The following is a 57,671-nucleotide window of genomic DNA, read 5'->3' as shown; positions in this document are numbered from 1 at the left end:
TGGGGCCACTTGGTTACTCATTATGCGGGCTGGTGAGAGGCCATGGTTTTGGGCGTGCCCCTGGTCGGGGATGGCTGTCGTAAACCAAGCCTACGCGCAAGGCGCTGGTCTTGGCCCTAGCGGGCTTCCATCCGCACGCCTGCGCGCTATGCTTGCCTGCCCGCCCCTCGACTTCTGGGTTCTGTAACGTAGCTTTGTGCGCTGCAACGTAAGCAGTGTTACAAAGCACGAAATCACTTTACAGACCATTGATTGCATGGCTACTGGAGCTGTTCACGTACGGAGTAATTCAGAATGTTCCATTCAGAACATTGACGGATCAATTTAGTCGCCGATCAGCGGCTGCCTTACTGGTCGCTGGAGATGGATTGATAAATTCGGTCATCACAGACCAAATGGTGGAGCATGAAATCAGTCACATCGAACGCGGATAACGCTGTACTTGGCAAAGCATTTTTCCGGGCTGGCGAATGGCTGTCGCTTGATGATACTGAGCTATCAGCTGTCTTGGACGAGCAGGTTTCCACGGTGCGGCTTCTACGCCAAGCACAATAACTGCTTGAACCTAGCACCGAGGCGTGGGGCGGGCCTTGCTTTTGGTTGAGTTGCATCAGTCATTGCTCGCGCTCGTAGGAAACGAGCAAAATGCAAAGATCTGGCTAAGCAGCGAGAATCTTGGTCTGAGTGGTCGACCACGTGATCTCATCGTATGCCGGACGGGACTGGAGCGAGTTGTCCAATAGCTGCCACGGCTTAGAGCGTGTGAGGAGTCGTCCTAACCAAGATGGCTTCCATTGCGTTGTCATGCTGGTGATCACGGTCTAAAAGAAGCCAGCTTACCAGTGCCCAAAACCTTGCAATGACCGGCTACCAATTCGTCCTCTAGCTCAAGCAAAAAAAGCTCCGGTTAAGAGGACTTGATCTCCGCATAGGGTCGATGACAGTTTCTGTCTGGCCACTGAAGATTTAACACCTCTGCGACATGGCTGAGATACTACAACTCCCGCGTGGGATTGCCGCATGCCGGTTTTCTGCTGCGCCAGAAAACAAGGTTTTAGCCGGGCCGCGTTGGCCCGAAGGAGCGAACACAGAAATCCTACGAGACCGATCACGCGAGCTTTATGGCACCACCTTGGATATCGTCCCTCGCCATTCGCAATTCATTGGCGTCTTGGTTGAGCCGATGAATCAGATTGAACAATCGTTGGCGCAGCACCTCATCTTCGAGCTGCTCAGCAGCACGCATCACATCAAGCGCCGCAACCTCATTATTGGTGGCTACGGAGTCGAGCAGTTTGCGCATGCTTCTTGATGGCCGATTCATCTCCAACCCTCCTAGATTTCGGTGGGCGAATCATATGGCCGGAATGTTTCGTCAGTGTTTCAGTCGTACGAACTGGTTTTAATTACCGGCTCGGGCTGATTTTAGGCTAGCTGGAGGGTGCCCCATGAGGTGTCAATTACCCTATACGTTCATGATGCTGTACACGTCGTTGAACTGCGACGCAATCGGCCACGCGGCACAACCCTCAGTCTATCGTGGGCCGACTTGGCAAACCGAGGCCGGCACCGACAAAGACTGAGGCATGCGTCCTGTTTTTGCTATTTTCAAACTTTATAAAGTCATTTACCGCAGGCGGTTACAGTTAGGGCTTGGACTCCCGTCTTTCACCATCCAATGAGCCAATCACTGACCGCCAACTAGGAGTAACAAATTGCTCACCCGTCCTGACAAAGACGCCCTCCGTGCGATGCTGGAATCGCAGGTCCAAGAAAAACTGCAGCACGATCCAGACGCAGTCACCACTTATGCTGCCAAGCCTGTACCTGATCGAAAGCCATACATCAGCAAACCAACGGTTCAGGACGAAGCATTTCAGAAGGAGATTGAACAGATGCGTGCGGACGCCGAAGCTGGAGTGATATATACGCCTAAGCGCGAACCGGAGGACGGAGGCGCTCCTAGCCTTAAGCTTGATGATTATCCGGATCTGTAAACGTGCCACTGAAAAATCTACAGGCGGGAACGGCTTGCCGGCTCATAGCAACGGAGATCAAATGTGAAAAAGCCACCGATGAAAATCGTCATCGAAGAATGGGATGGTGACGGTGCGATTCGAATTCCGGATGAAGCGTTGCAGGAGCTCGAACTGGATGTCGGCGACTCTGTGTTTCTGATCGAGGAGTTTGTCGGCAACACGCGATGCCTAGTCCTATCAAAAAAACCTCAAATCACGGATCGGATAGACGAACTCGCTGAAGCCTGGGATAGCGGACGGCTTGGTGACGCCCCGGAAAAATGAGGCAGCTGCAATGCGCCTCTCGAATCAATCGTGGCAGGCCAACTGCGGAGTGAATCGCTCAGGGCATATGAAGACTTTGGGTCGAGCCTGGCTTAAGCCCGAATGAGCTATAGCCGATGTAGCTATAGCTCCGCAGCCCAGAAAATCGCCAATTGAATCAGAGATCAGATACTTGCGGGCCGAGAATTGTGTAAAGGCCTGGTTAAGCAACAGTGGTACCCAAGGCGAGCATTTATCGTCCATAAAGCGCTCAAATCACGTAAGGCTCGAACAGCCCCCGGACATTCACCCGCGCCTCCAGCTTCGCGGCCAACAGGTACAAACCTACCACCTTGCGATGCAGAAACAGTACATCCACAGGTGGCGTGTGCCAGAAGTCGCGGTCGGCACCTAGTTCCCAACCCGTATCACGCAGGCGTATGGCCAGGTCAGACGTCGCAAAGTCATAGGCACCTTGATGCCTAAGTGGCTCGCAGGCCTGTGTAATAAGATCAGTGAGCACCGCTCGGTGTTTGGGCAGCGTTTCAGGCTGAAAGTAGCCGACGTCCAGCGCGGCATTGGTGATGGCGGCACGGTCTTCATGCAGGCCTGCAATCAGCAAGCGGCGATAAGCCTCGGTAGTGTTGCGGTCATAAAGTCGCGTGGCGCCGAAGTCCAACAACACCATCCGGCCGGAGCCTTGCTGATAACGGTAATTGGCAAAGTTAGGGTCGGTCTGCACGCACTGGAACTCGAACACCTCGCGAAGAAACAGGCCGAATAGCAACATGATGATCCGGTCGCGCTCTGCCTGGGGCGCGTGCTCTATTGACTCCACCGCTACTCCGTCAACGAAGGACATCACCAAAATATTCGGCGTGCTGAACTGGGCATACGCACGAGGAACCAGAAAGTCAGGACTGTCCGCCAACAGTTGATCAAAGCGCTGTAAGTGCGCGGTTTCTTTCATGTAGTCCGCTTCATCCTGTAGCTGACGCTTGGCCTCTTGGAGCAATGGGCCGATGTCCATGCCCTTAGGCAGCATCCCGGACATGCGCAGCAAGGTAGCAACGTTATCCACATCGCTGGAAATACTCTCGCGCACGCCAGGGTATTGCACCTTGATCGCCAGGCGTTGGCCGTCCCTATCTTTCGCAGCATGAACCTGGCCGATGGACGCTGCCGCCAATGGCGTGAAGGAAAACCGTTCGAAGCGCCCTTCCCACCCCTTGCCCCAGCTTTCGTTGAGGACTGCCACCAACTGGCTCATAGGCATAGGGTGAGCGTCGCAACGCAGACGAGAAAGGATTTCGCTGAACTCGCGCGGCAACAAATCACCTACATCCATCGATAACAACTGCCCAACCTTCATGGCGGCGCCACGCAGTTGCGACAGTTGCTCGACCACCCGATGCACATTGCCCGACGTCAACAGCAGTTCGCTGAGCGCCGGACGTTTGCCCTGAACCCACTGCCGAGCGCCTTCGGCTAGCATGCCGCCCGCGACGCCCGAAGCCAAACTGCCAAAACGCATCAACCGCGATAAGCGGCTGCCAGGCACGGGCAACGAACCGGGCTCACGAGGCTTCATGAATGAAGCGCCTCAACGATCGCGGCAAGCAGCAAGCAGACGCTCGCCACGAGGGTAAGCCGTAATCGCATCGGCAGGTACCAAGCGGGCAAGCTCGTAACCCGCAACAGCTGCCTGTCCTGCCGGAGGTGGACAACTAAGCCGATGACCAACAGCAAGCAACCCAATGGCATTGGCAGTAACGTGGCAATCCAAGCAATAAGCGCAGGAATGACACTCCAGATGAACCGGTCTCTGCCCTGCTCAGCGCTCATGTCTTGCACGGTCATGGCGAAGCCCCAGTGTAAGGCGCCGACAAAGCTCAGGATGACTGCGCCATAGTTAACAAGCGCAATCGCAAACAACGGCCGATAGTCGAGAGAGAACGGGATCAGCAGCGCCAGAAAAATAAACGGCAACAGACCGCCATAACCCAGCAGGCTGACGTGCTTTGGCAGAGAGGTTGAAGGCAACGCGTTCATTTGTATTCCTTGCAGTGAGCGACACTCAAGACTGTAGGCCCAAACGCCCCGCCTGGCCGAGATATTGATGGCGATCCGAAGCTGGGTTCAGCGTAATGAGTCGCTTTGTAGAACTAGGTCATTGCCCCATTCCTTTTAGGGCAAGCAGGCGACGGCATCTGAGGAGCTTCGCATCCTTGAGATCATGCTCAGTGCCTGCATTTCAAGATGGCTGCTCATCACAAACTGTGGCCAATTCAAGAACTGCCATCTGTCTATCCAATGGCTTACTCTGGACTGTCAAACAGTACTTCCTGTGTAACCCTGTGGAGCAGTGCAATGTTCAAAAGTTGGAGTGGTCAGGTCGCATTAGTCAGTGGCGCTGGCAGCGAACATGGGATTGGTCTAGCTATCGCGCGGCGGCTTGGGGACTCGGGCGCAAAGTTGATCATCACCGGCAGCAGTGCCCGTATCCATGATCGCGTCGCGGAACTGAGCGAGGCAGGTTATGAGGCGCAAGGACGCGCTGCAGATCTCACTCAGCCAGCTCAGGTCGTCGAACTGGTGACTTGGGCTGAGTCACTATGGGGGCGAATCGATGTACTCGTGAACAACGCCGGTATGGCGATTCAGGGTGAAGCCGAAACGTTCTCTGAAGTTGCCGATATGAGCATCGATATGTGGAACACTTCGATTGCCCGTAATCTGACCACTGCATTTTTGCTTACCCGCGCTGTGTTGCCGGGGATGAAGAACCGTCGTTACGGTCGCATCGTCCATATAAGCTCTACGACCGGCACCCGCGTTAGCAACCCTGGCGAGGCCGCGTATGCGGCGGCGAAAGCGGGGATTGTGGGCATGAACATGAGCTTGGCGCTGGAAGTCGCGTCATACGGGATCACCGTGAACTCTGTCGCCCCTGGGTGGATCGCAACGCAGTCCAGCACTGCAGATGAAATCACCGCAGCGCAGTATGTTCCCGTAGGGCGTGCCGGTAGACCAGACGAGGTCGCTGCGGCGGTAGCTTTTCTTGCTTCTCCAGAGTCCAGCTACATTACAGGCGAGCTTCTCGTGGTCGACGGGGGAAACTGCCTCTCTGAGAACAAAAGCCCCCGTTGAGGGACTGGAAGCTTAAGTCTTTGAATTTTTGAGGAAGCGACATTTAAGTACGGGCGCCGCCAAGTAAAGAGACGTGACCGGCAAGTGACATCCTTGGGCATTCAAGGGCGCGGCGACACCTCAAAGAAGTGAGGTTGAGCAACTACTCTCGCATCAATGGATGCCGGCCTGTGTAACGATAACGATTATTCAGGCGCTTCTGGATTTACTGGAATCTGTGTGGGGATTTGCCATGAAGGTTTTTTGCCACCCTGACTGTCGAAAGTACGGCGTGCCTTGCGGAAGTCGTCAACGTTTTCAACTACCCAAGTCCAAATAGGGGACATACGGATCAATAGCCCCATTCCCAGCGGGGTCAACTCATACTCAACATGGGGCGGAATTTCACCAAATTCCCGCCGAATCACTAGACCATCACGCTCCATGGTGCGTAGCGTCTTCGTCAACATTCGCTGAGTCACACCAGCCATCTGCCTTTTTATCTCGGCATGGCGCATTTTACCGTACACACCTAATGCATGCAGGATGCCCAATGACCAGCGACTACCTGCGTGAGTGAGGACTTCCCGTCTGACTCCATCATCATCTTCTCTAAGCGTTCGGCAGATAGCTTCTGCTTGGCTAAGAGTTTCATGATCGGTCATTTCTCCCCCTGGTATCACGCGTGTGCCTTCTTACGAGCGTTGCTGAATCGTGCAAGCATTCGCTCATCTTACAGGCAACAGGTCTCAGGAGAAATCATGACCGAAGTGACCCAGCTTTCCCCCCAATCAATTTTAGTTCTAGGCGCCGGTGAACTTGGCCTTCCGGTTTTGCGCAATCTTGCGCGGGTAGCTAAGCGTACGCCCGGCTCCAAAATCAGCGTCCTGCTCAGGGATTCGACCATCAACACTCAGGTGCCGGAGAAAAAGGTAGAAATCGATGAGCTTCGTAGTCTGGGCATCCAAATGGTCGCCGCAGACCTAGTGAATGATTCAATCGATCAGCTTGCTGAAGTGTTCGCACGGTTCGATACCGTAATAGGCTGCGCAGGCATGGTTGCGGGTCGAGAAACCCCGATGAAGTTGGCTACAGCAGCTCTCAAGTCCGGAGTGAAGCGCTACTTCCCATGGCAGTTTGGCGTCGATTTTGAGGTGATCGGTCGGGGCAGTCCCCAGGATCTATTCGATGCTCAGCTCGATGTGCGCGATTTGCTTCGCGCCCAAAACAAAACTGAATGGGTAATCATCTCGACGGGTATGTTCACCAGTTTCCTTTTCGAGCCTGTATTTGAGGTCGTGGACTTCGAAAACGACACAGTGAACGCCCTAGGCAGTCTTGAGAACAGCGTGACGCTCACGACACCAGAGGACATCGGTACTCTGACAGCGGAAATCGTTTTCTTTGAACCTCGCTTCCGCAATCAAATCGTCTACCTTTCTGGCGACACTGTGACATATGGGCAGGTTGCGAGCATCCTTGAACGTGTTCTGGGACGTCCATTCAAACGTAACGTGTGGACTGTTCCGTACTTAACCCAGGAATTGGAGAAAGATCCCACTCATCACATCAAAAAGTACCGCGCTGTGTTCGCACAAGGCAGAGGCGTGGCGTGGCCCAAAGCTGCCACTTTCAACGAGCAGCAGTCGATTCAAGTCACCACCGCCGAGCAGTGGGCTCGGATAAACCTTGTAGACAATTGAACCCAAAGCAGGTAGCCGAACGTTCACGCGCCCGGGATTTACCTGCTGCCCGATAGTGGGTGTTGATGACCGAGGTTGAAAGGTGGAGCACGGTATTAGTAATCCGATGACAAGCCGTTTATTTATCGTATCCATACGGTCTGCCGACGCTTGAGGCGCTCTAAAACGACGAGCTGTTGAGATTTTAGAGCGCACAGCCCGAATCAAGTGTCTTCACCGAACGCTTACGCCGGATGAAGCCTGCCGCTTGAATTTAGCGATTGCTAGAGTCCTGAGCCATCGATACTCCCATTACCACTGAGCGGCTAGCGTTGTCATCCGAGCTCAGTCGTCTTCGTGACTGCCAAGAATGGGTAGGCACCGCTATGCCCCTTCAGCATATCGATCTCGCGAAGCGTTCAGCCGCTGATTTTTTCCAAAGCCACTAAAATACGCGTAGCTCCATTCGGCTCACCGCCTGCCTTCAGTTCGCTAGCCACCTGATGCAGCTGCTGTACTGTCAGGCCAACATTCATGCTGATCTTCAGATGCGACTCCAGCTGCGGCTCTAACCCTGGCATCGCGGCGATGGCCCCGACGGTGGCCAGTTCCCGGTCAGCCCATTCAAGGTTGTCGCGGGCAAAGATGTCGCCAAACAGGTGGCCCTTCAAAAACTGATCGATGGCGGGGGCGAATTCAAACAGCGTCCCTGACACCGGCGAGCCCAACAGCCGGGTTTGATTGTCGGTGCCCAGGTCGAGCAAAGTGCGCCCCGAGGGAACAGGGCCTGGATCGCGTCCCGGCGCATCATGAATACCCCGTGCGGCACGTTCTTGTAGGACTTTCATCAGCAGCGACAGGGCATTGAGACTGCGCGGGAACCCAGCATAGGCATAAAGTTGAACCAGGATCTCTTTGCTCTCGCTAATCGTCAGCCCGGCATCGAGACCGTGATTGAGCGCGTCGTGCAAACGGGGCATATCGCCGACCGCCATGCTGGCGCCGATAGGGGCGATGGCCTGTTGCCTCGCGGTTAAAGTCTGCTCACTCACTATGTGTGTCTCCAGTTTGGGCAAAGTACTGGCGCTGGATATCTGAGCCCAGGCGAAACTGGTCAGGAGTACGAAGCCCAACGTCCTTAACCGGACATGGCAGCGCTTACTTGGCTGGGTACTGTTCATCGCTTACCTTCTCCATCCAACTGACGTTGTTGCCGTTTTTCGTGCCGGTAATAGCCATGTGTGTCATGGCAGTCGAAGGCGCGGCGCCATGCCAGTGCTTAACCCCCGGCGGGCACCACACCACATCACCAGGACGTAATTCTTGCACGGGCTTCCCCCATTCCTGAGTACGCCCTACCCCCGCTGTCACCACCAGATATTGCCCGGCAGGGTGCGTGTGCCAGGCCGAACGCGCGCCAGGCTCAAAGGTGACGTAGAGCGTTGAGGTATTGAGGTCGGCCGTTGCAGAAGTCAATGGGTCGAGCCTTACGCGACCAGTGAAATATTCGGGAGGCCCCGTCACCGAGGCCTGCTCTCCCGCACGAGTGATTTGCTGGCTAGCCGGGTTCTGCTCGGCCGCGACGACTGGCGCGAAGTACGTGGCAGAGAGCAGCGCCAGTGCGGCCAGGGGTAAGGTAGAGCGTGTGGGCGTCATGGAAAACTCCTGTGTCACGTTTAAGTGGGGCTGACGTGCAGCACTTGAGCAGTGCTGGTCGTGCTAACCATGGCAGCCCTAGTCAACGGAAAACGTCACCCGAACATCGTCGCGGCCCAGGGACTCGGCCAGGCCTGCCGGGTTGTTGATGCGGCCGAGACGGGAATAGGAGTAAGACGAGGTGAAGGTTTTATAAAAGACCACCAAGGTGTCTGCACCGTACAAGAGCAAATCGCCGCTGTGGATGGTTCCGGGCCGGGAGGCTTGGGTGGGCAACGGATGCTGCAAGTTGGCGTACTTTTCGTTGTTATGCAGCTCGGTCATGTCCAGGCTGAGCGGCAATCGGGCGACAAGCTCCCGAGTGGTCGGGTTATCTTCAAGGGATATGCCGAAACGCTGTTGGCCGACGGTCATCCACATCGTGGTTTTCTCCATGCTTGTTGACGGGCCTGCGATAGCCGTCGCAGCCGCGAGGGGTAAAACCGATAGGGTCAATGGCATCAATGCCGCCAACCAGAAGCCCTTCCAGCCTTGGGAGTAATCGGTGCCTAGACTGCGCGTATGCATGGCCTTGCTCCGTCGAATGGAGGGTCACCGGGTGTGCGACACCGGCGAACGGGAGGTTAGAAACGTCAATAAGGCGGCTAGCATCAGCAGCGCTGCGCTGGCGATGAAAGTGCTCTGGTAGCCGAGAGTGTCAAACAGTACGCCACCCACGGTGGAGCCCAATGCGATGGACAACTGCACGATTGCCACCATCAGTCCTCCGCCCGCCTCGGCGTGGCGTGGCAAGGTGTGCGCGATCCAACTCCACCAGCCCACTGGCGCTGCCGTTGCGATAAATCCCCAGAGCCCCAGTAACACCGCCACGGCGATCACCCCAGTGCCAGCAGGAATCAGCGTCAAAGCAATCACGGCCATCAGCAGTGAAATCGTACTCAGGGTGCCGTAGAGGCTGCGTCTCAGCACTGCGCCGATCATCGTCGTGCCAAAAAAGCCAGCCACGCCGAGCGCCAATAGCAGCAAGGAAAGCGTCGGCACGTTGACCAGGGTGACTGTTTCCAGAAACGGGCGCAGGTAAGTGAACAGCGTGAACTGGCCCATGAAAAACAGGCCGCTGGCGGCCATGCCCAGCGCCACCGTGCGATTCTTCAGCAGTTTGAAAACATTGCCTGCACCTGGCGAGCGCTCCTGCGTTGGCATACTTGGCAGGCTGATCCATTGCCAGACCAGGGCGATCAGCGCCACCGGAACCAGACAGAGAAATGCGCCACGCCAACCTAAGACCGATCCCAGATAACTGCCCAGCGGCGCAGCCACCACCGTTGCCAGGGCGTTGCCGCCGTTGAAAACCGCCAACGCCCTGGGCACCTGCGTGGCCGGAACCAAGCGCATCGCGGTGGCAGCCGACATCGACCAGAAGCCGCCGATCACCATGCCAATCAGGGCCCGCCCGACCATGTAGGTCAGGTAGTTCGGGGCGAGTGCCACAACGGCGCCCGACACTGCCATCAAACCGGTCAGCGCCAACAGCAGGGTCTTTCTGTTGACGCTGCCGGCGATCCAACTGATGGATAGGCTGGCCAACACAGCAAACGCGCCGGAGATGGCCAGCCCCTGGCCTACCAAGCCCTGGCTCACCTGCAGGTCGTCTGCCAACGGCGTCAACAGGCTGACGGGCATGAACTCCGATGCGATCAGCGCGAACACGCACAATGTCATCGCATAAACGCCGCCCCAGCTACTGGCACGCGTGCCTGTTTCAATGGCGGAGGTAGCGCCCAATTGGGTGTCAGCGCAAGTGTTGTTCATCGTAGATCGAATAGCCTCTGTGGAGCTTGCCGGTTACTTCAGGTGGGTTTGGAAGAACTGGGTCAGCTTGGCGAAAGGGATCAGGTTTACCCGGTCATACAGATCGACATGGCCGGCGTTAGGCACAATGACCAACTCTTTAGGTTCACCCGCCAGGCGGAACGCCTCTTCGCTGAACTCGCGGGAGTGGGCGTTTTCACCTGCGACAAACAGCATCGGGCGGGGCGAAATACTCTCGATATCTACGAATGGGTAGAAATTCATGAACTTGGTGTTGCTGCTCAGCGTCGGGCGGGTGGTCTGTTGCGGCGAGGAGCTTGTTGGAGTGAATTCGCCACGCGGGGTGCGGTAGAAGTCAAAGAACTCGCGCTGAATGGGGTGGGTATCGGTATTGAGCTCCTGCACAGTGCCGCCGGTGTATTCGATCTTGCCGCCCGTGAATTCCACATAACGCTGCTCGGCCGCAGCTGCGATGACCTGCTTGCGCTGCTCAAGGGTTTGCGAATGCTTGAGACCGTTGCGGTTGGCGGCGCCCATGTCGTACATGCTGACAGTGGCGATGGCTTTCATGCGCGGGTCGATCTTGGCCGCGCTGATCACAAAGCTACCGCTGCCACAGATACCCAGCACGCCGATGCGCTGACGGTCGATAAAGTGCCGCGTTCCGAGATAATCCACAGCGGCGCTGAAGTCCTCGGCGTACATGTCCGGCAGCACCGCATTGCGTGGGCTGCCTTCGCTTTCGCCCCAGAACGACAAATCCAGCGCCAGTGTAACGAAGCCCTGTTCCGCGAGTTTTTGCGCATACAGGTTAGAGCTTTGCTCCTTTACCGCGCCCATGGGGTGGCCAACGATAATGGCCGGGCTGCGGGCAGCGTTGGCCAGACCTTTAGGGATGAAGAGATTGCCCACCACATTGAGCTCGTACTGATTTTTGAAGCTGACCATTTGCACGGTCACCTTGTCACTTTTGAAGAAGTTATCTGCACCGTTGGACATATCGGCTCCTGACGCGGTGAATGAACTGAGCAGAAACCCGAGCATTACGAGAAGTCTTTTCATGGGGCGTCCTTTTCAGAGGAAAGCTAACGGCGACGCAGGCAGTTAGCACGAGGCTTGGCCCTCTTTCACACAGAGGGACTGGGATGCCAGCTATTGTTGCTGCATAACTAGATTTTGATTAGCTAATGAGTACTTAATGCGGATATAAGAAGCCCTAATTAATCTCACGAGTGCCATCGCTATGGCTAAACATAATTTCAACGATTTGCTGTCCTTTGTGACCGTGGCGCGCGTGGGCAGCTTTACCCGCGCTGCGGTGCAACTTGGGGTGACCCAATCGGCAGTAAGCCAGGTGGTTTCGGCCCTGGAAGCACGTCTAAAAATTCGCTTGCTTACCCGCACCACGCGTAGCGTTTCTCTGACTACGGCGGGTGAGCGGTTGCTGGAAGCGGTGGGCCATCGCTTTGATGAAATCGAAGCCGAACTGGAAGCCTTGACCGAGCTGCGCGACAAACCGGCCGGCACAGTGCGGATTACCTGCGGTGACAACATCATCAAGACCACGCTGCTTCCCAAGCTGACGCCGCTGCTGCAGATGTACCCGGATATCAAGCTGGAATTCGATATCAACTATGGCTTTCGCGATATCGTCGCTGACCGCTTCGATGCTGGCGTGCGCTTTAGTGACACGGTGGCCCAAGACATGATTGCCGTGCCCATTGGCCCGGCTATACGAATGGCCGTAGTGGCGGCGCCAAGCTATTTCGCCAAAAACCCTGTCCCTGAACACCCTCGCGATCTGGCAGCACATCGCTGCATCGACATACGTTTCCCCACCTATGACGGCATGGACGCGTGGGAATTCGAGCGCCAGGGCAAGAAGCTGAAAGTTCGGGTAAACGGCCAATTGCTATTTAACTCCACCACCCATATCGCCGATGCAGCCGTGAGCGGGCTGGGCATCGCTTACCTGCCCGAGGACGAGTTCGCCTCACAACTGGCTCAAGGGCGCCTGGTTCGGGTACTGGAAGACTGGTGTGAGCCTTTCGGAGGTTTTCACCTGTACTACCCCAGCCGCCGGCAACCCTCCCCGGCTTTTTCGCTAGTCGTTGATGCACTGCGGGTGGATCGGTTGCCACCAGATGACACAGTGACTTCAAGGGATGCGTGACCACGACGAGTCGGGCGAGCACGGAGAAACGCCTCGCGTCAAAATTGAAAGTCGGTTTAATGGCTATGGGATGCTAGGAGCAGACGAAGACTGGTAGTCACGCGAGATCCAGACTGTTCGAAACCACCACACTGGACGATGGCAGCAAGCGATACAGGGTTGTTGATCTTGTCGAGGGAGGGTCAGCCAGCAAGCATGGCGTGTTCAAGCTCAGGGCAGAGGCAGACGCTGTTTGTTCGATTCTGAATGCCTAGCATCCACGACAGACAGGTGTAGGTCGTGCTTCCCCGAGCTCCTGATCCACTCGTTCGGAAACCGGGCGCCTGATGACTATGCAGGAGTGAATGCCTATAGCGCAGTCACGGATTCCCGTTCCGAAAGGACGCTTTGAAGCCGCTCAAGGTTAAGCCGCTGACACTCTCCCTCGGCTTCTTCTCGGGTCTGATAGGTAGTCTTCAGCCGAAGCTTCTCCTCATTGTCATAGAGGTTAAAGCCTATAGGTGCAGTCTGGCAGTAGAAGCGCGATCCGTTACGCATTGATCCCGTTTCCGTTGGGATTGCAGGGACAACAACAAATCTCGACATCCTCTCCAAGCACCTCCTCACTATTAGCGGCTATGAGCCACCATCGCAAGCGACCGCAGTCAATTTCCGATGAGAAGCACGACCGGACATGAGTCGATTGAAGCATCGTAAAAAAGGTTCACCGTCGCTTTTAAGCATACGAGCCCGGGTTCTCGCTGACCAATCCCAGTTCCCTCATCGGGCCACATAGCTTTTTACGAGCCGATCCGTTCGCCGTCTTGGTGCATCACCGAAACCAGACTGCTACTGCCAGCAGCGCTTCGACTTTGCGAGAAGCAATAAACCTATACAAAATTAAATTCGCGTATAGGTTTTCAGCGATGTGTGTCACTCTGCCATCAGCCAGCTATCACCAGCTGCTCGCGCTCGTGCCTCGCCAGGCTGTCGTCACTTTCAAATCGGCGGTAGAGGCACACAAGCAGCCCTTGACATGGATAGCAAAATGGAACCACCAAGTCCTGCCCTTACAGGGTCTATCTAAGAGCTCAGCCCATGAAAAACTCAATCTCACTAGCCTCGCGCATAGGGCTTGGCTTCGCCGTAATTGTGTCGTTGCTCATACTAATCACCGCCGTGGGCATTCAACGTGTGGGTTTTATCGATTCCACCCTGGAAGACGTAAGCAAAAATGCGGCAAAGATTCAACGCTACGCTATTAACTTTCGCGGAAGCGTGCACAACCGGGCCATTGCTATTCGGGACGCAGTGTTGGTGGATAGTGAACAAGACTTAAACGTCCACCTCAATGAAGTTATCAATCTAGAACAGGCTTACTCCGATTCAGCCATACCAATGGATCAGCTATTCGCAATTGCAGGAATAACATCGCAGGAGCAACAGTTGTTACGGGCGATTAAAGACATTGAAAAGCAAACGCTAGCTTCTACTAAATCGGTAATTGCCCTGCGTCGCGCCGGGGATATTTCTGGTGCACAGGCTTTGCTGCTGCGCCAAACCTCCGGTGAATACAGCGAGTGGTTGAAACGAGTGAATGCATTGATTGACTATGAAGAAGCCTCAATCAAAAGCCAACTCAGTGCGGTACAAGCCACCGCTAGTGAGTTTCGCGGACTGATGCTCATGGCCACCGGGATAGCGCTGCTGCTGAGCATCATCCTGGCAATCTCTATTATTCGCTTCGTCAAGTCAACGCTGGGTGCTGATCCGACTCAGGTTGCACAGGCCATCCAACGGTTGGCCGCGGGCGATTTGCAACAAACGATTGATACCGATTATCCGAACAGTGTGATGGGCGTTTTGAAAACCGCCCTCAGCCGCTTGGCTGACACCATCAGTGAAGTACGCATTGCTGCTCAAGAGGTCAACAATTCATCCAGGCATATGTTGACCACATCGTCTGCCAATAACAGCCAAATCAGCCTGCAGACCCACGAAGCCGAGCAGGTGGCAACAGCAATCACGCAAATGGCGGCAACGGTCAATGAAGTTTCGAGCTATGCATCTCAAGCAGCGGACGCAACGCGTCTAGCCGATGCTGAAGTTGTAAGCGGTAATCGCGTCGTTGCGGACACCACTCTCGCTATTGAACAATTAGCCAACACACTTGTTGAAACTACCAATACCGTAGAACAGGTGTCCAAGCGTAGTGAAGAGATTGAAATAGTGATCGAGGTAATCAATTCAATTGCCACGCAAACTAACCTGTTGGCGCTGAACGCGGCCATCGAAGCGGCCCGAGCAGGTGAGCATGGCCGAGGGTTTGCAGTTGTGGCCGATGAAGTACGCTCTCTAGCTAATCGAACTCAGGAGTCGACGCGGGAAATTCGCGAAATGATAGGCACCTTGCAGAGCGGTACTGAAACTGCTGCACAAACCATGCGTAATAGTTGCGAACTGGTAAGCCACACCGTTGCGCAAACCCGCAACGCCCAGACGGCGTTAGCTAAAATTAGCCAGCAAGTCGGCGCTATAAACCACATGAATGCCCAAATCGCCAGCGCTTCTATCCAGCAAAGCGTCGTGGCCGAAGACGTTGCGCAAAATATCACGCGCATCCATAGCTCAACGGTGCAATCGGCAACTGGCTCTCGTGAAGTTGCTACGGCCAGCCAGGAGTTAGCGCTGCTTGCTGATCGTCTTACCCAGAAGGTCGCATTTTTCAGCGTGACTTAGGCGAGCCCGCAGGCTCAGTAATACAAGAACGATTCTATAAAGCCCGCTTACGGAGCGAGTCTTGAGGTCAGCGAGGTGGTCATGAAAGGCTCGCGCCCCTATGTAGATGATCTCTTGGCGATGGTTTGATCATGTTGATCCCAAGCGATAAGCGCGACCAAGAATACAGGCAAACCATCCCCGGGATTGAGCGTAACGACCAATCTCACGGCAAAAGGATAGAACCCATTGTCAGTCCTTTTCTTTCAGCATATCTTGTAAAAAACCTATACAAGGTCGCTTGAAATGTCCAATAAAAAGGATTGGCCACTGACGCTGTACTTTGACGGTCAATGTCCGCTGTGTGCGCGCGAAATCAAGATCCTGCATCGACACGCCGCAGAGAGTCGACTGCTATTTATTGACATCAGCAGCGGTGCGTTCGACGCCAAGGCACTCGGGTTCACGTTCGAGCAAATGCAGTCCTCGCTGCACGCCCGTTTCGCCGATGGCCGCTGGGTAACCGGCCTGGACGCCACCCTGTGGAGCTGGCGAGCCGCTGGTTTGGGGTTTTGGGCAGCGCCACTGACATGGCGTGCCATCCGACCGCTTCTTGCTTTAGGTTATCGCCTCTTCTGCCGCTTACGCCCCCATTTGGCGTGGCTTCCTCACCCTGATGGCCGCCGTCGCTGTGTCGATGACCGTTGCGGGGTGCCGGAGTCAAAACCCGCACCTGACGAGCGGCCCACTTTGAAAACAAAGCAGACCTAGAAAGCTTCGCTTTGTCATGGCCGGACGAAGAAGCTGGGTCATAGCTGATCTGGTGAACAACGTTTTTTCTGGTTAGCAGCAGGCACTCCCCTACTGCCAAGGATTGCCGCCACATTAAGCGCAGCATGTCTGCGAGGAGTCTAAATGAACCCATCAATAGCCGAGCATTACCGGGAAATTCTCGTCGCCGTAGGCGAGAACCCTGAGCGTGAAGGACTGCTGGACACGCCCAAGCGCGCAGCCAAAGCGATGCAGTACCTGTGCAACGGCTACACGATGAATCTGGAGGAAGTCATCAACGGCGCACTGTTCGAATCGCTAAACGACGAAATGGTCATCGTGCGTGACATCGAACTGTATTCATTGTGCGAGCACCACATGCTGCCCTTCATCGGCAAAGCTCATGTCGCGTATATCCCCACAGGAAGGGTATTGGGCCTGTCCAAGGTCGCACGAGTGGTCGATATGTTTGCCCGCCGCTTACAGATTCAGGAAAACCTCACCAAACAAATTGCCGACGCCCTTCAGCACATGACCGATGCCGCCGGTGTGGCTGTGGTTATTGAAGCAAAGCACATGTGCATGATGATGCGAGGCGTGGAAAAGCAAAACTCTGTGATGACGACCTCAGTGATGCTCGGGGCCTTTCGCGAGTCATCTGCTACGCGTCTAGAGTTCCTGCAACTGATTGGGCGACGCAGTTAAGGCCCAAAATCCGCAAAAGGTGTGGGAGAGGCGAAATGAACAGTTCCTTTGAGATGAACTCACTCGGCTACGGCTACCGTGCCTTGGTGATAGGCGCCAGTGGAGCGCTCGGCGCGGCGTTTTGTGAGTTGCTCAACGAAGATCCAAGATGCTCGGTTGTTCGTGAACTGGGGCGCAACAGTGCTCCAGGATTGGATCTGGAAAAGCCCGACAGTATCGCCAGGGCGGCCGCCGAACTAGCTGAAGAAGCCCCGTACCAGTTGATTTTACATGCTGCCGGTCTGCTTCATCGCGAAGACATCAAGCCTGAAAAAAGTTACACCTCTATTGAAGCGGATGCGCTTCAGGCGATATTCCAAGTCAACACACTCGGGCCTGCACTGGTTTTGCGTCACTTCCTGCCCTTGCTTGACCCTCGTGGTGCGATGGCAGTGCTCTCCGCCAAGGTGGGAAGCATCGGTGATAACCGTTTGGGCGGCTGGTATGCCTATCGCGCCTCCAAGGCAGCGTTGAACATGTTGATTAAAACGGCTGCGATTGAACTAGCCCGAACACGCCCTCAGACCCGCTTGCTGACTCTTCATCCAGGTACGGTCATCTCGGGCCTGTCCCAACCCTTTAAAGGCGCTTCTGCCGCCAGGCCCGCAAGCCTCGCTGCCCGCGAATTGTTATCACTGATTGACCGTTTGGCACCTGCCGACAGCGGCAATTTCTTTGCTTATAACGGAGAACGCCTACCGTGGTAGGCAGGGAGTGAACCTTGAATCTGCAAGCGTTGACCGAACGGGCCGCGAATGGCGAAGTACGAGAGTTGGAGCTGCTGTCTCTGGAAGGCGGTGTTTATCTGGCGCGAGTAGGGCTGGATCACGGCCAGTTCACGCTGCTGGACGATACAGCGAAGCCTATGCACCTTCGCTCCATCAATCACCTGCGTGAGCTGTTACAGCTTGTGCCGCCTTTCCCCTGCGTGCTTGTGCAGCAGTGCGTCCATGACGAGATGTGCGGTTCACGTGAAGAGCCCATTGGGCCGTTACGCATTCCTTTTTCGCTGACTGCGCCTTGGTGAGTCACCTTCCGTTGGACTCTGTCGAATGAACAAGACTCACCGACTATGCCTGGTCTTGGGCGACCAGTTGTCTTTTGACCTGGCCTCATTGAAGGGGCTGGACAGCGAGCGCGATACGGTTTTGCTGGTCGAAGTGATGGAGGAAGCCAGCCATGTGCCCCATCACCCGCAAAAAATCGCACTGATCTTCAGTGCGATGCGCCATTTTGCTGAGGCGTTGCAGCAGCGTGGCATCCGCGTGCAATACGTCACGCTCGATGATCCGCAAAATAGCGGATCGGTACCGGAAGAGTTACGGCGCTGGCAATCACTGCTGCAACCGGATGAGTTGCACCTGACAGAATGCGGTGACTGGCGCCTGGAGCAGTCGCTGAAAGATTGTGGCTTGGCGATCCAGTGGCATACCGATACCCGTTTTCTCTGCACCCGACTCGAATTTGCGTCCTGGGCCGAAGGCAAAAAGCAGCTGCGCATGGAGTTCTTCTACCGCGAGATGCGACGCAAGAGTGGCTTGTTGCTCAACGGCGATGGTAGCCCGGTCGGCGGCGCCTGGAACTTTGATGCCGAAAATCGCAAGGCACTGTCTAAAGGGGTTAGAGCCCCCTCACCCCTCCGTTTTTCGGCCGATGCAATCACCCAGGACGTGCTGGCGCTAGTCGCAAAAAACTTTTCCAGCCACTACGGCGCCCTCGACACCTTTGACTACCCGGTGACTCACGCCGATGCCCAAGCTCTGTGGGACTACTTCCTCGACTGGGGTCTGGCAGCCTTCGGCGACTACCAGGATGCGATGGCCAGTGATGAACCTTTCCTGTTCCATGCGCGGATCAGCGCCGCGCTGAATATTGGCCTGCTGGATCTGCGTCAATTGTGCAGCGACGTCGAGGCTGCGTATTGGTCGGACAGAATTCCATTAAACGCCGCCGAAGGCTTTATCCGTCAACTCATTGGCTGGCGTGAATATGTACGGGGCGTCTACTGGCTGAAAATGCCCGACTACGCCGGCGGCAATCTGTTTGGCAACAGCAGACCGCTTCCAGAGTTCTATTGGACGGGCGACACTAAGATGAATTGCATGGGCCAAGCGATCGGCCAAAGTTTGAAACATGCCTATGCCCACCACATCCAGCGGCTGATGGTGACCGGCAACTTTGCACTGCTGGCCGGCATCGCGCCGAGCCAGATTTGCGACTGGTACCTGGCGATCTACTTGGACGCGTTCGACTGGGTCGAACTGCCCAATACGTTGGGCATGGTCATGCACGCCGATGGTGGTTACCTGGGCTCCAAGCCTTACTGCGCCAGTGGCCAATATATAAAGCGCATGTCCGACTACTGCCGTAATTGTGCGTACAAAGTCAGTGAAAGCACGACGGACGACGCCTGCCCTTTCAATTCGCTTTACTGGCATTTTCTAATGCGTCACGGCGACTTTTTGCGCCGCAATCAGCGCATGGGCATGGTATACAAAAACCTCGATCGCATGACTGAATCCAAGCAGCAGGCGCTCTGGGATCGTGGCCAGATACTGCTTGCCAAACTGGATGCCGGGGAGTCGTTTTGAAGAAGAGTGTACTCCCGGTTAAAACCTGTACAGTCTGCAGATTGCCCTTCGCCTGGCGCAAGAAATGGGTGCGCTGCTGGGCTCAGATGCGCTTGGTAAATGCCTATTGAGAATTCATAGCCTACCACTGCAAAAGCACGTCTTTAGTCGCTACAGGTTCAACCGTCGGCACTAAAATTCAGCTTCAACTCGCGTCTGGTAGATGGTCTTCAGTCGCAGCCTCTCCACATTGTCATAGAGATTAAAAGCTCTGGTCGTGGTCTCGCAGTAGAAACTCGTTCCGTTTCGCATGGATCCCATTTCCGTTCGAATTGCCGGGACAACAACAATTCTCGATATCATCTTCACGCCCTCTCCAAGCCCCCTTCACTATTAGTGGCCATAACCCACCATCGCAAACGACCGTTGTCAATTTCCGATGAGGAGCACGAGCGGACATGCGTTAATTGGAAGCTTCGTAAAAAGGCTCGGGATCTACCTTATGGGCGGCACTGCTCTCTCCCTCCGTATCCGCTGGCCGACATCCGAAAGATCAAAATGGTGCATATGATTATTCATTTAATATTTAATTTTTCCAAAGGGCGCCAAATTTTCGGGGATGAGAGCTCTGTGCTCGCCTATACTAAAATTGTTAAATCATGCTGGTGAGCTCGACAAACAAGGCATTGATAAATATGGATATTTAAGAATATTGGTTACCTTGGAGGTTGCTGGTTAAGAAATATTTCTCTGTGATGGTTCGGCGTCGTGACGAGGTTTTGATATGAACGTCTTGTTGAAAGAACTTCAGGCCTATCATCATGAGGCGGCTATAAAAATCGCTCAAATCAAAGAGTTGCTGAGGAAGATGAGGCGTGAATCCGATGGTGCTGCTGACTGCAAGCTGTTGTTCAATATGCTGGAAACCATGCATGGAGATGCAGAACAACAACACCATGAAAATGAAGAACTTATTCGGCTGGCTTTGCTAGGGACTGATGCACCGATCCACCACCGGGTCAAGGATATCGAGCGAGATCATCAAGCATTTGGGCGAATTGCTGGACAGTTGAAGATGTTGGAGGACACAACTCAGGAAACGAGAGTAATTGCTGACACTATCGATGACTTTATCAAAAAATATTTCGATCATATGGACTCGGAGGAAAATATTTTCTTTCCGTTGGCAGATAAGTGGCTGTCAGACGAGCAGTGGCAGGAAATAAAGCGTCAGTGGCATTAATTGGGTCTTACCGTAGACCTTAAAAATTTAGCTACTACTCAACCGCTAAAAATGAGATGTTGTAGTGGTCTAATGAAACCGGACACCCATATAGGCGAGAATGCTCGCCAGATCGAGGTGTCAGATGACCAAACAACGCCGTTCCTTTTCCGCTGAGTTCAAGCGCGAGGCTGCCGACCTCGTGCTCAAGCAAAACTACAGCTACATCGAAGCCAGCCGTTCACTCGGCGTCGGCGAGTCGGCCCTGCGCCGTTGGGTTGACCAGGTTCAGAAGGAACGCCAAGGCGTTACTCCGCAGAGCAAAGCGCTGACATCAGAGCAGCAGAAAATCCAGGAGCTGGAAGCCCGGATCGCCCGCCTTGAACGGGAGAAATCGATACTAAAAAAGGCTACCGCGCTCTTGATGTCGGAAGATCACGAGCGTACGCGCTGATCAATCAGCTGAGCGTCCACGAGCCGGTTGATTGGCTGTGCCAAGTGTTTGAAATCAACCGCTCAAGTTACTACGCCCACCGCCTCAAGCGTCGAACGCCTGATGTCGAACGGCTTCGGCTACGCAGCCGGGTGAGCGAGTTGTTTTCGCAAAGTCGCAGTGCTGCCGGCAGCCGTAGCATTCTCTCGTTGATGCGTGACGATGGTGAGCAACTCGGTCGGTTCAAAGTACGCAGCTTGATGCGTGAGCTTGACCTCGTGAGCAAACAGCCAGGGTCTCATGCTTATAAACGGGCGACGGTTGAGCGGTTGGATATCCCGAACATCTTGAATCGGGAGTTCGATGTCCCGGCACCCAACCAAGTGTGGTGCGGCGACATCACCTACATTTGGGCTCAGGGGAAATGGCATTATCTGGCTGTCGTGATGGATCTTTGCGCGCGCCGGGTGGTGGGCTGGGCGTTGTCGGAAAAGCCGGACGCCGAGCTGGTTATCAAGGCGCTGGATATGGCCTACGAACAACGAGGAAGGCCTCAGGGCCTGCTGTTTCACTCGGATCAAGGGTCGCAGTACGCGAGTCGTTTATTTCGCCAGAGGCTGTGGCGTTATCGCATGCGCCAGAGCATGAGTCGCCGGGGAAATTGCTGGGACAATGCGCCGATGGAGCGCGTGTTCCGCAGTTTGAAAACCGAATGGATACCGACTCTGGGTTACAGAACGGCCCAAGAAGCCCAGCGCGATATCAGCCATTTCTTGATGCATCGGTACAACTGGATTCGACCCCATCAATTCAACGGTGGGCTGGCGCCAGCTCGGGCCGAAGAAAAACTTAACGTCGTGTCCGGGATTAGTTGACCACTACAATGTCACTCACTGGGGCTCTGAAAATGATCGACGCAGAACTGCTGAAACTGGTGGTTGAAGCATCCAACGATGGCATCGTGGTAGCAGAGCAGGAAGGCGACGAAAACATCCTGATCTATGCTAACGCCGCCTTTCAGCGCCTGACGGGGTACAGCGTTGACGACATCCTGTACCAGGATTGCCGCTTCCTGCAGGGTGATGACCGTAACCAAGCTGGTTTGACAGTCATCCGCGAGGCGTTAAGGAATCAGCTCCCCTGTCGCCAAGTCATTCGCAACTATCGCAAGGACGGCAGCGCCTTCTGGAACGAACTGTCGATCACCCCAGTGTTCAACGACACCGATCAACTCACCTACTTCATCGGTATCCAGAAGGACGTCAGCGTCGAAGTTGAGGCCAAGGAACGAGTGCGTGAACTGGAAGCTGAAGTCGCACAACTGAAGACCCAACTGGCTCAATTTCAATCTAAAGCCTAGATGGATCCACACTTGATGGGTTAACGATCCAGTATCCACTCGTAAAAACGTCCCTGTTTCTGAACCAGGGACTGGTGAGTTCTCAAGCAACGTGCCAACCCAACCCCCTCGCAATGTTCCGCTAGAACTCGTGCACTGCCGTAATCGTAATCAGATGGTGCACAAGGTCATGACCCATTCCAGCTATCCGGCGATATGCCAATGGCCCGGCTTTTCGCCGAGTTTGGTGTATGCCGATGCCCTACGTCATCGAAAGACAAACGTGGTGCTTAAGGATGGCTGGGCTGCACGGATGTTCTGGTATAGAACCTCCTGAAAGTAATCGCTCAACTTGAGTATTCGAGCCCGCCAACTGATGGCATTACTGGGCTGAAAGACCATTTTTCGTCTGTCTTTCGCAGAAAACAAACACCCTGAAAAAGTCGGGGGCGTTTGTTGGGCGGGCCTTCAGCCCATTTTCACACAGTCTGTCGAAGGGCCCTTTCTTGTACTCAAACCAAACTCACTTAATAAGCCAAGACTCGACGATGTCCGAGCCGCGTCCGGCTTCCCAGACCTTTTGCTACGCTGACCTCTTTCATGGAGGATTCGCGATGCCAAATTCAGACCTGCTCCCTTCCCTGCTGGACTTGCCCCTGCAAAACCGGACACCAACTCCCCGTTAAATTGATGCCACTGCCAAGCGCCTGAACTCCCTCGGTGAGCGATAGTTCAAGGCGCTATGCGGATGCTGCTCGTTGTAATGTTCGAAGGCAATTGCCAGGTTACGCAGCGCCGTTTCTCGATCCGGCTTGGGCATGTGCGCCACGTAATCACGCTTGATCGTCTTCACGAAGCTCTCGGCCATGCCGTTGCTCTTCGGGCTGCGCACAGGTGTGGTCACCGGCTGCAAGCCGATCTGTCGAGCAAACAGGCGTGTCTGTTCGGCGGTGTACGCCGAACTGTTGTCGCTGAGTCATTGCACCGGCGTGACGGGCAGTTGATTGCCGAAGCGCTTCTCCACGCTTTCCAGCATTAAGTCGCGGATATCATCGCCGCTGTACCCGGTCGGGCTCGCGACCCAGCCGATGGCCTCGCGATCACAGCAGTCCAAGGCAAAGGTCACGCTCAGTTTCGCGCCGTCCTCGCAACGGAACTCAAAGCCGTCCGAGCACCAACGTGTATCGCTGGTTTGCACCGCAATTCGGCCTTCGTGCCGACGCGGCACGCCGGGCTGTTTGATCCGGCGTTCAAGCAGCAGGTTGTGATCACGCATCACCCGGTAGACCCGCTTCACGTGGATCGCGGGTAGCAACTGGGTTTCACGTGCGCGACGCAGTAATCCCCAGACACGACGGTAGCCATAGCTGGGTAGTTCGCTGACCTGTTGCTGGATTTCGGCCACCAACTCAGCGTCGTTCACAGGCCTGCTTCGCCGTGTCTTGGCGATACCGATTGCTTGATTCGAACCGTTAATTACGAGCGCGCCACACCGAGACATTCGCTGACCAGCTTCACTGGTCGTCCCCCGGCAACAAGGGTGAGTGCGCAATCCATTTTCGCGACCGGGCGATCTCCACGGCCTCTCTGAGGATTTCGGCTTCCATCGTTTTCTTGCCCAGCATCCGTTGTAGTTCACGGATCTGCTTGAGCGCATCGCTCAGCTCGGAGGCAGGCACCACGGCTTCGCCCGCGCTGACCGCCGACAGGCAGCCGTCCTGGTAAAGCTTGCGCCACTGGAACAGCTGGTTGGCATTGATGCCATTGCGCCGAGCCACCACCGAAACGCTTTGCCCTGGCTCAAGACTCTCGCGAACCATGGCCAGTTTTTGCTCTGGGCTCCAGCGGCGCCGCCGCTCCTGGCCCAAAAGCTCCCCACTCTTATCGTTGCTGTTAGTCATAAACATAACCGTTTGCCTATCCCTTATCGTAAGGGGGAAACGGTGTCCTGTCTTTCATGTGGCTCGTTCACAAAGGTAAGAAAATGGAACCTGTCGGTCCAATGGCAGGATCTAAAACGCCACAGGTATTGCACTCGGATACGTGCTTGATCGCCGCGAATTACCTTCTGCGATGTTGCTCCCACTGCTCATTGCTCATCGCCAGGCGAAAGCCCAGATGCGACATGGAGTTCATGGGATCTGCGCCCTGCCTTGCGCTGGTTCGAAAGCTCGTGCAGTAGCTGTCGCTACACAAAAATGATCCGCCACGAACGACACGCTGTGGCGCATTGGCCGTCACCCCGAGTTCGGGGTCATAGCTGTCGGAAGGTCCTTCCGGGTTGACTACTGCTTCACCTACCCCTTGTCGATTGAGCCCAACGCGAAACGCGTCGGCACGATACCAGTCGGCGACCCACTGCCAGACGTTCCCGGACATATCGTAGAGCCCATAGGCGTTAGGTCTGTAACTGCCTACCGGCTTGGTGCCAATCTTGAATGTGTTACTGGCCCCGGTCACGGGAAACGGTTGAACCTCATCCCAGGTGTTGGCCATCTTCTCCCCGCCTGGCGAGAAGTCATTGCCCCACGCATAAGTTGCTTGTTCCAGGCCGCCTCTTGCGGCGTATTCCCACTCGGCCTCAGTCAGCAGGCGTTTGTGAGCCCATGCGGCATACGCCTGTACATCTTCACGCGAGACCTGAACCACCGGATGGTTGTCCTTGCCCTCGATGTCACTGTCCGGCCCCAACGGATGACGCCAGTCAGCCCCTGGGACAAATGCCCACCATTGGCTGAAATCATTGAGCGGGATCGGTCTGTCCGTGCCCACAAAAACCAATGCACCTGGCACCATGACACTGTCATCTGGCTCAGGCGTTCCCGGCGGCAGTTGTACTTTCAGATCTTCCCATTTGGGTTTGCGTTCAGCGGTGGTGACGTAATGGGTTTCAGCAATGAAACGGGCGAAATCGGCGTTGGTAACGTCGTAGCGGTCGATCCAGTACCCGTCGAGTCTGACCTTGTGCGCAGGCCCCTCGTTGGGACGTGCCTGCTTATGATCGCTCCCCATCAAAAATTCGCCGGCAGGAAGCCAGACCATTTCCAAGGGACCATTTTTTCCATCCCCCAGCGTCAACGGCACGGGGCCGCGAATGTTCTGGTACACAGCAAATGCCAGGCCGGCCGACAGGATCCCGGCGCAGACGATGGCGATACCCAAACGCCGTTTATTGATAAGCATGTGTGCTCCCCTTGATTTCAGGCAATGCGGCCATTGCCGAACCTTCCTGACATCAAGATCAGGTATAGACAGCACTACTCCAATGTCAACGCCCGCTCGCGAGAACGATGAGATGGACTGGCGAGTGAAAAAATCGGTTCTACACTTCGGGCTTGGGGTTTCGGGGGATTACGGGAGCTGGCCATGGCCATTGCACACTGGAATCAATCTTTATGCCTGCGCCTACGCATCAGTTCAGGGCTGGCAGTCTCCTTGCTGGCCTGTGCTTGCGCCAATGCAGCGACACAGGAAGTCACCGGTACGCCCGGTTCCCCCAGCGCGACCACAACCATCGACGGGCGATACCTCCCCAATCCTCCAGACGCGTTTCGAGGCGTTATCAACCTCGACGCCGAGAGCTCGACACCCTATTGGTCGCCCACCGTCGTTCCGCCCAAAGACGCGCCGAATATCTTGTTGATCATCACCGACGACGTCGGCTTCGGCGCGCCGAGCACATTCGGTGGGATCATCCCGACGCCGGCCATGGATCGCGTGGCGGCGGCCGGGTTGCGCTTCACGCAATTCAATTCGACGGCGCTGTGCTCGCCGACACGCGCCGCCTTGATTACCGGGCGCAATCACCATTCCGTCGGTTTCGGCGTCATCACCGAAATTTCCACGGGCTATCCCGGCTACAACAGCGTCATTACCAAGGACAAGGTGACCATTGGCAAAATCCTCAAGGACAACGGCTATGCCACCTCGTGGTTCGGCAAAAACCACAACACCCCGTCCTTCCAGATCAGCCAGGCCGGCCCGTTTGATCAGTGGCCCATTGGCATGGGCTTTGATTATTTCTACGGGTTCATGGGGGGCGAAACCAACCAGTGGCAACCGGGCAATCTGATGCGCAACACCACCCCGATCCATCCTTACGTCGGCAAACCGGGTTGGAACCTGATCACCGCGATGGCGGATGACGCCGTCGGCTACGTCAATCAATTGAACGCGCTCGATCCGAAGAAGCCGTTCTTTCTTTATTACGCACCCGGTGGCACCCACGCGCCGCATCACCCAACGCCCGAATGGATTGACAAATTCAAGGGCAAATTCGACATGGGCTGGAATGCCACACGCGAGCAGATCTTCGCCAATCAGAAGCGCCTCGGCGTCATCCCTCAGGAAGCCAAGCTCACGCCATGGCCGGATTCACTGAAGAAGTGGGACGAACTGCCTGCGGAGGAGAAAAAACTGTATGCCCACCAAATGGAAGTCTATGCGGCCTATCTCGCGTACACCGACCATGAAATCGGCCGGGTAATCCAGGCGGTCGAGGACATCGGCAAGCTCGATAACACGCTGATCATCTACATCAGCGGCGACAACGGCGGTAGCGCCGAAGGCACCCCCAACGGCACTCCGAATGAGATGACCACCTTCAACGGTATCAACGTGCCGGTGGCCGACCAGATGAAGTATCTGGACGTCTGGGGTTCGGATCAGACCTATCCGCATATGGCGGTGGGCTGGACCTGGGCCATGGACACCCCCTTCAAGTGGACCAAGCAAATTGCATCGCATTTTGGCGGCACCCGCCAGGGCATGGCCATCTCCTGGCCGAACCGGATCAAGGATGTCGGCGGCATCCGTAACCAGTTCCACCACGTCATTGATATCGAGCCGACGATCCTTGAAGCCACAGGCATTGATGCACCGCTCCAGGTAGACGGCATTGCGCAGAAACCCATCGAAGGCACGAGCTTGGCTTACCTCTTCGACAAGCAAAATACCGAAAAGCCTTCTACTCGTACCACGCAGTATTTCGAGATGTTTGGAATGCGCGCGCTTTATCACGAGGGCTGGATGGCATCAACGACGCCCTACCGCGCACCTTGGGACATCACCGTTCAACCACCCAAGGACATCGTCAATGGCGTCAAATGGGAGCTGTACGACATCTCCAAGGATTGGACTCAGAACGACGATGTAGCCGCTGCCAACCCTCAAAAGCTGAAGGAGCTGCAGGACTTGTTCTGGGTGGAATCGAACAAGTATCAGGTGCTGCCGCTCGACGCATCCGGTTTTACCCGCGTTGTTGCGCAGCGGCCGAGCATCGTGGCCGGACGCACCGAGTTCAACTACTTGTCGCCAGTGACCGGGATACTTCCAGGCAACGAGCCCAATGTGTTGAACAAGTCCTACGTCATTACCGCTGACATCACTGTTCCGGACAATGGCGGCGACGGTGTGTTGGTGACCGACGGCGGCCGGTTCGGGGGTTATGCCCTCTACCTTCTGAAAGGTAAGCCGGTGTTCAGTTACAACCTGGAAGGCGTGGCGCGATTCCGTTGGGAAGGCACCGAGGCACTCACGCCCGGCAAGCACAGCATCAGTTTCAATTTCAAATACGCCGGGCCGGGATTCGGTAAAGGCGGCACCGGCGTGCTGTCGGTGGACGGCAAGCAACTGGCTAGCCATACGATCCCCCACAGCGTTCCATTCGTCTTTGGCGTCGATGAGAGTTTTGATGTCGGCTCCGACACCGGTACCCCCGTCGATGACAAGGATTACCAGGTTCCGTTCGCGTTTACCGGCTCGCTGCACAAACTCACCGTCAAGCTCGAACCACCGCAGTTGAATGTGGCGGGCCAGCAAGCAGCTCAGCACAAAATCGGCAACAAGGACTAGGAACAATCAAGCGGGTCAACTCACACGAGACGACCCGCGATTGCTCTGCCGCTGATTGAGAAGCCCTCGATAGCCGTAGACCCGCCCGTCAGATGCTCAATCCAAAAGCAAGCTGCCTTGGCGACGACTGTGTTGTCGCAATTGCGCATTCCACACCACTACTCTTTTACCTGCCAGCCCCTCGTCTGGCATCCAGATCAAAGCGTCAGCCGGCTACCGCTGCGGCGATAAATCACCCCGTCGATGGATCTACGGCTTTCTCAACCGCATCAAGGCCGGCGCAGCGAACTTCGCCTGCAGGTCATCGAAGGACTTTATAGATCTCAGAAATCACCTGCATCGTTGCGTCTTCTATCGTTCCTTCATTGCGGCATAAAACCCAGCCGTGATCTGCAATCGCTCGCTCGAACGCTTCGGTACAAGCGACATGTTCTTCCAGCTTATGGATCACAGTACTGCTCAGCCCACGCCGTCGTGCCGCCGCCCTCGCCCATGAAATTTCAGGGGCGGTGACAACCCCGACATGCAGGTCTGGCACTTGCACGTTTCGATCGATGTTCAACTGTAGAATCTCTGCAAACGGGACTATCCGGCGAAACGCGGCATCAGACGGGTACCAGCGATCAATCAAGATGATGCTGCCTGGTGGCTGTTTAGCCAGCACGTGCTGGGAAATCCAGGTACGGCTATCAGCAAAGCGCTCACAAACCTCCAACTCCAAATCCCGGGTGGGATTTCTGACGAATCTGTTAACGAGGGCCATTGTTTCACCCCTATAGGGATCGCTTTTTTTCTCGCAAAGTCGGATCACCTTTTTGTTGTCAGCCCTCAGTCCTTTCGTAACGGCCTCCAACAGTGTGGTTTTGCCAGCGCCCTTGGGCCCATCTAGAGAAACAAACAGCGGACGATTCATTCTTCACATAACGATTGATATACGGTTTTATTTGCCCTGTTGGTTCGCTGGAACCGCTTGGCGCGAGTAAGCGAATCGAGTGTAGGGCCCTTATGAACAGACATTTATGAGCACTCTAACCTGGTTTCTGCCTGCTTCGATATCGCCTTGGAACAGGCTGCGTGGCGTCTGGCACAAATCCGTGCTCTATGACATGGCCAACGAGATCGTCGCTGAAGAACTGGCGGACTTCTCGCATGGCTGACCACGATGCCGTCACTCTCCAAGTAAACAAAAGCAAGTGCGCCATGATCGACTCACGCACCGCCCCGTATGCCGCACTCGTTATGCGCCTGGCCCTAGGCGTCATGTTCATTGCTCAGGGCCTGACCAAAGTCTTCGTGTTCACTCCACCAGGCCTTTTCGAATCCGTCGGTTTTCCGGGCTTTCTCGCCTACTCTGCCGATACTGGCGCGGCGTGAACCCGGTCAATGCCTTGAACTGCCGAGTGAACGCACTGTGGTCCGTGTAGCCGCACTGCAGTGCGACTTCCGTGATGGGGACCTCGGTGTTCAGCAGACGGTGCGCATGTTCCAGCCGAACCTTTTGAATCATCTGCCGCGGCGTCAGGTGGAACACTCGCTTGCAATACCGTTCCAGTTGCGCCACTGAAATGCCGGCGATCCGCGTCAGTTCACCCAAGGTGATACGGCGGTTGAAATGCGCGCGAATGTATTCATCCACCGCTGCCAGGCGCTGATAGGCCGGGTGCGTATCACTGGCCGATTGCAGGTCAACCGAAATTCCCGCCAGGCCCATGATCTCACCGCTGCGGTTGTATAACGGGCGTTTATGCGTCAGGCACCAACCGGGCTCTCGACTCCCGTATAAGTGCAACTCCAGTTGGTCTTCCAGGACAAAGCCTTGCTCCAGTACACGACGATCCTGTTCGGTGTAACCAGGCCCCAGTTGTGCTGGAAAGACTTCGGCGCTGGTTTTTCCAAGCAGCGGTTGCAACTGTTTCAAACCGCAGCGCTGGACCAGTGTGCTATTGGCCATGACATAACGCGCCTTCATGTCCTTGATAAAGATCGCGGCATTGGGGATCACGTCCAGCATCGGCAACAGAAGTGCCACGCCCGCGAGTAACTCTTCGAGAGTATCGGGGCGATTCAGGTCGTTTCCTTGGCACAGGATCGCCAATGCGTTCTGCGTCATGACGCTTGTTCTCCCACTCTGCGGACAAGCAAAAATCCTCCCTTGCGCCCTCTCCGCTCCGCAGCTGGCCTTCACTGGCCGGTCACTTCGGAGCCGATGCCGAGGCGCGCGCAAGCAGATTGCCCCAAGGTTTACCCCTGTGTCGAGGCCCTCGGCATTGTGCCGATTTCGTCATTTGCAGCCATGGAAAACATCAATCGCAATCGCCCCTGACGCGTTCACTCTATCGGCAGGTTCGGTGGCCTGGTGGTGGCAACCGGCGGACCGGCACACTTCGAAAGGATAGGTAGATGAAACGAGTGCATGTCATCGACTCCCACACCGGCGGCGAACCGACTCGCCTGGTGATGAGTGGTTTCCCCCAACTGCCCTGCCAGACCATGATCGAGAAGCGTGATGCCCTGCGCGATCAGCATGACCACTGGCGCAGGGCTTGCCTGCTGGAGCCCCGTGGCAACGATGTGCTGGTCGGCGCGCTGTATTGCGAGCCGGTCTCGCCGGATGCCACTTGCGGCGTGATTTTCTTCAACAATGCCGGCTACCTCGGCATGTGCGGTCACGGCACCATCGGCCTGGTCAACTCATTGCATTACCTGGGGCATATTGCTCCCGGTGTACACAAGATCGACACGCCAGTCGGCCCGGTCAGCGCCACGCTGCATGACGACGGCTCGGTGACCCTGCGCAATGTGCCCGCCTACCGCTACCGCCAACAGGTGCCGGTCGACGTCCCCGGACACGGCCGCGTCTACGGCGATATCGCCTGGGGTGGCAACTGGTTCTTTCTGGTGTCCGACCACGGGCACGTGTTGCAACTCGACAACGTCGAAGCCCTGACCGAGTACACCTGGGCGATGCTCAAGGCTCTGGAAGCCCAAGGCATCCATGGCGAGGACGGCGCCGCCATCGACCATGTCGAGCTGTTTGCCGACGACGACCAGGCTGACAGCCGCAACTTCGTCATGTGCCCGGGCAAGGCCTACGATCGCTCGCCCTGCGGCACCGGCACCAGCGCCAAACTGGCATGCCTGGCGGCGGATGGAAAGCTGGCCGCCGGTGAGCCGTGGGTACAAGCCAGCATCACCGCCAGCCAATTCGTCGGCAGTTACGAATGGGAAGGCGAGCGTGTCCGCCCGTTCATTACCGGCCAGGCCTTCATGACCGCCGACAGCACGCTGCTGATCGACGAACAGGATCCCTTCGCGTGGGGCATTTGAGCGAACACGCTGCACTTCCCTCTCAAACACATTGAATGAACGCTGCAAGGAGTGACAACAATGAGCGCCAACATCTTCACGGGCTGCATGCCTGCACTGATGACCCCCTGCACTGCCGAGCGCAAACCCGACTTCGACGCGCTGGTGGCCAAAGGTCGCGAACTGATTGATATCGGCATGAGTGCTGTCGTGTATTGCGGTTCCATGGGTGACTGGCCCTTGCTCACTGAGGCCGAGCGCCAGGAAGGCGTGGCGCGTCTGGTTGCCGCCGGTGTTCCGACCATTGTCGGGACCGGCGCCGTCAACAGCCGTGAAGCGATTTCCCACGCGGCGCATGCGGCCAAGGTCGGCGCCCAGGGCCTGATGGTGATCCCTCGCGTCCTCTCCCGGGGTGCCTCGCCGGCCGCGCAAAAAGCTCACTTCGCGGCGATCCTGGAGGCTGCTCCAAATCTGCCGGCGGTGATCTATAACAGTCCTTACTATGGCTTCGCCACCCGTGCGGATCTGTTCTTCGAACTGCGCCGCGAACACTCGAACCTGATCGGCTTCAAGGAGTTCGGCGGTGCTGCCGACCTGCGCTACGCTGCCGAAAACATCACGTCCAAGGACGATGACGTCACCCTGATGGTCGGTGTCGATACGCAGGTGGTCCATGGCTTCGTCAACTGCAACGCCACCGGCGCGATCACCGGCATCGGCAACGCACTGCCGCGCGAAGTCCTGCAATTGGTGGCCCTGAGCAAGCAGGCGGCCAAGGGAGACGCCAAGGCCCGCCGCTTGGCCAGAGAGCTGGAATCTGCGCTGCATGTGCTGTCGTCCTTCGATGAGGGCTGCGACCTGGTGCTCTATTACAAACACCTGATGGTGCTCAATGGCGACCAGGAATACACCCTGCACTTCAACGAATCCGATGCGCTCAGCGATGCCCAGCGTCATTACGCCGAGCACCAGTACGCGTTGTTCCGCCAGTGGTACAAAAACTGGTCGGCAGAGCAGAACGTCGACTGATCCCACCCCTCTCGGCGGCCCGAAAAATGTCTGACTCCCCCGACACACACAACCCGCACGACAACGCGGACATTGCCGTGGTCGGCGCCGGCATTGTCGGCGTTGCCTGCGCTTTGCGGCTGGCACGCCAAGGTCTGCGAGTGGTGGTCATCGACCAACAAGAGCCTGGCCGGGGCGCCTCGTTCGGGAACGCCGGGCATCTGGCGACCGAACAGGTGTTTCCAATCGCCGACCTGTCCATCCTCAAACGCCTGCCCGCCATGCTCATGGACCCGATGGGCCCGTTGCGCCTGGACTGGAAATACCTGCCGCGCGCCCTGCCCTGGTTCACGCGGCTGTTGCTGAACCTGCGCCCGGCGCCCTTCCAACGGACCGTCGCCGGCCTGCGCGCACTCAACGAAAGCAGCCTGGGCGCCTGGCACCGACTGCTGGAGGACATTGCCCGCCCCGATCTTCTGCGCGAGGACGGCTCGTTGCTGGTGTTCGAGCGCCCCGACTCGCATCCGGCGATCAAAGCGCTACAGGCCCGGATGCGCCATCAACACGTCCCGGTCGACTATTGGCAGGCCAAGGCGGTGCGCGAGGCCGCTCCACAACTCAGCGAGCGAATTCAGGGCGGTCTGTTTTTCCCGCGCACCGGGCATTTCCTCGACCCCTACCAAGTGGTCTGCGAACTGGTGCATGCCGCCAAAGCCAGCGGCGTGCATTTCCTCAAGCAACAGGTTCTGGGTGCACACCTGCATGAGAACGGCGTCTCGCTCATCACCGACCAGGGGCGTTTCACCGCCCGCCAGACCCTGATCGCCTGCGGTGCCCACTCCGCGAAGCTGACAGCAGCGCTGACCGGCAAAAAAGTACCGCTGGATACCGAGCGCGGCTATCACCTGATGTTGCCCCATGAACACGGGCGGTTGCCGTTCGCCGTCACCTCGCTGGAGCGCAAGTTCATCATGACCCCGATGGCCGATGGACTGCGCTTGGCTGGCACCGTCGAGTTCGCCGGCCTCGACCGCCCTCCGGTCATGGAGCGTGCCTGGCAGCTGCACCGGCTGAGTAAAGACCTGTTCAAGCGCGACTTGAACGCTGAGGCGGCGACGCCTTGGATGGGGTTTCGCCCCTCCTTGCCGGACTCGCTGCCGATCATCGATCGGGTGTGCGGCGGCAAGGTTTTGCTCGCCTTCGGTCACCAACACCTGGGCCTGACGCAGGCCGCGGTCACTGCCGAGCTCATCGCCCAACTCGCTTCGCCGGCAACCGCCAACCAATCCCATGGATTACCTGCCATCGAACCCTACAGACTGGATCGATTCTGAAGAACGCCCGCCGCCAGGCGGGTGTGGCAACTTTTGAACACTGACTTACACTGCGATACACCCAATGCAAACCAAATAACTGTTCAACGGATCGCCAGGTCCAAGGCAATCCGGGCATCCCGTCATGATCTGGGTAAAGCCAACATGAAAACGGTCACGGCCCATTTCACCTGTCTACTCGCTGCCAGCCTGTGCGTGGCGGCGAGCACCTGCGCACAGGCTGCGTCCCCTCCCGGCATCGACTGCGCCAAGACCAGGGCCTCCGTCGAAAAGCTCATCTGTCGCGATCAACAACTGACGCAGATGGATATCGAACTGACGCGTCTTTATCGCCTGGCGCTCACGGATCAACACTCCGTTCCGCCCCCGGACAAAGTGATCATTGACCAGCAATTCTGGATCGACGCCCGCAACGGATGTACCACCGGGCCGGAACTCAAGGCGTGCATCATCCGAAGTTATGCCGAGCGTGCGCACCAGCTACGCCAGGGCTCGGCCATTGTCAGAACCAAGGACCCAGACCGACTCACCGAAGGCCCGCTGGCGTTTCGTTGCACTGGCTTTAACACGCTGATTACCGCCACCTTCTTCAGTACGCAGCCGGGTGTCGTGTACCTGAAATGGGCGAACACCGCGATCACCCTGAACCAGGTACAGAGTGATTCTGGAGCCCGATACACCGGCAAGGATTACCAGGGCAATTACAGCTTCTGGCAAGACGGCAACGCGGTGCTTTTCCAGAAGCCCGGCTCAAGGGAAATGAGTTGCACGGTCGAGCCGGCTGGATAATTGAACCGTCCTCAAACCATCCCTATTTCCACCACCCCACCATTCAACCGAACCGGCCAGACCCGCAAACGCTGTTGCGGGTACTCCAGGCAACTGCCGTCCTCAAGCCTGAAATGCTGCTTGTAGATCGGTGAGGCCACCACCAGATCGCCCTTGATGCTGCCAACCAAACCGCGACCGATGACATTTGCCCCGGATTGCGGGTCGTGGTTGTCGATGGCGTAGAGGGTCTGCCCCTCAACACCCGGCAGGTAGAACAGCGCCACTTGCGCGCCGTCGAACCAGACGACGACGCCGGAGTTGCTGACCAGGTCCTGTTGCTCGCATACGGTTTGCCAGGCGTCGGTGTTTTCCAGGGAAGCGATGCCTCGGGTAGTGGACTGGCTCATCAGGCAATCTCCTCGGTGACAGGGATAAGGTTGAGTTCGGCGGCCATGATCGGACGCCGTTGACCGCGCTCCTGGACAAAGTGGATGTCCGGGTCCGGGCGTTTGTCGTTGACGAAGGTGCGGAAGCGCTTGAGTTTTTCCGGGTCCTTGAGGGCGTTGGCCCACTCGCATTCGTAGCGGTCGACCACCAACTGCATCTGCGATTCGAGCTCTTCACCCAGGCCAAGGCTGTCGTGAATGATCACGTCCTTGAGGAAACCGAGGCCGCCTTCCAGGCTTTCACGCCATACCGAGGTGCGCTGCAATTTGTCGGCGGTGCGGATGTAGAACATCAGGAAGCGGTCGATGTAACGGATCAGGGTTTCATCGTCGAGGTCGGTGGCGAACAGCTCGGCGTGACGCGGGCGCATGCCGCCGTTGCCGGCGATGTAAAGGTTCCAGCCTTTCTCCGTGGCGATCACGCCGACGTCTTTGCTCTGGGCTTCGGCGCACTCACGGGTGCAACCGGACACTGCGAATTTAAGCTTGTGCGGCGAACGCAGGCCCTTGTAGCGGTCCTCAATGAGCAGCGCCATTTTCACGCTGTCCTGCACGCCATACCGGCACCAGGTGCTGCCGACGCAGGACTTCACCGTGCGGGTCGATTTGCCGTAGGCATGCCCGGTTTCGAAACCGGCTTCGATCAGCTCGGCCCAGATGTCCGGCAACTCGTGCAACTGCGCGCCGAACAGGTCGATGCGCTGGCCGCCGGTGATTTTGGTGTAGAGGTCGTATTTCTTCGCAACCACGCCGATGGCGATCAGTTTGTCGGCGGTGATCTCGCCACCGGGGATGCGCGGCACCACCGAATAGGTGCCGTTTTTCTGCATGTTGGCCATGAAGGTGTCGTTGGTGTCCTGCAGCGGTACCAGCGAGGCGTCCATGATTGGCTGGTTCCAGCACGATGCGAGGATCGAGCCCACCGCCGGCTTGCAGATGTCGCAACCGGTATGGCCACGGCCATGTTTGGCCAGCAGTTCTTCGAAGGTGATGACGCCTTCAACCCGTACCAATGCGTAAAGCTCCTGACGGGTATAGGCAAAGTGTTCGCACAGGCTCTTATCGACGCTGACGCCACGGGCCATCAGCTCATGCTCGAACACCTGCTTGAGCAACCCGGCACAACCGCCGCAGCCGGTGCAGGCCTTGGTTTGCGACTTGAGCAGGCCGAGGTCGGTGCAGCCACCGTCGATGGCCGAGCAAATGGAACCCTTGGTGACGTTGTGGCACGAGCACACCGTGGCCGACTCGGGCAACGCGCCCGGGCCCAGGGTCGGCGCGCCTTCGGACGAGGGCAGAATCAGGCTGGCGGGTTCCGCCGGCAAGGCAATCGCGTTCTGCATGTATTGCAGCAGCGTGTCGTAATAGCTGTTGTCACCAACGAGCACTGCGCCGAGCACGTGTTTGCCGGTCGCATCCACTACCAATCGGCGGTAGCTGGCGGTGGTTTCGTCGATGAACTGATAACTGCGCGAGCCCGGTGTGCTGCCGTGGGCGTCGCCGATGGAACCGACGTCGACGCCCAGCAGCTTGAGCTTGGTCGACATGTCCGCGCCCATGAACGGCTCGGCGGCTTCGTTGCACAGCCGTGCGGCAACACCGCGCGCCATCTGGTAGCCCGGGGCGACTAGGCCAAAAATGCTGCCATTCCACGCGGCGCATTCACCGATGGCGTAGATGTGCGGATCGCTGCTCAGGCAGTGGTCGTCGACCACCACGCCGCCACGCGGGCCGACTTCCAGCGAGCACTGGCGGGCCAAGGCATCTTGTGCGCGGATCCCGGCGGAAAACACGATCAGGTCGGCCTCGAGAAATTCGTCATTGGCGAAATTCATCCGGTAGCGATATTCCTCGCCAGGGCTGATCGATTGAGTGCCACGCGACAGGTGCACGCTGACGCCGAGGCGTTCGATTTGGGCCTTGAGCGCACGACCGCCCTGCTCGTCCAGCTGAACCGGCATCAGGCGCGGGGCGAATTCCACCACATGGGCTTCCAGGCCCAGGCTTTTCAGGGCGTTGGCGGCTTCCAGCCCGAGCAAGCCACCGCCAACCACCACGCCACGTCGGGCATTGGACGCGGCAGCACGGATCGCATCAAGGTCTTCAAGGGTGCGATACACCAGGCGCGAATCACCCTCGGCGCCTTCGATCGGCGGCACAAACGGGTAGGACCCGGTGGCCAGTACCAATTTGTCGTAGGCGACGCAGCCTTGCGCGGTGATCACCTGGCGCCGGGCGCGGTCGATTTCCAGTACCGGCACACCCAAATGCAAGGTGACGCCCGGGGTCTGGTACAGCGAGGCGTCACTCAAGGCGAGCGATTCGGCGTCACGGCCGGTGAAGTATTCGGAAAGGTGCACGCGATCGTAGGCACGCATCGGCTCCTCGCTGAAGACGTGCAGCCGATAGTGATCAAGCGCCCCGCGTTCGATCAGCTGTTCGACACAATGATGTCCGACCATGCCATTACCGATCACGATCAGCGTTTGCAGCGTGTTCAACGCGGCCACATTGGAATTCATAAGAAGCACCCGGCTAAGCCCATCACGGTTCAAAAAGCAAAAAAAAACGCCTGAAACCTTGCGGTTCCAGGCGTCTTTGCCTGTTCTTTTGCGGTGTTGAAACCAGACGTCTCTGCCTGACCCCACCGATGTTGCCCACGAATCGATCGTCGTTGACCGAGGGGGCTGCCCACTCGATTGCGTTCACGGTGGGCCTGATCGATGTAATGCAGCGATTGTGCCAAGCGCTGAATGTCAGTGTATTGCGGCTCCTTCCAGGGTTTTACGGAGATGAACGCTGCGGTTTCTGCCTTGGCTTAGTGCATGCCGCCGCACGAAAGCTTTATTAAAGTGCATTGGCACGCTTGGCTTACAGATACCAGCGATACTCCCGCGCACTGATCTCCTGCATGAACGCCAGATGATCCTGGCGCTTGTTCTCACAATAGACATCGACGAACTCCGCCCCCAACCCTTCGCGCAGCTGCGGTTGATGCTGCATGACGCGCACCGCTTCGAGCATCTCCAGCGGGAAGTCGACCCCACTGTTGCGGTCTTCATTAAGCGGCTGGATCGGTTCGTTGCCCGCTTCCAGGCCATGTTCGAGTCCCACCAGAATCGCCGCCAACACCAAGTACGGGTTGGCATCGGCACCGGCCAGGCGGTATTCGATGCGCAGGTTTTTCGCATCCGATTCCGGAATGCGCAGGCACGCATCGCGATCTTCGAAGCCCCAGCTCGCCCGGGTGGCGATGTTGGTTGTGCCGCCCAAACGGCGAAAGGCGTTCTGGTTCGGCGCGAAGATCGGCATGCAATGCGGCAGCAATTCCAGACAGCCGGCCACGGCATGGCGCAGTGATTGCTGCTGGTTCGCTGCGAGGAGGTTATTGCCGGCGGCGTCATACAGGCTGACGTGCACATGCATACCGCTGCCCGGGTGCTGCAAGTAAGGCTTGGCCATGAAGCTGGCGCGGTAACCGTGTTTCAGGGCGACACCACGGGTGCTGCGACAAAACAAGGCCGCCCAGTCCGCTGCGCGCAAACCATCATCAAGATGGCCGAAATTGATTTCGAACTGGCCCGGGCCGAGCTCGGCGGTGATCACCGTGGTATCGATGCCTTGCGCCCGCGACGCCTCGACCATCTCATCAAGCACCGGCGCAAAGCGTGACAGGCGCTCGATGTGCATGTTCGGCTGATTGTCGGCATCGTCCGTCAGGTCATCCCGGGGGAATTGCGGCAGCCCGTCGCGCAGTTTTTTATCGAACAGATAGAACTCCAGTTCGAACGCCACCACCGGATGAATGCCTTTGCCGGCGAGCCTGTCCAGCACCTGCGCCAGGACCTGCCGCGGCTCGAATACGATCGGGTTCTCGGTGCCGTCCGAGGTGATCAGCATTTGCCCCAGCGGTTGTGCTTCCCAGCTGACTGGTTTGAGCGTTCCGGGCACCAAGCGGCGCAGCGCATCCGGGTCACCGTCGTTAAAGCAGTAGTCGCCAATCTTGAACAACCCGCCTTGCACGCCCAGCAGCACACAGTTTTGCGGCAGTTTCAGCGCGCTGCCGGCTGCGACCTTTTCCAGCATGTCCACAGGGTAGCGCTTACCGTAGAAGTGCCCCGGAATGTCCAGGGAAATCAGGTCGACATAACGTACATCAGGGTAGCGTTGGCGAAAGGCGCGCACCTCGGCCAGCAGATCAGCGTCCATCATGGTAGGTCCTATTGTGGTTATCAGGTGTAGACCCAGAGCACTCGCGTGAGCTGCTCGGTGAGGTTGCCGTAACGGCAACGGGTATGGCTGTCGAACTGAAAGCTGTCGCCAGCGTGCAAGGTGACGGCATCGTCATCGCCCAACCACAGCGTCAACTCGCCTTCGAGCACGTAGCCGCCCTGCTCCGAGCTGTCACTCAAGTGCCGCTCGCCACTGCTTGCGCCGGCTTCGAGGTGACTTTCGAGCATGGAAAACGAAGCGCGCATCTTCGGCGACACCAGAATGTCGGTGATGCCATTGGCGTAATACAGCGTGCGGCGTTCATCTGGCCGGGTGACCCACGGCAGTTCCTTGGGTTTGGGCAGGCTGTAGAAATAGGTGGTCGGCACGCCCAGGGTTTCGCTGATCGCCGTCAGGTCGGCCACGGTGGGCCGTGACAAGCCGCGTTCGACCTGCGAGAGAAAGCCGACGGAACGACCGATCTGGTCGGCCAGGTCCTTCAAGGTGTATTTCTTGTGCTTGCGCAGATCGTGGATAAGGATCGCCAGCGCAGCGATTTCTTCTTGCTTGTTCATGCCTGGAATTCCGCCAAGTGATTCATCAAATGCTGTCGCGCAGTCGATACCACGCCTTGCCGATGGCTTCCAGCGGCGCCGCCAGGTATTTACCGCCCGGGAAGCTGCCGTTACTCAAGCCCTGATACAACGCCAGTTCATCGCTCTGGCCGAGAATCGCGTCGGACACGGCGCGGGCGGCGGCCAACGTCGGAAGCACACCATGCCCGGAATACCCCTGAAGCCAGTAGCGATCACCGCTGCGACCGATGTCTGGTGTGCGCTTGAGCGTCAGGTCGATATGCCCGCCCCAGGCGAACTCCAGCTTCACGCCTTTGAGCTGCGGGAATACCCGTTCCAGAAACGGCCGGGTTGCGCCGGCAATGTCCTTGGGCATACCGCCCAGATACGTGCAGCCACCGCCGAACAGCAGACGGTTGTCCGGCGTGCGACGGAAGTAGTCGAGGACGAATTGGTTGTCGGTGACGCAGACATTGCTAGGCAACAGCGCCGTGGCCTGCTCGGCCGTCAGCGGCGCGGTGGCGACTTGATAAGTGCCCACCGGCAACACGCAACTGGCCAGCTGCGGGTCGAGCTCGTCGAGATAGGCATTGCAGGCCAGCACCAGCACATCCGCGCGAATCGATCCGCGTTCGGTGTTTACCAGGAACTGACCGCCCTGCTCTCGATAACTCAACGCCTTGCTTTGCTCATGGATACGGCCGCCCGCCCGTTCGATGGCGGCAGCGAGGCCGAGGGCCAGTTTCAGCGGGTTCAGATGCCCGCCCTCGGGGTCATAAAGGCCTGCCTGGTAGCGCTCGCTGGCCACCCACTCCGGCAACTGTTCACGGCGGATGAACTGCAAGCCGTTGTGGCCCCACTGGTGACTGGCTTCGTGCTGCCACTCGGTCAGCTGACTGACCCGACGGGGCATGACCGAGGTCCACAAGTGGCCGGCGCGGTAATCACAGTCGAAACCATGGCGAGCCGGCAACTCACGCAGCTCTTGCGCGGCCCAGCGCATGCCGTCCCACAACCGTCGCGCACGCTCGTAGCCCAACGCTGCTTCCAGAGGCGGCATGTCGCACGACCAGCCGAGAATCGCCTGCCCACCATTGCGCCCCGACGCGGCCCAAGCCACGCGGCTGGCTTCCAGCAGCGTCACGCGCTTGCCGGCCAAGGCCAGGCGCAACGCAGTATGCAGGCCGCTGAAACCGGCACCGATGATCACAACCTCAGTGGTTTGCTCGCCGGCAAGCGCCGGTCGGGTGGTCAGGTGATCAGCGCAACTGTGGGCGTAGTAGCTGGCGACATGCTGCGTGGACTGCTGAAACATACAAGCCTCATGAAATTGTGTTTTTATAATTTCATGAAAAAATACAGTATTAATTTCACGCTGGCAACTCAGGTGTGCGGCGATTTATGCCACGGATAGCCTTTCGCGCTAAGTTGAAAGGCGTAATCGAACAGACGCTTCATGTATTCGCCATCGAATTTCTGGTTGCGAGGACAAATAAAATCAGCGCCGATGTGCGCCAGATTGAAGTCTGCGCCATCCTGCTGGGCGATCCGGTAAATGTGATTCAGGTCGCTGATCCCCTGAGTCTGGATCAAGGTGCTGATGGCTCGCCCGCCGATGCTCAAGGTCCGGCGCTTGGTGCCGGACCACTGAGGTTCCAGTTTGCCGTTGCGGATGACATAAAAATGCCGGTCCCGGCGGATGCGCGCGCCGGCCACGCTGTTCAGCGCCATCACAGTGCCCGGCGGATAAAGGAACACTTGAGTGAGGACGCCTCCGTCCACGTGCATTTCCTGAAACTCTTTGCCGTCGACCTCCACATCGATCATGACCGGTGAAACGGCGCCGGGAATGCTCATCGACGCGATCATGATGTTGCGAAACAGGTGCAGCGCGCCCGGTGCTCCGCTGGAAGCAATTGCGCCCATGTTCCAGGTAACGGGCCGCCCGGCATCAAGGTCGGTAGTGCCGATCATCAGCAGTCGTCCTTTGGCGTATTGCGCGGCGATGGCCGCGAGCACGTCGGCGGTGATGTATTTGGCAATAAGGCGCGCCAGGGGCTTGCTGTCCGCGATGCCGTCGCTGGCCAGGCGGGTCAGCACACTTCGCGCATGGAACACGTCTTTCGGACCAATTGCGCTGCAGATCCCCAGGATGATCGGGTCGTACTCAGGCCCCAGGTAAGCGAACGGTGCGACCAGGGCGCCCGCGCTGATGCCGGTGACGACTTTGAAAGCAGGTCGGCTCCCATGCAAGCTCCAGCCGGCGATGATGCCCGCCGCGAAGGTGCCGGCGTCGCCGCCCCCCGAAATGGCCAGATAGTAGGCCAGTGGCAGCGCGTCGGCCGGCAAGTCTGTGTCGGCGAGCGCCTCGACCTCTCGATCGTTTGCCAGGCTGGCATCCCGGATGAACGACGTCAGGTCCCGGTCCAGCCAGTAGCGCGCATTCGGGATGCCCGGGATGACCGCTTGTTCCGTCAGCTCTTGCGGCACCGCATCACGGCGTTGCAGGCACCCTTCACGCAACATGTTCATCGTTGAGGCGCTGGGCCTGGGCAGAAATGGTTTCACAACGCCTCCTCCGGTCGCTGCCATCGACAGAGCTCGCTCGACTGACTGGGTGAAAACCGGCCTCCGCCATCATGCGCGCGCCCTAAACCCATGACTACTTTTCAGTCAGGCGGCGGTCTCCTGAATACCAGCAGTTTGCCGGTGGCTCGCTGCACCACCTTGTCATTCTGATTGAGGGTTTCCATGAACATCGTCACCACGCCCCGGTCGGGCTTGGAACTTGACGGGTCGATGGCCTGCACGGTGCATTGCAGGCGCAGCAGGTCATCGGGGTAAGTCGGCGTCGGCCAGCTCAGCTCGATGCCCAACCCGATGATGCCGTCCGCCAACGGCACGCTGTCCACCAGCAACTTCATGGTCAGGGCGGCGGTGTTCCAGCCGCTGGCGGCCAGGCCGCGGAAAAGGCTCAGCTCGGCGGCTTCAGGATCGAGGTGAAACGGTTGCGGGTCGTACTCCTGGGCGAAGGCCAGCATCGACGCGCGATGGACACGCAGTCTGTCGCTTTCGAATTGCTGACCCAGGCTCAGGTCATCGAGGTAGAGTTTTTCCCAGGAATGTACGGTCATGATTCATCCCTCCGCAGTGCATCAGGAATAGCCGATTTCGCTGAGATCGATGGCCACCAGCAAGGCATCCATGTCGGCCTGGCCGTCCTTCCCGCGTCGGTAGGCACGACGCTTGCCGGGCATGCACAGCCCGTCAGCCTCGATGTAGTCAGACACATACTGGGCGGCAGGCATGCCCCCACTGACGTCTACGTTGTAGTCGTGTCGCCGCAGCAGGAAGTCTTCGCTGAAGTAGAAATCCTGTAGGGCGCTGTGCGTGGCGATGTGGTCAGGGAAGTGCACCCGCAAGCGGCGCCAGTGCTGTGCGCCTTCTTGCCAGGGTTCGATTTCCTCGGTCAGCACACCCGGCCACGTGAACAGAAAAGGCATGGTCAGGTAGGACCAGAGCGCATAACCGTTGAAGTACGCGCGATGCAGTGGATCCCAGGGCGTGTTTTCGTCGTGGTCGCGGAAGGACTCCCGGGGCGTCTGGCGCTCGGCAATCACTTTGCCGTCTGCGGTTTCAATGGCGATTCTGTCGGGAGTGTAGGCCGTCCGCTTGTCGGGCCCGCCGAAGGGGGTCACCGAGGCTTTCTGCTCGTGCAGCCAAACAGTCATCTGGCGAGGTGCGCTGTCCTGGGTCAACCCTTTCGCGCCCCAGAGCGAACCACCGGTCACGAGGGTGGCGCGCACGGTGTTTAAGCTGTTCCAGCGGTCCAGACCACCATGGGCGATCAGTACCTGATCCAGCAGTTGATGATCCTGCGCATTCACAGTGGAGGCCCTCCTCCTTCCGACGGTCGATCCTGCACCCACTGCCAGAATAATTGATAGCCGACGGCAAGGACCACCGGGCCGATGAACAGCCCGATGATGCCACTGGTGACCATACCGCCCAAGGCGCCAATCAGCACCACCGGCATCGGCACATCGACACCGCGCCCCAGCAACAAGGGTTTGAGGACGTTGTCCACCAGGCCGGCAATGAACACATAGATGGAGAAAATGATGGTCACGGTGCTGGCGCCTTCGGTGGCAAAGACGAAGGCAATTACCGGCAGCGTAATCAGCGTCACCGGCAACTGCATGATGCCGAGCAGCAGCACCGCCAAAGCGAGCAGACCGGCACCGGGGATGCCCTTGAAGACAAAACCGAGCCCCACCAGCAGCATCTGGATGAACGCGATGCCGACCACGCCCAGCGCTACCGCACGGATGGTGGCGGTGCAGAGTTCGGCGATTTTCGGGCCCCGGGCCGGGTCGCTGACGCGCGAGGCGATCTGTACCGCAGCGCGGCTGCCGCTTTCACCATGGGCCATGAAAATCCCGGCAATGATCAAGGCGAAGATGAACGTCAGGAAACCCATGCCGACGCCCGCGAGTTTGCCCAATAGGCCCAGGCTGACGTGTTTGATCTGCGGTACGTATTTGGCGGTCAGGTCGGGGAGATTGGTTGAGGCCTGCAGCCATAAATCGGAGAGTGGCTGGCCCACCAGCGGCCAACTGGCGACTGACTCGGCCGGCGGCGGAATGTGAAAGCCTCCGCCCTTGACGATTTCCATCGCCCGTTCGACCGAGTCGGCAATCGAGGTGCCCAGCAGGTAGATCGGCACCATCAGGATGACGATGGCGGTCAGAATGATCAGCGTCGCCACGTGCCCTGGCTTGTGCGTCCCCCGCAGCCGCTCTTGCAGCGGATAGAGGGTGATTGCCAGGATCAGCGACCACAGCATCAAGTCGCGGAACGGGCTGAATATTTCGAAACAGAAAAGCACTAGAACGGCAATCAACCCGGCACGAATCAGCACATCAAGCAGGGTGCGGGTGAGCGTTTTTTCGGTAAAGGGCGTGGGCTCCACGGGTGCCTCCTTGCAGATCACTGCAACGGTTGCGGATCGGTTAGCCCAGCATAGACGCTGAATACCCGGCGCGAGGCCTCAACGCAGTTTCAGTGGATCGACCAGTCCGGCGGCAATGGCCATGCCCACCAGGTCCGGCAGGGTGTTGGCCTGCATGCGCTTCATCACCCGCGAGCGATACAGGTCGACGGTTTTTGCGCTGACGCCCAGTTGCTCGGCGATTTCCCGGGTGGTGTAACCCTGCACCAGCGGCAGCAAGACATCGCGCTCGCGGGGGGTCAGTGTCAGCAAACGGGCTTGCAAGGCGTCATGGCCCTCATTACCCGAACGGTTCGCCGCGCAGTTGCTCAGCGCCTGCTGCACGCTGTCCAGCAACAACTGCTCGTTATAGGGTTTTTCGATGAAGTCATGGGCGCCGGCCTTGAACGCGCGCACCACGATGGGCACATCGGCGTGGCCGCTGACGAAGATAATCGGCAGGTTCAGCTCCCGAGCGCGCATTTCTTCCTGCACGTTCAACCCGCCCATGCCGGGCATGCGCACGTCAAGCAGCACGCAGGCGTCGAGCGTGGCATCACAGGCACTGAGGAACTCTACGCCACTGGTAAACGGCAAGGCCTTGAGCCCGACCGATTCCAGCAACCAGACCGTTGAATCGAGCATGCCCTGGTCATCGTCGACCACATACACCACGTGCTCCGTCACACCTGCCATTGCATTATTCCTGTTGTTGTTTTGTTGGGCCGGCAAGCGGCAAGCGGCAACCCATCAGCAGCCCGACCGGTTGGCGCCGGGCCTGCAATTCACCGCCGAAACCTTCGATGATGCTGCGGCTCATGGACAAGCCAAGACCCAGGCCATCGGCCTTGCTGGTATAGAACGGGGTAAAGATCTGTTCCAGTTCGGGCTCGCTGACACCCGGCCCCTGGTCTTGCACGCGGATTTCCACAGTGGCACCACCGCCCTGCTCCACCGTCATCACGATCAGCGAGGGCTGCCCCGGATGTTGTTCGCGGTTGGCGTCGATGGCATTGCGCAACAGATTGAGCAGCACCTGCTCCAGCAACACCCGGTCGGCATAAACGGGCGGCAGATTATCCGGCAGTCGATCCTCGATTGTCACTTGGCAATTGCTCGCTTCCCAGGCACACAAACGCACGGCCTCACGGGCGACGTCGGTAAAATTCAGCGCCTGCATGCGCCGCTGGCCCTTGCGCAGAAACGCCCGTAATCGCTTGATCACTTCCGAGGCATGGGTGGCGTGCTGGGTGATGCGCTGCAGCCCTTGCGCCACTCGTTCGGCGGCCTGGGGATTGGAATCGAGCGTCTGTAAATAGCGTTGGCTGGCATTGGCGTAATTGACCACGGCGGCCAATGGCTGGTTGATTTCGTGGGCAATGCCCGAGGCCAGTTCCCCCAGCGTGACCAACCGTGCGGTGTGGGCCAATTCGTCTTGATGGCGGCGCTGTTGCACCTCGCGCAATTCGCGCTCGGTCATGTCCCGCGCCACCAATGAGTAATAGCGCTCGCCGCCGGCCGAACGGTGCGCCAGCAACACCAGCGACACCGGCACCGAAGTGCCGCCACCGGGCGGCTGCAAGCGTGCATCGGTGCTCCACACGCCGTCGCGTTCGGCGCTGCTCCAGCCGTCACGTTGCAGGCGCGTCAGGTCAGCGCTGGCAAACAGCTGCGCCAGGGCCGGCATCGGTTGTTGCTCGTCGATGCCGAGGATGCGCCGCGCGGCCGGGTTGAGGTAAGTGACTTGCCCGTCAGGGTCGATGAACAACACCGGATCGGTGTTGGCCTCGACCACTTCCGCCAGGCGCCGCTTGTTCTCTTCGGCCTGCACCCGGGCCGTGATGTCCCGCGACACGCTGACCACTTCGACCACCGCGCCGGTGTAGGTTTCACGGATCGCCCGACTGGCAGTTTCAAACCACAGGTAATGCCCGGCACGGTGGCGAATGCGGTACGTCATGGTGTGATAACCGTCCTGCTCCAGCGCGTCCCGCGCACGCTGCACCAGGTTGGCGAGGTCCTGGCCGTGGAACAGGCCTTGGGCCATTTGTCCGCGCAATTCTTCGGGCCAGTAGCCAAGCAATGTCCAGGATGCCGGCGAGGCATCGAGAAAACGTCCGTCAGGGGTGTGCCGGGAAATCAGGTCGGTGGTGTTCTCGATGATCAGCCGGTACAACCGGCGTGCCGTGGCCGCTTCGCGTTCGGCCAGCACTTGTACCGTGGCGTCGCGGCAACGGGCGAGCACGCGGTTGTCCTGGGGATCGGGAATAAACGTCCAGATCAGAATCTGCGCCTCGAACTGAGCTTCGACCCCTTCGATGGCGCGTTGCTGGTCAAGGCAGGCACGCACCAACACGCGGTGATTGACCGGCAAAAAGCCCAGCACCTCGGTCAGCGGCTTTTCCGCGAGCAAGGCCAGCAGCGCCGCATTGAACTCCAGCGGCCGCCCCTGCGCATCGAGCAACAGACTCGGTTGTGGGTCGTGCCCCAACAGCGGCGACCCCCGGAGCATGCCGTTGACGCTGCTGAGCAAGGTGGTCAACAAATCCTGCACCCAACCCAGCCAGTCCAGGCTCACACCGTCGCAGACTTCCACCAGCAACAGGCCTGCCTGCCCCGCCTGCAAGGTCAGATCAAACACCTGGCCATGGCTGATCGCGGCACGGCGCAATCGGCCGGACAGCCAGCAATCGAGTTGCCGGACCTGGGCCAGGTCCAGGCGTCCGGTCTCGCCCAGCCGATCAAAAAGCGGTTGATCGCTGGCCAGCGACGGATCGCCCAGGCCAGGCGGGAAATGCTGGGCGGCACCTTCGTGGCTGTAAATTCGCGCAGTGGGTTGCCAGCTCAGGTAAACCGCCCGGCGCACCTCGGGACATTCCTGCAACGCACGGCACAACGCATCCGCCCGAGCGGCCAGGGACACGCCCTCGCGCTGCAGGCGCAACCAGCTGTGCAATCGAACGGGAGTCAGGGTCATCACAGGTCCGCGTTGTCGGGGGAGCCAAGAATATACCGGCGCTAGAGGTATCGCCGCATTCATTTGGAGGAGGAAGAATCAAATATAGTACATATACTATACTGCGTAGGTTGTACTTCCATATGCGTGGCAAACTGTTATATAAAGCAGGCCGGACATAAAGGATGACCTCAGCGGCTACGCTGAACAGGTCATCCATAGAGCTAACAATCAGCCACCGAGTACCCGTCATGTCGATCTATGAACAAGGGCTAGGCCCTTCGGCTGTTAATCACATTGCCTTGTCTCCGCTCAGCTTCATCGAGCGCACTGCCAGCGTTTACCCCCACTACCCGGCCGTCATCCACGGTTCGATCCGTCGTACCTGGGCGCAAACCTACACCCGCTGCCGGCGTCTGGCCTCAGCGCTGGCCGGTCGCGGCATCGGCAAGAACGACACGGTGGCGGTGATGCTGCCCAACATTCCCGAGATGCTTGAAGTGCATTTCGGCGTGCCGATGATTGGCGCTGTGCTTAACCCACTCAACGTCCGCCTCGATGCAGAAGCCATTGCCTTCATGCTGCAGCATGGTGAGGCCAAGGTGCTGATCACCGACCGCGAATTCCACGACGTGATTCACGCGGCCATCGGCATGCTCGATCACCCGCCGCTGGTCATCGACGTCAATGACCCGGAGTACGGCGAAGGCAAGGCCGTCAGCGATCTGGACTATGAAGCGCTACTGGCCGAAGGCGACCCGGATTACGCTTGGCAATGGCCGGACAACGAGTGGCAAGCCATCTCGCTGAACTACACCTCCGGTACCACCGGCAACCCGAAAGGCGTGGTTTACCACCATCGCGGCGCGTACCTGAACTCACTGGGCAACCAGATGACCTGGGCCATGGGCAACCATCCGGTCTACCTCTGGACCCTGCCGATGTTCCACTGCAACGGTTGGTGCTATCCGTGGATCATCACTGCAATGGCCGGTGTGCATGTGTTCCTGCGCCGGGTCGATCCGCAGAAAATCCTCACGCTGATCCGCGAGCATCAGATCACTCACCTGTGTGCCGCGCCTATCGTGCTCAATGCACTGGTCAACATGCCGGAATCGGCGAAAGCGGCCATCGACCACCCGGTCAACGCCATGGTTGCCGGCGCTGCACCGCCCGCCAAAGTCATCGGCGCCGTGGAAGAAATGGGCATCAAGGTCACCCATGTCTATGGCCTGACCGAAACCTACGGTCCGGTGACGCTCTGCGCCTGGCATGCCGAATGGGATGAGTTACCGCTGGACGAACGGGCGCAAATCAAGTCCCGTCAGGGCGTGCGCTACCCGACACTTGAAGGCGTGATGGTCGGTGACTCGAAGACGCTGGAACCCACCCCGCGGGACGGTCAGACCATCGGTGAGATTTTCATGCGCGGCAACACCGTGATGAAGGGCTATCTGAAAAACCCGACCGCCACGGCCGAAGCGTTCGAAGGCGGCTGGTTCCACACCGGTGACCTGGCGGTGTGTCATCCCAACGGTTATGTCGAGATCAAGGATCGACTCAAGGACATCATCATTTCCGGCGGCGAGAACATTTCCACCATCGAACTGGAAGGCGTGCTGTATCGCCATCCGGGTGTGATGGAAGCGGCTGTGGTCGCCCGTCCCGATGAAAAATGGGGTGAAACGCCTTGTGCCTTCATCACCTTGAAGGCGGACCACCAGGACGTTCGCGAGGCCGACATCATCAGTTTCTGCCGCGAGCATCTGGCGGGTTTCAAAGTCCCGCGCACGGTGATCTTCACCCTGTTGCCGAAAACGTCCACCGGCAAGATCCAGAAGTACGTCCTGCGCGACAGGGCTAAAGCGCTCTAACCCGAACCGACGTTTTACCCACCCGGCGGCAGGTGTTTTACCTGCCGCTTCGGGCTCGTGCACGCCGAATTCTGCCCCGTCAAAACGCCTATAACAACAAATGTGGAGCCACCCATGATCGACATCCATTCAACCGATACCCAACGTTGTGAACGCATTCGGACCAATCCGAAGTTCCTGCAATTAGTCAGCAGCCGTTCGCGTCTGGCCTGGTCGTTGAGTGCCGCCGTGCTGGGCACTTACTACGGGTTCATGCTGGTGGTGGCGTTTGCCCCGCAATGGCTGCATGCGCCGCTCGCCGAACATCGGATGTTGACCCTGGGCATGCCGGTGGGCGCGGCGATCATCATTTTTTCCTGGCTGCTGACCGGTTGGTACGTCTACCGCGCCAACACACGTTTCGATGCACTGGGCGCCGCCATTCTTGAGGAGAGCAAGTGATGAACCTGCTTCGTAAGCTCATCCTCGCCGCTGCCGGTCTGTTGCCGGCCTCCATCGTCCTCGCGGCCCCGACAATGGGCGCAGTGGAAAAACAACCGCTGAACCTGCATGCGATCGGCATGTTCTTCGTCTTCGTGCTGGGCACGCTGGCGATTACCTGGTGGGCCGCACGGCAAACCAAATCGACGTCGGACTTCTACACCGCGGGCGGTGGCATCACCGGGTTTCAGAACGGTCTGGCAATTGCCGGTGACTACATGTCCGCCGCCACACTGCTGGGGCTGTCCAGCCTGGTGTTCGCCAAGGGCTACGATGGTTTCATCTACACCATCGGCTTCTTCGTCGGCTGGCCGATCATTACCTTCCTGATGGCCGAGCGTCTGCGCAACCTGGGCCGCTACACCTTCGCCGACATCGTTTCCTATCGACTGGACCAGAACAAGGTGCGGATTTTCGCCGCGTTCGGGTCGCTGACGGTGGTGTGCTGCTACCTGATCGTGCAGATGGTCGGGGCCGGTCAGTTGATCAAATTGCTGTTCGGTCTCGACTACCCGGTCGCGGTGGTGATCGTCGGTGCGTTGATGCTGGTCTACGTGATCTTCGGCGGCATGATCGCCACTACGTGGGTGCAGATCATCAAGGCTGTGCTGTTGCTCGCCGGCGGCACCACCCTGGCGGTCATGGCCATGTCGCAGTTCGGTTTCAGCTACGAAACCCTGGCCGACAAAGCCGTCCAGGCCCATGCCAGCGGCTGGAACATCATGGGCCCAGGCTCGATGCTCGCCGACCCGATCAACACCGCGTCGATGTCGTTGGGCCTGGTGTTCGGGATTGCCGGTCTGCCGCACATCCTGATGCGTTTCTTCACCGTGCCGAACGCCAAGGAAGCGCGTAAATCGGTGTTCTACGCCACAGGCTTTATCGGTTTCTTCTTCCTGGTTGTCTGCACCCTGGGCTTTGCCGCGATGGTGATCATCGGCACCGACCCGCAGTACTACGTCAACGGTGAAGTCGGCGGCGCCTTGATCGGCGGCGGCAATATGGTCGCCATGCACCTAGCCAAAGCGGTGGGCGGCAACCTGTTCTTCGGTTTCCTCTCGGCCGTGGCCTTCGCCACCATTCTGGCGGTTGTCTCCGGGCTGGCCCTGGCGGGCGCCTCGGCGATTTCCCATGACCTCTACGCCACCGTGTTCAAGAAAGGCAAGGCCAGCCAGAAACAGGAAATGCGTGTGACGCGCATGGCCACCGTGGGCCTGGGCATCATCGCGATTCTGCTGGGCATTCTGTTCGAGAAGATGAACGTCGCATTCCTCGTGGGCCTGACCTTTGGCATCGCCGCGTCGACCAACTTCCCGGTGCTGATCATGGCCATGTACTGGAAAGGCCTGACCACCAAAGGCGCGATCCTCGGCGGTTTCGCCGGGCTGATCTGCGCACTGGTGCTGGTGATCCTGTCGCCAGCGGTCTGGGTCACCGTGCTCGGTCACGCTCACTCGATCGTCCCCTACGACCACCCGGCGCTGTTCTCCATGCCGCTGGCGTTCTTCGTGATCGTGGTGGTGTCGAAGCTCGACCGCAGCGTGCGCGCCGACAAGGAGCGTGATGCCTACGCCGACCAGTTCGTTCGCGCCCAGACCGGCCTCGGCGCCGCCAGCGCTTCCGCTCATTGATTGAAAGGGCACGGCCTGCCGTTACGGCGCCGTGCCCATCGCACACCTTTTGAGGTTCACGCTATGCCCGAATTCAACGCCCCGCTGCGCGACATGCGCTTTGTGCTGCATGAAGTGTTCGACGCCCCGGCCCTGTGGGCGCGCTTGCCGGCCCTGGCCGACACGGTCGACGCTGCCACCGCCGATGCCATTCTTGAGGAAGCGGCGAAAGTCACTTCGCACCTGATTGCGCCGTTGAATCGCAGCGGCGACGAAGAAGGCGCCCAGTGGCTCGATGGCCAGGTAAGCACGCCGATCGGCTTCAAACAGGCCTACGCCACCTACATCGAAGGCGGCTGGGTGGGCCTGTCCGGTAACGCCGATTTCGGCGGCATGGGTATGCCGAAGATGCTCGCCGTGCAGTTCGAAGAAATGCTCTACGGCGCCAACTCAAGCTTCGCCCTGTATTCGGCGTTGAGCTCCGGCGCCTGCCTGGCACTGGACGCCCACGCCAGCGCGACCCTGAAAAACCTCTACCTGCCGCCGATGTACGAAGGCCGCTGGGCCGGTTCCATGTGCTTGACCGAAGCGCATGCTGGCACTGATCTGGGGATCATCCGCACCCGCGCCGAACCCCGGGCCGACGGCAGTTTCAGCATCACCGGCAGCAAGATCTTCATCACCGGTGGCGATCAGGACCTGACCGAAAACATCGTCCATCTGGTGCTGGCCAAACTGCCGGATGCGCCGGCCGGGCCGAAAGGCATCTCACTGTTCGTCGTGCCCAAGGTGCTGGTCAAAGCCGACGGTTCCCTCGGCGACGCCAACGCCGTGAGCTGCGGTTCGATCGAACACAAGATGGGCATCAAGGCCTCTGCCACCTGCGTGATGAATTTCGACGGTGCCAGCGGTTGGCTAGTCGGTGAAGCCAACAAAGGCCTGGCGGCGATGTTCACCATGATGAACTACGAGCGCCTGTCCATCGGCATTCAGGGCATCGGCTGTGCGCAAGCGTCCTATCAGAGCGCCGTGGCTTACGCCCGTGAACGTGTGCAGAGCCGCGCACCGACCGGCGCGATTGCCCCGGACAAAGTGGCTGATCCGATCATCGTCCACCCCGATGTGCGCCGTATGCTGTTGAGCATGAAGGCCATGACCGAAGGTGGCCGTGCGTTCGCCAGTTATGTCGGGCAGCAACTGGACCTGGCGAAGTTTTCCGATGACGCCAAGGAGCGCGACAGTGCCCAGACGTTGGTCGCGCTGCTGACGCCAGTGGCCAAGGCGTTCTTCACCGACACCGGACTGGAAAGCTGCATCAACGGCCAACAAGTGTTCGGCGGTCATGGTTACATCCGCGAATGGGGCCAGGAGCAGTTGGTCCGTGACGTGCGCATCGCGCAGATCTACGAAGGCACCAACGGCATTCAGGCGCTGGACCTGCTTGGTCGCAAAGTGCTGGCTGACAGCGGTGCCGCGCTGCGCCAGTTCACCGGTGAAATCCGTCATTTCGCCCATCAGCCCGACGCGCCCTACTCCGTGCAACTGTTCGATGCGGTGCAGCGTCTGGAAAACCTGAGCGACTGGCTGCAAGACCAGGCCGCGACCAATCGCAATGAAATCGGCGCCGCTTCGGTCGAGTATTTGCACCTGTTCGGTTACGTCGCCTACGCCTGGCTCTGGGCGCGCATGGCGCAGGTCGCGAAGAAAAAACTCAGCGAAGACCCCAAGTTCTATGGCGCGAAGATCGCCACCGCTGATTTCTACATCCGCCGCCTGCTACCACGCACGTTGAGCCTGGAGCATTCCATTCTCGCCGGCAGTGCCTCGTTGTATGGCCTGAGCGCCGAACAGTTCTAACGATTGAACCGCACGCGGCGCCACGCTCCTCTCGATTCGGCGTCCGCGTTTTTTATTGATAAGCCCTCGTCCACCTGACGAGGGCCGCGGGACCTGTCTTTCCATAATAAAAACAAAGGGGCTTCACCATGGACCGCAACACCCGCACCCTCGCTACCCGCCTGTTGCTGGCCGGCGGCGTCATCAGCCTCTCGGCCCCCGCCGCTGCTGACTTTGTCAAAGACAGTAAGGCCAGCCTTGAGCTGCGCAACTTCTATTTCAACCGTGACTATCGCCAGGACAACGCCGCTCAATCCAAACAAGAGGAATGGGCCCAGGGTTTCCTGCTGCGCTATGAATCGGGCTTCACTGAAGGTTTGATCGGCGTGGGTTTCGATGCCATTGGCCTGGTCGGCGTCAAGCTCGACTCCAGCCCTGATCGCGCAGGTTCCGGCCTGCTCAAACGCCACCGCGACACGAGCAAAGGGGCGCAGGACGAGTACGGCGAACTGGGCCTGACCGCCAAAGTGCGCGCCTCCAAAAGCACCCTGAAACTCGGCACGTTGCTGCCGAAACTGCCGACGGTACTGGCCAACGATTCACGGCTGTTGCCACAAACCTTCAAGGGCGGTCAGTTGACCTCGCTGGAGATTGAAGGCTTGACCGTGGATGCCGGGCGGCTGACCCAGGTCAATCAGCGTGACTCCTCGGACTACGAGGACATGGGCATCACCCGGACCGGCGCCAAGGGCATCACTACGCGGCATCTCGACAGCGACAGCTTTGATTTCGCCAGCCTGAACTACAAATGGACCAGCAACCTCGCCACCGGCTACAGCTACGGCCACCTCGACAATTTCTACAGTCAGCACCTGGTGAGCCTGACCTACGTGATGCCGGTGACGACGGGACAATCGTTCAAGACGGATCTGCGATTCGCCCGTTCCACGGATGATGGCGGCAGCAATGTCGACAACAACGCGATTGGCGCGATGTTCACCTACAGCCTCGGCGGGCATGCGTTGGGCCTCGGTTATCAAGGCATGAGCGGCGACACCGGCTACGCCTACGTCAACGGCACCGATGCGTTTCTGGTCAACTTCGTGCAGATCGGTGACTTCGCCAGCAAGGACGAAAAGTCCTGGCAGGCGCGTTACGACTACAACTTTGCGGCTATGGGCGTGCCGGGCCTGACCTTAATGACGCGCTATATCACTGGCGACAACATCGACCTGGGCGGCAACCGCCCCGAAGGCAAGGAATGGGAGCGTGATACCGACATTGGTTATGTCGTGCAGAGCGGTCCGCTGAAGAATGTCGGGGTGAAATGGCGTAATGCGACGGTGCGTTCGACCAACTTCGGCAGTGATCTGGATGAGAATCGCCTGATTGTCAGCTACACCCTGCCGATCTGGTAAACCCGTTCAGGTTTCACAAAGGGGGGGACTCGCTTGGCGGCGCAGTCCTCTTTTTTATTGTGGATTTTCGCTGTGATGACGGGCCTCATCGCGGGCAAGCCCGCTCCCACAGGGATCTTCAGTGTCCCCAGATCCCTGTGGGAGCGGGCTTGCCCGCGATGGCGGCCTCAGAAGCACCGAAGATATTGCTCCCGACCTACCCCATCCCGCGGCAGTGGCCATAGTAGGTTAAGATGCCTGCAAACCAGGCCCGCCGCGAGACGCCCCGCATGACTGATACCACCCCCCGCCTGATCAAGAAGTACCCCAATCGCCGACTCTACGACACCCACACCAGCAGTCATTTGACGCTGGCGGACATCCGTCAGTTGGTCGTCGATAAAGTTGCGTTTCAGGTGGTCGATGCCAAGAGCGGCGAAGACTTGACGCGCAGTATCCTGCTGCAAGTGATTCTGGAAGCCGAAAGCGGCGGTGAGCCGATCTTCACCAGCGAGATGCTGATGGGGATTATCCAATTCTACGGTCCGTACCAGGGTGTGCTCGGCAGCTACCTGGATAAAAGCATCCAGACCGTCATCGACATCCAGTCGCAGACCGGCGCGCAGTCGTCCGAAGCCTGGAGCGATTTCATGCATCAACAGGCCCCGGTCATGCAGGACCTGATGCGCCAGTATGTCGACCAGTCCAAGGCCTTGTACCTCAATACCCAGAACCTGTTCGGCATGTTTGGCGCCAAGCCCGGCACCGATAACGGGCCGAAAAAAAATGGCGATGGGGAGTAAACCCATCGCCATTTTTTGTGCCGCTGGCCTGAAATGACTTACTTGTTGCCGCTGGTGGCCTTGGTGCCCGCTTCTGGCGCTGCTTTGGTGGCAGCGGCAGTGGCGGCGTCAAAATTGCTCTGAGCCACATCGGCAGCCTGTTTCACCGCTTTCTGTGCGCTTTCAAACACCGTGCCGGCATTCGCCAGGCCCGACTTGAACGCCGCCACGACAGGCTCGGAGCCGGCCGGTGCATTCTTGCTGATCGCGTCAACAAACTCATTGACCTGCTGGGTGCCCGCCTCGACCTGACTCGACGTCAGTTTGGCGATGTCCGACTGCGTGCCCACGATCAGCGCTTGAACCTGACGATTGAACTCGGCCAGACGTTCGGTCTGGACGCTCGGCTGGGTGAACGACGCCTGCAAATCGGCAAAACCTTGTGGATCACGGACGGCCAGCAGCTTGCGCACGCCCTCGAAGTGCTCTTCGGTGGAGTCGCGCAGTGCCTTGAACTGCAACTGGCTCAGCTGTTCAACGCTGGCGAAGACTTTGCCGCTGATCTGCTGCAAAAGATCGAGGTTGGCTTTCTGAGCGGTTTGCAGTTTTTCCGAATTGAAAAAAGACATGCTTGAATCTCCTGGTACTGGAAGGCCCGAATGGACCAGAGGACGCGATAGCGATCCTGCCAGACATCGCGCCAGCCTTGATATTGCAGCGCACAAAACTATTTGGCAACGCCTATTTTGTGCGGCGCACAATAAAGTTCACTTCCTTGACCGTTATTCCCTATACACTCGTGACAATCGAACGGCCGGCTTGGCTGCTATTAGTCAGGGCAACGTTCCCACGCGTGGCGTCAGGAGTTCACAATGGGTCAGGAAGAAAATATTGCGCTGCAAGATGAAGGGCTTTCGACTCTGTCCGGTTTGTTCGAGCACCTGAACCATCTGCAGCGCCTCAACACCCACAACGTGCTTGACGCCGTGCAACAGCGCCAGGCCAAAACCTACGCACCATCAAGCCTTGAACAACTGAGACAGCCGACCCCCGCTGACTGGCAGGAATACTTCACCGACCTTGGCCAACGCAGCGTGCTGTTCTGGGACACCTTGCGTCAGCGCGGCGACAACACCCTGGCTCACGAACGCGCCGGGTATCCGCTGCTGCTCAAGTTCAATCATGAGACGCTGATCGCCGGCGAAGACCTGCCGCGCCCGGTCAACTACTCGCTGCTGCAGATCCTCGCGGGCCCCGGACAACAGCTCGACAGCCAAAAGCAGCCGGTGATCATCATTGACCCGCGCGGCGGCCACGGTTCGGGGATTGGCGGTTTCAAACAGGACTCGGTGATCGGCGAAAGCCTGCGCGCCGGTCACCCGACCTATTTCATCTCATTCAGCCATTCACCACGTCCGGGGCAAACCCTGGCGGACATCGTTGAAGCCCAGGCGCGGTTTATCGAAGAGGTCAGCGCGCGACATCCCGCCAGCGCCAAACCCGTGGTGATCGGCAACTGCCAGGCGGGCTGGGCCTTGATGGGCCTGGCGGCGACCCGCCCGGAACTGCCGGGGCTGATCATCGTCAATGGCGCGCCTTTGTCGTACTGGGCGGGCGTCAATGGGCGCAATCCGATGCGCTATACCGGCGGTTTGCTGGGCGGCGGCTGGATGGCACGCCTGGGCAGCGACCTGGGCAATGACCGTTTCGACGGCACCTGGCTGGTGAGCA

Annotated in this window: 52 protein-coding genes and 4 pseudogenes (1 of these 56 only partly in view); 30 read left to right on the top strand and 26 right to left on the bottom strand. The window is 58.2% G+C overall.

All coding sequences use genetic code 11. The annotated features are described in order from the left end of the window. Positions 1-578: 578 nt before the first annotated feature. Complete coding sequence (locus ACA068_RS15495) at positions 579-743, top strand: antitoxin Xre/MbcA/ParS toxin-binding domain-containing protein (protein ID WP_497302929.1); 165 nt, start codon at positions 579-581, stop codon at positions 741-743. 365 nt (positions 744-1,108) lie between these two features. Here the strand turns inward: ACA068_RS15495 and ACA068_RS15490 are convergent, their stop codons facing one another. Next, positions 1,109-1,324, bottom strand: coding sequence for a hypothetical protein (locus tag ACA068_RS15490; protein ID WP_497302927.1), 216 nt, complete (start codon positions 1,322-1,324; stop codon positions 1,109-1,111). Positions 1,325-1,715: 391 nt separating this feature from the next. Between ACA068_RS15490 and ACA068_RS15485 the strand changes: the two genes are divergently transcribed. Continuing rightward, a complete protein-coding gene (locus ACA068_RS15485) occupies positions 1,716-1,997 on the top strand; it encodes a hypothetical protein (RefSeq protein ID WP_497302925.1) in 282 nt (93 codons plus the stop codon). Between the two features lie 63 nt (positions 1,998-2,060). Then, complete coding sequence (locus tag ACA068_RS15480; RefSeq protein ID WP_497302923.1) at positions 2,061-2,303, top strand: AbrB/MazE/SpoVT family DNA-binding domain-containing protein; 243 nt, start codon at positions 2,061-2,063, stop codon at positions 2,301-2,303. A 250-nt stretch (positions 2,304-2,553) separates the two neighbouring features. Here the strand turns inward: ACA068_RS15480 and ACA068_RS15475 are convergent, their stop codons facing one another. Further along, complete coding sequence (locus tag ACA068_RS15475; protein ID WP_497302921.1) at positions 2,554-3,873, bottom strand: ABC1 kinase family protein; 1,320 nt, start codon at positions 3,871-3,873, stop codon at positions 2,554-2,556. Then, on the bottom strand, positions 3,870-4,334 hold the full coding sequence (locus ACA068_RS15470) for a DUF3429 domain-containing protein (RefSeq protein WP_497302919.1): 465 nt from the start codon (positions 4,332-4,334) through the stop codon (positions 3,870-3,872). Before ACA068_RS15470 ends, ACA068_RS15475 begins: the two co-directional genes overlap by 4 nt. 318 nt (positions 4,335-4,652) lie before the next feature. Here ACA068_RS15470 and ACA068_RS15465 point away from each other — a divergent pair, with 318 nt between their 5' ends. Then, a complete protein-coding gene (locus ACA068_RS15465) occupies positions 4,653-5,432 on the top strand; it encodes an SDR family NAD(P)-dependent oxidoreductase (protein WP_497302917.1) in 780 nt (259 codons plus the stop codon). A gap of 185 nt (positions 5,433-5,617) precedes the next feature. Here ACA068_RS15465 and ACA068_RS15460 read toward each other — a convergent pair whose 3' ends face one another. Then, the gene (locus ACA068_RS15460; protein ID WP_497302915.1) at positions 5,618-6,076 is read right to left on the bottom strand and encodes a winged helix-turn-helix transcriptional regulator; all 459 of its coding nucleotides are present in this window, start codon (positions 6,074-6,076) and stop codon (positions 5,618-5,620) included. Positions 6,077-6,172: 96 nt separating this feature from the next. Here ACA068_RS15460 and ACA068_RS15455 point away from each other — a divergent pair, with 96 nt between their 5' ends. After that, positions 6,173-7,114 carry an aromatic alcohol reductase gene (locus ACA068_RS15455; protein WP_497302913.1) on the top strand — a complete coding sequence of 314 codons (942 nt, stop codon included), beginning with the start codon at positions 6,173-6,175 and terminating at the stop codon, positions 7,112-7,114. A 398-nt stretch (positions 7,115-7,512) separates the two neighbouring features. Here the strand turns inward: ACA068_RS15455 and ACA068_RS15450 are convergent, their stop codons facing one another. The 5 genes from ACA068_RS15450 to ACA068_RS15430 all read right to left on the bottom strand — a co-directional run bounded on the left by ACA068_RS15450 (position 7,513) and on the right by ACA068_RS15430 (position 11,623). After that, positions 7,513-8,145: a carboxymuconolactone decarboxylase family protein gene (locus ACA068_RS15450; protein WP_497302912.1), complete on the bottom strand. Its 633-nt coding sequence runs from the start codon at positions 8,143-8,145 to the stop codon at positions 7,513-7,515. Positions 8,146-8,251: 106 nt separating this feature from the next. After that, positions 8,252-8,749: a (R)-mandelonitrile lyase gene (locus tag ACA068_RS15445; RefSeq protein WP_497302911.1), complete on the bottom strand. Its 498-nt coding sequence runs from the start codon at positions 8,747-8,749 to the stop codon at positions 8,252-8,254. Positions 8,750-8,827: 78 nt separating this feature from the next. Continuing rightward, positions 8,828-9,316, bottom strand: a complete 489-nt coding sequence (locus tag ACA068_RS15440; protein WP_497302909.1) for a cyclophilin-like fold protein — start codon at positions 9,314-9,316, stop codon at positions 8,828-8,830. A 24-nt stretch (positions 9,317-9,340) separates the two neighbouring features. Further along, the gene (locus ACA068_RS15435) at positions 9,341-10,471 is read right to left on the bottom strand and encodes an MFS transporter (RefSeq protein WP_497310605.1); all 1,131 of its coding nucleotides are present in this window, start codon (positions 10,469-10,471) and stop codon (positions 9,341-9,343) included. Positions 10,472-10,594: 123 nt separating this feature from the next. After that, positions 10,595-11,623, bottom strand: a complete 1,029-nt coding sequence (locus tag ACA068_RS15430) for an alpha/beta hydrolase (RefSeq protein WP_497302907.1) — start codon at positions 11,621-11,623, stop codon at positions 10,595-10,597. A 181-nt stretch (positions 11,624-11,804) separates the two neighbouring features. On the opposite strand from ACA068_RS15430, the gene ACA068_RS15425 reads away from it, so the two are divergent. Further along, positions 11,805-12,734 carry a LysR family transcriptional regulator gene (locus ACA068_RS15425; protein WP_497302905.1) on the top strand — a complete coding sequence of 310 codons (930 nt, stop codon included), beginning with the start codon at positions 11,805-11,807 and terminating at the stop codon, positions 12,732-12,734. Between the two features lie 718 nt (positions 12,735-13,452). Here the strand turns inward: ACA068_RS15425 and ACA068_RS15420 are convergent. Beyond that, positions 13,453-13,594 (bottom strand): annotated as a pseudogene (locus tag ACA068_RS15420) (IS3 family transposase); the annotation flags it as partial. Between the two features lie 1,330 nt (positions 13,595-14,924). On the opposite strand from ACA068_RS15420, the pseudogene ACA068_RS15415 reads away from it, so the two are divergent. The 10 genes and pseudogenes from ACA068_RS15415 to ACA068_RS15370 form a co-directional block, all read left to right on the top strand. Then, positions 14,925-15,452 (top strand): annotated as a pseudogene (locus ACA068_RS15415) (methyl-accepting chemotaxis protein); the annotation flags it as partial. A 285-nt stretch (positions 15,453-15,737) separates the two neighbouring features. Next, entirely contained in the window at positions 15,738-16,202 is a 465-nt protein-coding gene (locus tag ACA068_RS15410) for a thiol-disulfide oxidoreductase DCC family protein (RefSeq protein ID WP_497302903.1), read from the top strand. 144 nt (positions 16,203-16,346) lie between these two features. Next, positions 16,347-16,907 carry a GTP cyclohydrolase I FolE gene (gene folE / locus ACA068_RS15405; RefSeq protein ID WP_497302901.1) on the top strand — a complete coding sequence of 187 codons (561 nt, stop codon included), beginning with the start codon at positions 16,347-16,349 and terminating at the stop codon, positions 16,905-16,907. Between the two features lie 35 nt (positions 16,908-16,942). Next, positions 16,943-17,653 (top strand): SDR family NAD(P)-dependent oxidoreductase, encoded by a 711-nt coding sequence (locus ACA068_RS15400; protein WP_497302899.1) that lies wholly within the window; start codon positions 16,943-16,945, stop codon positions 17,651-17,653. 14 nt (positions 17,654-17,667) lie between these two features. Beyond that, positions 17,668-17,973, top strand: a complete 306-nt coding sequence (locus tag ACA068_RS15395) for a DUF6482 family protein (RefSeq protein WP_497302898.1) — start codon at positions 17,668-17,670, stop codon at positions 17,971-17,973. A 25-nt stretch (positions 17,974-17,998) separates the two neighbouring features. Beyond that, on the top strand, positions 17,999-19,537 hold the full coding sequence (locus ACA068_RS15390; RefSeq protein ID WP_497302896.1) for a cryptochrome/photolyase family protein: 1,539 nt from the start codon (positions 17,999-18,001) through the stop codon (positions 19,535-19,537). Further along, positions 19,534-19,647 (top strand): DUF2256 domain-containing protein, encoded by a 114-nt coding sequence (locus tag ACA068_RS15385; RefSeq protein ID WP_497302894.1) that lies wholly within the window; start codon positions 19,534-19,536, stop codon positions 19,645-19,647. Before ACA068_RS15390 ends, ACA068_RS15385 begins: the two co-directional genes overlap by 4 nt. Positions 19,648-20,300: 653 nt before the next feature. Beyond that, positions 20,301-20,759 carry a hemerythrin domain-containing protein gene (locus ACA068_RS15380; RefSeq protein ID WP_497302893.1) on the top strand — a complete coding sequence of 153 codons (459 nt, stop codon included), beginning with the start codon at positions 20,301-20,303 and terminating at the stop codon, positions 20,757-20,759. 124 nt (positions 20,760-20,883) lie between these two features. Further along, positions 20,884-22,046, top strand: a protein-coding gene (locus tag ACA068_RS15375) for an IS3 family transposase (RefSeq protein ID WP_497302891.1) whose coding sequence is annotated in 2 segments (ribosomal slippage) — positions 20,884-21,139 and positions 21,139-22,046 — 1,164 coding nt in all. Because the reading frame shifts where the segments join, the coding sequence is not laid out codon by codon here. A gap of 32 nt (positions 22,047-22,078) precedes the next feature. Next, the gene (locus ACA068_RS15370; RefSeq protein WP_497302889.1) at positions 22,079-22,531 is read left to right on the top strand and encodes a PAS domain-containing protein; all 453 of its coding nucleotides are present in this window, start codon (positions 22,079-22,081) and stop codon (positions 22,529-22,531) included. A gap of 661 nt (positions 22,532-23,192) precedes the next feature. Here the strand turns inward: ACA068_RS15370 and ACA068_RS15365 are convergent. Both ACA068_RS15365 and ACA068_RS15360 read right to left on the bottom strand, forming a co-directional pair. Further along, positions 23,193-24,411, bottom strand: a pseudogene (locus ACA068_RS15365) (IS3 family transposase). 160 nt (positions 24,412-24,571) lie between these two features. Further along, positions 24,572-25,693, bottom strand: coding sequence for a formylglycine-generating enzyme family protein (locus ACA068_RS15360; protein WP_497302887.1), 1,122 nt, complete (start codon positions 25,691-25,693; stop codon positions 24,572-24,574). A 183-nt stretch (positions 25,694-25,876) separates the two neighbouring features. Here ACA068_RS15360 and ACA068_RS15355 point away from each other — a divergent pair, with 183 nt between their 5' ends. After that, complete coding sequence (locus ACA068_RS15355) at positions 25,877-28,363, top strand: arylsulfatase (RefSeq protein WP_497302885.1); 2,487 nt, start codon at positions 25,877-25,879, stop codon at positions 28,361-28,363. 301 nt (positions 28,364-28,664) lie between these two features. On the opposite strand, the gene ACA068_RS15350 is transcribed toward ACA068_RS15355, so the two are convergent. Continuing rightward, positions 28,665-29,276, bottom strand: a complete 612-nt coding sequence (locus tag ACA068_RS15350; RefSeq protein WP_497302883.1) for a dTMP kinase — start codon at positions 29,274-29,276, stop codon at positions 28,665-28,667. Positions 29,277-29,382: 106 nt separating this feature from the next. Between ACA068_RS15350 and ACA068_RS15345 the strand changes: the two genes are divergently transcribed. Both ACA068_RS15345 and ACA068_RS15340 read left to right on the top strand, forming a co-directional pair. Then, entirely contained in the window at positions 29,383-29,520 is a 138-nt protein-coding gene (locus tag ACA068_RS15345) for a hypothetical protein (RefSeq protein ID WP_497302881.1), read from the top strand. A 43-nt stretch (positions 29,521-29,563) separates the two neighbouring features. Continuing rightward, positions 29,564-29,713 (top strand): annotated as a pseudogene (locus tag ACA068_RS15340) (DoxX family membrane protein); the annotation flags it as partial. On the opposite strand, the gene ACA068_RS15335 reads toward ACA068_RS15340, so the two are convergent. Continuing rightward, positions 29,661-30,473: a PAS domain-containing protein gene (locus ACA068_RS15335; RefSeq protein WP_497302879.1), complete on the bottom strand. Its 813-nt coding sequence runs from the start codon at positions 30,471-30,473 to the stop codon at positions 29,661-29,663. The pseudogene ACA068_RS15340 and the gene ACA068_RS15335 overlap by 53 nt on opposite strands. 290 nt (positions 30,474-30,763) lie before the next feature. Between ACA068_RS15335 and ACA068_RS15330 the strand changes: the two genes are divergently transcribed. From ACA068_RS15330 to ACA068_RS15315, 4 genes are all read left to right on the top strand, one after another. Then, a complete protein-coding gene (locus ACA068_RS15330) occupies positions 30,764-31,690 on the top strand; it encodes a 4-hydroxyproline epimerase (RefSeq protein ID WP_497302878.1) in 927 nt (308 codons plus the stop codon). A 60-nt stretch (positions 31,691-31,750) separates the two neighbouring features. Further along, on the top strand, positions 31,751-32,698 hold the full coding sequence (locus tag ACA068_RS15325) for a dihydrodipicolinate synthase family protein (RefSeq protein ID WP_497302877.1): 948 nt from the start codon (positions 31,751-31,753) through the stop codon (positions 32,696-32,698). A 26-nt stretch (positions 32,699-32,724) separates the two neighbouring features. Continuing rightward, complete coding sequence (locus ACA068_RS15320) at positions 32,725-34,011, top strand: NAD(P)/FAD-dependent oxidoreductase (protein WP_497302875.1); 1,287 nt, start codon at positions 32,725-32,727, stop codon at positions 34,009-34,011. A gap of 144 nt (positions 34,012-34,155) precedes the next feature. Then, positions 34,156-34,800 (top strand): MliC family protein, encoded by a 645-nt coding sequence (locus ACA068_RS15315; protein ID WP_497302873.1) that lies wholly within the window; start codon positions 34,156-34,158, stop codon positions 34,798-34,800. Positions 34,801-34,811: 11 nt separating this feature from the next. On the opposite strand, the gene nirD is transcribed toward ACA068_RS15315, so the two are convergent. The 11 genes from nirD to ACA068_RS15260 all read right to left on the bottom strand — a co-directional run bounded on the left by nirD (position 34,812) and on the right by ACA068_RS15260 (position 47,982). Further along, positions 34,812-35,189: a nitrite reductase small subunit NirD gene (gene nirD, locus ACA068_RS15310; protein WP_497302872.1), complete on the bottom strand. Its 378-nt coding sequence runs from the start codon at positions 35,187-35,189 to the stop codon at positions 34,812-34,814. Continuing rightward, positions 35,189-37,750 (bottom strand): nitrite reductase large subunit NirB, encoded by a 2,562-nt coding sequence (nirB, locus tag ACA068_RS15305; RefSeq protein ID WP_497302871.1) that lies wholly within the window; start codon positions 37,748-37,750, stop codon positions 35,189-35,191. The genes nirD and nirB overlap by 1 nt, the downstream gene beginning before the upstream one ends. Positions 37,751-38,099: 349 nt before the next feature. Continuing rightward, on the bottom strand, positions 38,100-39,440 hold the full coding sequence (locus tag ACA068_RS15300) for a glutamine synthetase family protein (protein WP_497302869.1): 1,341 nt from the start codon (positions 39,438-39,440) through the stop codon (positions 38,100-38,102). Positions 39,441-39,460: 20 nt separating this feature from the next. Continuing rightward, positions 39,461-40,015 (bottom strand): helix-turn-helix domain-containing protein, encoded by a 555-nt coding sequence (locus tag ACA068_RS15295; RefSeq protein WP_497302867.1) that lies wholly within the window; start codon positions 40,013-40,015, stop codon positions 39,461-39,463. 25 nt (positions 40,016-40,040) lie between these two features. Further along, positions 40,041-41,330: an NAD(P)/FAD-dependent oxidoreductase gene (locus ACA068_RS15290; RefSeq protein WP_497302865.1), complete on the bottom strand. Its 1,290-nt coding sequence runs from the start codon at positions 41,328-41,330 to the stop codon at positions 40,041-40,043. 68 nt (positions 41,331-41,398) lie between these two features. Further along, a complete protein-coding gene (locus ACA068_RS15285) occupies positions 41,399-42,583 on the bottom strand; it encodes a patatin-like phospholipase family protein (protein WP_497302863.1) in 1,185 nt (394 codons plus the stop codon). 101 nt (positions 42,584-42,684) lie between these two features. Further along, positions 42,685-43,149 (bottom strand): MaoC family dehydratase, encoded by a 465-nt coding sequence (locus ACA068_RS15280; protein WP_497302861.1) that lies wholly within the window; start codon positions 43,147-43,149, stop codon positions 42,685-42,687. 21 nt (positions 43,150-43,170) lie between these two features. After that, positions 43,171-43,902 carry a hypothetical protein gene (locus tag ACA068_RS15275; RefSeq protein WP_497302859.1) on the bottom strand — a complete coding sequence of 244 codons (732 nt, stop codon included), beginning with the start codon at positions 43,900-43,902 and terminating at the stop codon, positions 43,171-43,173. Then, positions 43,899-44,987, bottom strand: coding sequence for an AI-2E family transporter (locus tag ACA068_RS15270; protein WP_497302857.1), 1,089 nt, complete (start codon positions 44,985-44,987; stop codon positions 43,899-43,901). Before ACA068_RS15270 ends, ACA068_RS15275 begins: the two co-directional genes overlap by 4 nt. Positions 44,988-45,065: 78 nt before the next feature. Continuing rightward, a complete protein-coding gene (locus ACA068_RS15265) occupies positions 45,066-45,701 on the bottom strand; it encodes a response regulator transcription factor (RefSeq protein WP_497302856.1) in 636 nt (211 codons plus the stop codon). Positions 45,702-45,705: 4 nt separating this feature from the next. Next, a complete protein-coding gene (locus ACA068_RS15260; RefSeq protein WP_497302855.1) occupies positions 45,706-47,982 on the bottom strand; it encodes a PAS domain-containing sensor histidine kinase in 2,277 nt (758 codons plus the stop codon). A 230-nt stretch (positions 47,983-48,212) separates the two neighbouring features. Between ACA068_RS15260 and ACA068_RS15255 the strand changes: the two genes are divergently transcribed. The 6 genes from ACA068_RS15255 to phaR all read left to right on the top strand — a co-directional run bounded on the left by ACA068_RS15255 (position 48,213) and on the right by phaR (position 55,961). After that, positions 48,213-49,835 (top strand): acyl-CoA synthetase, encoded by a 1,623-nt coding sequence (locus ACA068_RS15255; protein ID WP_010460312.1) that lies wholly within the window; start codon positions 48,213-48,215, stop codon positions 49,833-49,835. 114 nt (positions 49,836-49,949) lie between these two features. After that, positions 49,950-50,276: a DUF485 domain-containing protein gene (locus ACA068_RS15250; RefSeq protein WP_109631221.1), complete on the top strand. Its 327-nt coding sequence runs from the start codon at positions 49,950-49,952 to the stop codon at positions 50,274-50,276. Further along, positions 50,276-51,946 carry a cation acetate symporter gene (locus tag ACA068_RS15245; RefSeq protein ID WP_497302853.1) on the top strand — a complete coding sequence of 557 codons (1,671 nt, stop codon included), beginning with the start codon at positions 50,276-50,278 and terminating at the stop codon, positions 51,944-51,946. The genes ACA068_RS15250 and ACA068_RS15245 overlap by 1 nt, the downstream gene beginning before the upstream one ends. A gap of 63 nt (positions 51,947-52,009) precedes the next feature. Next, positions 52,010-53,782 carry an acyl-CoA dehydrogenase C-terminal domain-containing protein gene (locus ACA068_RS15240; RefSeq protein ID WP_497302851.1) on the top strand — a complete coding sequence of 591 codons (1,773 nt, stop codon included), beginning with the start codon at positions 52,010-52,012 and terminating at the stop codon, positions 53,780-53,782. Positions 53,783-53,910: 128 nt separating this feature from the next. Continuing rightward, the gene (locus ACA068_RS15235; RefSeq protein ID WP_497302849.1) at positions 53,911-55,179 is read left to right on the top strand and encodes an OprD family porin; all 1,269 of its coding nucleotides are present in this window, start codon (positions 53,911-53,913) and stop codon (positions 55,177-55,179) included. Positions 55,180-55,412: 233 nt separating this feature from the next. Continuing rightward, positions 55,413-55,961, top strand: coding sequence for a polyhydroxyalkanoate synthesis repressor PhaR (gene phaR, locus ACA068_RS15230; protein WP_497302847.1), 549 nt, complete (start codon positions 55,413-55,415; stop codon positions 55,959-55,961). A gap of 38 nt (positions 55,962-55,999) precedes the next feature. Here phaR and phaP read toward each other — a convergent pair whose 3' ends face one another. After that, entirely contained in the window at positions 56,000-56,569 is a 570-nt protein-coding gene (gene phaP, locus ACA068_RS15225) for a TIGR01841 family phasin (protein WP_497302845.1), read from the bottom strand. A 243-nt stretch (positions 56,570-56,812) separates the two neighbouring features. On the opposite strand from phaP, the gene ACA068_RS15220 reads away from it, so the two are divergent. Next, a protein-coding gene (locus tag ACA068_RS15220) for a DUF3141 domain-containing protein (protein ID WP_497302844.1) crosses the window boundary here: on the top strand, positions 56,813-57,671 show its start. The gene runs 1,598 nt beyond the window's last position; 859 of the gene's 2,457 nt are visible here — the first part of the coding sequence; it begins with the start codon at positions 56,813-56,815; its stop codon lies off the right edge, out of view.

Source organism: Pseudomonas sp. LBUM1660, assembly GCF_059695935.1.
Note: the sequence above shows the minus strand (reverse complement) of the source record. Positions and strands in the feature narration are given on the sequence as shown.

Coding starts and splice junctions, on each gene's coding strand:
- ACA068_RS15235 (WP_497302849.1), top strand. CDS start 53,911: ATGGACCGCAACACCCGCACCCTCGCTACCCGCCTGTTGCTGGCCGGC.
- nirD (WP_497302872.1), bottom strand. CDS start 35,189: ATGAGCCAGTCCACTACCCGAGGCATCGCTTCCCTGGAAAACACCGAC.
- ACA068_RS15430 (WP_497302907.1), bottom strand. CDS start 11,623: ATGAAAAGACTTCTCGTAATGCTCGGGTTTCTGCTCAGTTCATTCACC.
- ACA068_RS15410 (WP_497302903.1), top strand. CDS start 15,738: ATGTCCAATAAAAAGGATTGGCCACTGACGCTGTACTTTGACGGTCAA.
- ACA068_RS15335 (WP_497302879.1), bottom strand. CDS start 30,473: ATGACGCAGAACGCATTGGCGATCCTGTGCCAAGGAAACGACCTGAAT.
- ACA068_RS15460 (WP_497302915.1), bottom strand. CDS start 6,076: ATGACCGATCATGAAACTCTTAGCCAAGCAGAAGCTATCTGCCGAACG.
- ACA068_RS15290 (WP_497302865.1), bottom strand. CDS start 41,330: ATGTTTCAGCAGTCCACGCAGCATGTCGCCAGCTACTACGCCCACAGT.
- ACA068_RS15445 (WP_497302911.1), bottom strand. CDS start 8,749: ATGACGCCCACACGCTCTACCTTACCCCTGGCCGCACTGGCGCTGCTC.
- ACA068_RS15295 (WP_497302867.1), bottom strand. CDS start 40,015: ATGAACAAGCAAGAAGAAATCGCTGCGCTGGCGATCCTTATCCACGAT.
- ACA068_RS15465 (WP_497302917.1), top strand. CDS start 4,653: ATGTTCAAAAGTTGGAGTGGTCAGGTCGCATTAGTCAGTGGCGCTGGC.
- ACA068_RS15455 (WP_497302913.1), top strand. CDS start 6,173: ATGACCGAAGTGACCCAGCTTTCCCCCCAATCAATTTTAGTTCTAGGC.
- phaP (WP_497302845.1), bottom strand. CDS start 56,569: ATGTCTTTTTTCAATTCGGAAAAACTGCAAACCGCTCAGAAAGCCAAC.
- ACA068_RS15240 (WP_497302851.1), top strand. CDS start 52,010: ATGCCCGAATTCAACGCCCCGCTGCGCGACATGCGCTTTGTGCTGCAT.
- ACA068_RS15350 (WP_497302883.1), bottom strand. CDS start 29,276: ATGAATCGTCCGCTGTTTGTTTCTCTAGATGGGCCCAAGGGCGCTGGC.
- ACA068_RS15400 (WP_497302899.1), top strand. CDS start 16,943: ATGAACAGTTCCTTTGAGATGAACTCACTCGGCTACGGCTACCGTGCC.
- ACA068_RS15250 (WP_109631221.1), top strand. CDS start 49,950: ATGATCGACATCCATTCAACCGATACCCAACGTTGTGAACGCATTCGG.
- ACA068_RS15475 (WP_497302921.1), bottom strand. CDS start 3,873: ATGAAGCCTCGTGAGCCCGGTTCGTTGCCCGTGCCTGGCAGCCGCTTA.
- ACA068_RS15255 (WP_010460312.1), top strand. CDS start 48,213: ATGTCGATCTATGAACAAGGGCTAGGCCCTTCGGCTGTTAATCACATT.
- ACA068_RS15245 (WP_497302853.1), top strand. CDS start 50,276: ATGAACCTGCTTCGTAAGCTCATCCTCGCCGCTGCCGGTCTGTTGCCG.
- folE (WP_497302901.1), top strand. CDS start 16,347: ATGAACCCATCAATAGCCGAGCATTACCGGGAAATTCTCGTCGCCGTA.
- ACA068_RS15470 (WP_497302919.1), bottom strand. CDS start 4,334: ATGAACGCGTTGCCTTCAACCTCTCTGCCAAAGCACGTCAGCCTGCTG.
- ACA068_RS15355 (WP_497302885.1), top strand. CDS start 25,877: ATGGCCATTGCACACTGGAATCAATCTTTATGCCTGCGCCTACGCATC.
- ACA068_RS15390 (WP_497302896.1), top strand. CDS start 17,999: ATGAACAAGACTCACCGACTATGCCTGGTCTTGGGCGACCAGTTGTCT.
- ACA068_RS15490 (WP_497302927.1), bottom strand. CDS start 1,324: ATGAATCGGCCATCAAGAAGCATGCGCAAACTGCTCGACTCCGTAGCC.
- ACA068_RS15320 (WP_497302875.1), top strand. CDS start 32,725: ATGTCTGACTCCCCCGACACACACAACCCGCACGACAACGCGGACATT.
- ACA068_RS15325 (WP_497302877.1), top strand. CDS start 31,751: ATGAGCGCCAACATCTTCACGGGCTGCATGCCTGCACTGATGACCCCC.
- ACA068_RS15280 (WP_497302861.1), bottom strand. CDS start 43,149: ATGACCGTACATTCCTGGGAAAAACTCTACCTCGATGACCTGAGCCTG.
- ACA068_RS15260 (WP_497302855.1), bottom strand. CDS start 47,982: ATGACCCTGACTCCCGTTCGATTGCACAGCTGGTTGCGCCTGCAGCGC.
- ACA068_RS15380 (WP_497302893.1), top strand. CDS start 20,301: ATGAACGTCTTGTTGAAAGAACTTCAGGCCTATCATCATGAGGCGGCT.
- ACA068_RS15315 (WP_497302873.1), top strand. CDS start 34,156: ATGAAAACGGTCACGGCCCATTTCACCTGTCTACTCGCTGCCAGCCTG.
- ACA068_RS15360 (WP_497302887.1), bottom strand. CDS start 25,693: ATGCTTATCAATAAACGGCGTTTGGGTATCGCCATCGTCTGCGCCGGG.
- ACA068_RS15265 (WP_497302856.1), bottom strand. CDS start 45,701: ATGGCAGGTGTGACGGAGCACGTGGTGTATGTGGTCGACGATGACCAG.
- ACA068_RS15370 (WP_497302889.1), top strand. CDS start 22,079: ATGATCGACGCAGAACTGCTGAAACTGGTGGTTGAAGCATCCAACGAT.
- ACA068_RS15440 (WP_497302909.1), bottom strand. CDS start 9,316: ATGCATACGCGCAGTCTAGGCACCGATTACTCCCAAGGCTGGAAGGGC.
- ACA068_RS15435 (WP_497310605.1), bottom strand. CDS start 10,471: ATGACATTGTGCGTGTTCGCGCTGATCGCATCGGAGTTCATGCCCGTC.
- ACA068_RS15300 (WP_497302869.1), bottom strand. CDS start 39,440: ATGATGGACGCTGATCTGCTGGCCGAGGTGCGCGCCTTTCGCCAACGC.
- phaR (WP_497302847.1), top strand. CDS start 55,413: ATGCCTGCAAACCAGGCCCGCCGCGAGACGCCCCGCATGACTGATACC.
- nirB (WP_497302871.1), bottom strand. CDS start 37,750: ATGAATTCCAATGTGGCCGCGTTGAACACGCTGCAAACGCTGATCGTG.
- ACA068_RS15330 (WP_497302878.1), top strand. CDS start 30,764: ATGAAACGAGTGCATGTCATCGACTCCCACACCGGCGGCGAACCGACT.
- ACA068_RS15425 (WP_497302905.1), top strand. CDS start 11,805: ATGGCTAAACATAATTTCAACGATTTGCTGTCCTTTGTGACCGTGGCG.
- ACA068_RS15345 (WP_497302881.1), top strand. CDS start 29,383: ATGAGCACTCTAACCTGGTTTCTGCCTGCTTCGATATCGCCTTGGAAC.